At 44.3% G+C, this 57,671-nt stretch carries 39 protein-coding genes (1 of these 39 cut by a window edge); 15 read left to right on the top strand and 24 right to left on the bottom strand.

The window, feature by feature from the left end; all coding sequences use genetic code 11:
* From atpA to B3O12_RS01395, 9 genes are all read right to left on the bottom strand, one after another.
* Positions 1-388: the start of a F0F1 ATP synthase subunit alpha gene (gene atpA, locus B3O12_RS01435; RefSeq protein ID WP_189628692.1), read on the bottom strand. Its footprint begins 1,187 nt before the window's first position; 388 of the gene's 1,575 nt are visible here — the first part of the coding sequence; its start codon is at positions 386-388; the stop codon falls past the left edge of the window.
* A gap of 31 nt (positions 389-419) precedes the next feature.
* Positions 420-977 carry an ATP synthase F1 subunit delta gene (gene atpH, locus B3O12_RS01430; RefSeq protein WP_286755028.1) on the bottom strand — a complete coding sequence of 186 codons (558 nt, stop codon included), beginning with the start codon at positions 975-977 and terminating at the stop codon, positions 420-422.
* 10 nt (positions 978-987) lie between these two features.
* Positions 988-1,482 carry a F0F1 ATP synthase subunit B gene (locus B3O12_RS01425; RefSeq protein WP_189628694.1) on the bottom strand — a complete coding sequence of 165 codons (495 nt, stop codon included), beginning with the start codon at positions 1,480-1,482 and terminating at the stop codon, positions 988-990.
* Between the two features lie 66 nt (positions 1,483-1,548).
* On the bottom strand, positions 1,549-1,809 hold the full coding sequence (atpE, locus tag B3O12_RS01420; RefSeq protein ID WP_373298947.1) for an ATP synthase F0 subunit C: 261 nt from the start codon (positions 1,807-1,809) through the stop codon (positions 1,549-1,551).
* A 34-nt stretch (positions 1,810-1,843) separates the two neighbouring features.
* Complete coding sequence (gene atpB / locus B3O12_RS01415; RefSeq protein WP_286755027.1) at positions 1,844-3,037, bottom strand: F0F1 ATP synthase subunit A; 1,194 nt, start codon at positions 3,035-3,037, stop codon at positions 1,844-1,846.
* Entirely contained in the window at positions 3,034-3,441 is a 408-nt protein-coding gene (locus tag B3O12_RS01410) for a hypothetical protein (protein ID WP_189628695.1), read from the bottom strand. The genes atpB and B3O12_RS01410 overlap by 4 nt, the downstream gene beginning before the upstream one ends.
* A 240-nt stretch (positions 3,442-3,681) precedes the next feature.
* Positions 3,682-3,897: an AtpZ/AtpI family protein gene (locus B3O12_RS01405; RefSeq protein WP_286755026.1), complete on the bottom strand. Its 216-nt coding sequence runs from the start codon at positions 3,895-3,897 to the stop codon at positions 3,682-3,684.
* On the bottom strand, positions 3,866-4,288 hold the full coding sequence (locus B3O12_RS01400; protein ID WP_189628697.1) for a bactofilin family protein: 423 nt from the start codon (positions 4,286-4,288) through the stop codon (positions 3,866-3,868). The genes B3O12_RS01405 and B3O12_RS01400 overlap by 32 nt, the downstream gene beginning before the upstream one ends.
* Positions 4,289-4,322: 34 nt before the next feature.
* Positions 4,323-5,180: a M23 family metallopeptidase gene (locus tag B3O12_RS01395; protein ID WP_229838503.1), complete on the bottom strand. Its 858-nt coding sequence runs from the start codon at positions 5,178-5,180 to the stop codon at positions 4,323-4,325.
* A gap of 108 nt (positions 5,181-5,288) precedes the next feature.
* Between B3O12_RS01395 and B3O12_RS01390 the strand changes: the two genes are divergently transcribed.
* From B3O12_RS01390 to uvrC, 3 genes are read left to right on the top strand one after another with little or no spacing between them, the layout of a single operon-like run.
* Positions 5,289-7,847 (top strand): tetratricopeptide repeat protein, encoded by a 2,559-nt coding sequence (locus B3O12_RS01390; RefSeq protein ID WP_286755025.1) that lies wholly within the window; start codon positions 5,289-5,291, stop codon positions 7,845-7,847.
* Entirely contained in the window at positions 7,848-10,166 is a 2,319-nt protein-coding gene (locus tag B3O12_RS01385) for a penicillin-binding protein 1A (RefSeq protein WP_286755024.1), read from the top strand.
* 9 nt (positions 10,167-10,175) lie between these two features.
* Positions 10,176-11,984 carry an excinuclease ABC subunit UvrC gene (uvrC, locus tag B3O12_RS01380; RefSeq protein WP_286755023.1) on the top strand — a complete coding sequence of 603 codons (1,809 nt, stop codon included), beginning with the start codon at positions 10,176-10,178 and terminating at the stop codon, positions 11,982-11,984.
* Between the two features lie 69 nt (positions 11,985-12,053).
* On the opposite strand, the gene B3O12_RS01375 is transcribed toward uvrC, so the two are convergent.
* From B3O12_RS01375 to B3O12_RS01340, 8 genes are all read right to left on the bottom strand, one after another.
* Positions 12,054-13,094: a hypothetical protein gene (locus B3O12_RS01375; protein ID WP_189628701.1), complete on the bottom strand. Its 1,041-nt coding sequence runs from the start codon at positions 13,092-13,094 to the stop codon at positions 12,054-12,056.
* 1 nt (position 13,095) lies between these two features.
* Positions 13,096-14,907: a GldM family protein gene (locus B3O12_RS01370; protein ID WP_286744776.1), complete on the bottom strand. Its 1,812-nt coding sequence runs from the start codon at positions 14,905-14,907 to the stop codon at positions 13,096-13,098.
* A 12-nt stretch (positions 14,908-14,919) separates the two neighbouring features.
* Positions 14,920-15,726, bottom strand: coding sequence for a gliding motility protein GldL (gene gldL, locus B3O12_RS01365; RefSeq protein ID WP_189628703.1), 807 nt, complete (start codon positions 15,724-15,726; stop codon positions 14,920-14,922).
* A 42-nt stretch (positions 15,727-15,768) separates the two neighbouring features.
* Positions 15,769-16,992 carry an SUMF1/EgtB/PvdO family nonheme iron enzyme gene (locus tag B3O12_RS01360; protein WP_189628704.1) on the bottom strand — a complete coding sequence of 408 codons (1,224 nt, stop codon included), beginning with the start codon at positions 16,990-16,992 and terminating at the stop codon, positions 15,769-15,771.
* Between the two features lie 138 nt (positions 16,993-17,130).
* Entirely contained in the window at positions 17,131-18,099 is a 969-nt protein-coding gene (locus B3O12_RS01355; RefSeq protein ID WP_189628705.1) for a PorP/SprF family type IX secretion system membrane protein, read from the bottom strand.
* A gap of 89 nt (positions 18,100-18,188) precedes the next feature.
* Positions 18,189-18,965, bottom strand: a complete 777-nt coding sequence (locus B3O12_RS01350) for a uroporphyrinogen-III synthase (RefSeq protein WP_189628706.1) — start codon at positions 18,963-18,965, stop codon at positions 18,189-18,191.
* 33 nt (positions 18,966-18,998) lie between these two features.
* Positions 18,999-19,694 carry a DUF4271 domain-containing protein gene (locus B3O12_RS01345; RefSeq protein WP_286755022.1) on the bottom strand — a complete coding sequence of 232 codons (696 nt, stop codon included), beginning with the start codon at positions 19,692-19,694 and terminating at the stop codon, positions 18,999-19,001.
* On the bottom strand, positions 19,694-21,454 hold the full coding sequence (locus B3O12_RS01340) for a BamA/TamA family outer membrane protein (protein ID WP_286755021.1): 1,761 nt from the start codon (positions 21,452-21,454) through the stop codon (positions 19,694-19,696). Before B3O12_RS01340 ends, B3O12_RS01345 begins: the two co-directional genes overlap by 1 nt.
* Positions 21,455-21,484: 30 nt before the next feature.
* On the opposite strand from B3O12_RS01340, the gene hemW reads away from it, so the two are divergent.
* The gene (gene hemW, locus B3O12_RS01335; RefSeq protein ID WP_286755020.1) at positions 21,485-22,621 is read left to right on the top strand and encodes a radical SAM family heme chaperone HemW; all 1,137 of its coding nucleotides are present in this window, start codon (positions 21,485-21,487) and stop codon (positions 22,619-22,621) included.
* On the opposite strand, the gene B3O12_RS01330 is transcribed toward hemW, so the two are convergent.
* Positions 22,602-23,405 carry a hypothetical protein gene (locus tag B3O12_RS01330; protein WP_189628710.1) on the bottom strand — a complete coding sequence of 268 codons (804 nt, stop codon included), beginning with the start codon at positions 23,403-23,405 and terminating at the stop codon, positions 22,602-22,604. The two genes, hemW and B3O12_RS01330, sit on opposite strands and share 20 nt — an antisense overlap.
* Positions 23,406-23,504: 99 nt before the next feature.
* Between B3O12_RS01330 and B3O12_RS01325 the strand changes: the two genes are divergently transcribed.
* Positions 23,505-23,813 (top strand): DUF721 domain-containing protein, encoded by a 309-nt coding sequence (locus B3O12_RS01325; protein ID WP_189628711.1) that lies wholly within the window; start codon positions 23,505-23,507, stop codon positions 23,811-23,813.
* A gap of 134 nt (positions 23,814-23,947) precedes the next feature.
* Here B3O12_RS01325 and B3O12_RS01320 read toward each other — a convergent pair whose 3' ends face one another.
* The 6 genes from B3O12_RS01320 to dgt all read right to left on the bottom strand — a co-directional run bounded on the left by B3O12_RS01320 (position 23,948) and on the right by dgt (position 35,087).
* The gene (locus B3O12_RS01320) at positions 23,948-26,794 is read right to left on the bottom strand and encodes a M16 family metallopeptidase (protein WP_286755019.1); all 2,847 of its coding nucleotides are present in this window, start codon (positions 26,792-26,794) and stop codon (positions 23,948-23,950) included.
* A gap of 91 nt (positions 26,795-26,885) precedes the next feature.
* Positions 26,886-27,248, bottom strand: coding sequence for a hypothetical protein (locus B3O12_RS01315; RefSeq protein WP_189628713.1), 363 nt, complete (start codon positions 27,246-27,248; stop codon positions 26,886-26,888).
* 78 nt (positions 27,249-27,326) lie between these two features.
* Positions 27,327-27,926, bottom strand: coding sequence for a lipoprotein signal peptidase (locus B3O12_RS01310; protein ID WP_189628714.1), 600 nt, complete (start codon positions 27,924-27,926; stop codon positions 27,327-27,329).
* A gap of 7 nt (positions 27,927-27,933) precedes the next feature.
* Positions 27,934-31,299: an isoleucine--tRNA ligase gene (gene ileS, locus B3O12_RS01305; protein ID WP_286755018.1), complete on the bottom strand. Its 3,366-nt coding sequence runs from the start codon at positions 31,297-31,299 to the stop codon at positions 27,934-27,936.
* The gene (locus B3O12_RS01300) at positions 31,268-33,694 is read right to left on the bottom strand and encodes an efflux RND transporter permease subunit (RefSeq protein WP_189628716.1); all 2,427 of its coding nucleotides are present in this window, start codon (positions 33,692-33,694) and stop codon (positions 31,268-31,270) included. Before B3O12_RS01300 ends, ileS begins: the two co-directional genes overlap by 32 nt.
* A gap of 76 nt (positions 33,695-33,770) precedes the next feature.
* Positions 33,771-35,087 carry a dGTP triphosphohydrolase gene (gene dgt, locus B3O12_RS01295; RefSeq protein WP_286755017.1) on the bottom strand — a complete coding sequence of 439 codons (1,317 nt, stop codon included), beginning with the start codon at positions 35,085-35,087 and terminating at the stop codon, positions 33,771-33,773.
* A 376-nt stretch (positions 35,088-35,463) separates the two neighbouring features.
* Here dgt and B3O12_RS01290 point away from each other — a divergent pair, with 376 nt between their 5' ends.
* From B3O12_RS01290 to B3O12_RS01245, 10 genes are all read left to right on the top strand, one after another.
* Positions 35,464-38,370 carry a SusC/RagA family TonB-linked outer membrane protein gene (locus B3O12_RS01290; RefSeq protein WP_189628718.1) on the top strand — a complete coding sequence of 969 codons (2,907 nt, stop codon included), beginning with the start codon at positions 35,464-35,466 and terminating at the stop codon, positions 38,368-38,370.
* 18 nt (positions 38,371-38,388) lie between these two features.
* Positions 38,389-39,918, top strand: a complete 1,530-nt coding sequence (locus tag B3O12_RS01285) for a RagB/SusD family nutrient uptake outer membrane protein (RefSeq protein ID WP_286755016.1) — start codon at positions 38,389-38,391, stop codon at positions 39,916-39,918.
* A gap of 55 nt (positions 39,919-39,973) precedes the next feature.
* Positions 39,974-43,237: a VCBS repeat-containing protein gene (locus tag B3O12_RS01280; protein ID WP_286755015.1), complete on the top strand. Its 3,264-nt coding sequence runs from the start codon at positions 39,974-39,976 to the stop codon at positions 43,235-43,237.
* Positions 43,224-43,802, top strand: coding sequence for a hypothetical protein (locus B3O12_RS01275; RefSeq protein WP_189628721.1), 579 nt, complete (start codon positions 43,224-43,226; stop codon positions 43,800-43,802). Before B3O12_RS01280 ends, B3O12_RS01275 begins: the two co-directional genes overlap by 14 nt.
* Before the next feature lie 10 nt (positions 43,803-43,812).
* Complete coding sequence (locus tag B3O12_RS01270; RefSeq protein ID WP_286755014.1) at positions 43,813-47,109, top strand: VCBS repeat-containing protein; 3,297 nt, start codon at positions 43,813-43,815, stop codon at positions 47,107-47,109.
* A gap of 9 nt (positions 47,110-47,118) precedes the next feature.
* Positions 47,119-50,460 carry a VCBS repeat-containing protein gene (locus tag B3O12_RS01265; RefSeq protein ID WP_286755013.1) on the top strand — a complete coding sequence of 1,114 codons (3,342 nt, stop codon included), beginning with the start codon at positions 47,119-47,121 and terminating at the stop codon, positions 50,458-50,460.
* 57 nt (positions 50,461-50,517) lie between these two features.
* Positions 50,518-52,182, top strand: coding sequence for an amidase (locus tag B3O12_RS01260; protein ID WP_286755012.1), 1,665 nt, complete (start codon positions 50,518-50,520; stop codon positions 52,180-52,182).
* 146 nt (positions 52,183-52,328) lie between these two features.
* The gene (locus B3O12_RS01255; protein ID WP_286746693.1) at positions 52,329-53,660 is read left to right on the top strand and encodes a vanadium-dependent haloperoxidase; all 1,332 of its coding nucleotides are present in this window, start codon (positions 52,329-52,331) and stop codon (positions 53,658-53,660) included.
* 234 nt (positions 53,661-53,894) lie between these two features.
* Entirely contained in the window at positions 53,895-55,595 is a 1,701-nt protein-coding gene (locus tag B3O12_RS01250; RefSeq protein ID WP_189628726.1) for a sodium:solute symporter, read from the top strand.
* A 133-nt stretch (positions 55,596-55,728) separates the two neighbouring features.
* On the top strand, positions 55,729-57,671 hold a 1,943-nt coding region (locus tag B3O12_RS01245), incomplete at its 3' end, for an alpha-amylase family protein (protein WP_286755011.1).

The raw sequence follows: 57,671 nt of genomic DNA, 5'->3' as shown, positions 1-57,671 counted from the left end.
GCATCTCAAAGGTTTCACCCTGAATAGGGCCTTTACCATCGATTGGGTTACCCAAGGTGTCAACCACACGGCCAACCATACCTTCACCTACCTGAATGGAGGCAATTCTTCCGGTACGCTTAACAGTGTCGCCTTCTTTAATTTCTGCTGATTCGCCAAGCAATACAGCACCAACATTGTCTTCTTCCAGGTTCAATACCAAAGCATTTAAACCATTGTCGAATTCCAACAATTCACCAGACTGTGCTTTAGACAGTCCGTAGATTCTGGCAACCCCATCACCCACTTGCAATACGGTGCCTACTTCTTCTAATTCAGCCTCCGATTTAAAGTTAGAGAGTTGCTCTCTTAAGATTGCTGAAACCTCATCAGGTCTTACATCTGCCATTTTATAATAGAATTAATGTTATAAATCTTTGTTAAAACGCTTTTTCGTAGTGGTTTTTAGTAAACTCTACTCGCAAAGCCTTAAGTTTAGAGCTTACCGAATCATCGATCTGACGATCACCAATTTTCAATATAAATCCGCCAATTAGCGACTCGTCTACCTTTTCAGTAAGTTCTACCTCTTTATTAGAAATTTTCTTCACCACATTTTCGAACTCCTTCCTCAATGCATCGTTGAGCGGGAAGGTAGTGGTTACCGTAGCTTCTTCTATGCCTTTATGAGCATTGTATTGATGATGAAACTCCTTAGCAATACCTACTAAATAAGCCTCTCGGTGCTTTTTTGTAAGTATCTTGAAGAAGGCCATAGTTAACTCGCTTACCTTTCCGGTAAACACTTTGTTGAGCACGGCCAGTTTTTTGTCGTGTGTAATGATAGGGCTCTTCAGCATCAAAACCAGATCTCTGTTTTCAGAGGCCAGGTTCACCAACAACTGCATGTCGTTGTTTACCTGCTCAAGCTCACCTTTCTCCACAGAAAGATCGAGCAGTGACTTGGCATATCTGGAAGCTATTCTATATTCAGACATTAGCCTGGAATTAGTTTAAATTCAAATCTTTAACATACTCATCGACCAAAGCTTCTTGAGCCTTCTTATCGCTCAACTGCTTTCTGATGACCTTTTCTGTAATATCCAGAGAAAGGGCGGCTACCTGAGTTTTCACTTCTGCCAAAGCAGCTCTCTTCTCATTCTCTATAGTTGCCTTAGCATCTTCAAGCATTTTAGCCGTGATTTTGCTGGTCTCTTCTTTTGCTTCCTCTTTAATAGAGTTAGCCGTTGCCATTGCTTCTTTCAAGATAGCGTCTCTCTCAGCTCTTGCTTCAGCCAAAAGTTTTTCATTATCGGCCTGCAACGCCTGCATATCTTTCTTAGCTTGTTCTGCAGCCAATAGAGCACTTTCAATAGTTTGCTCACGCTCTTTTAAGCCACTAAGAATGGGTTTCCATGCAAACTTACCCAAGAAGATAAGTAGCAAAATGAAAGCTATTGTTTGAAGAATAAATAAACCGGTATCTGGTATTAATAAGTCCATTTCTGTAAGTTTTAAAGAACGACTTTAGACCTGCCTAATGCAAAGCCTAAAGTCATTCAATGGTTTTTAAAGTGCCTCTACAATTGAGTTGTTAGATGCAATCAAGAAACATGCAACAACACCGAAAAGAGCAATTACCTCAATAAGGGCGGCAATGATCAACATACCAGACTGCAATTTTCCAGCAGCTTCTGGCTGACGAGCCATACCTTCCATAGCGGCAGCACCAATTTTTCCGATACCCAAACCTGCGCCAATCGCTACAAGTCCAGCACCAATACCTGCACCTAAAAGAGCAGTACCAGCAGTTAATAAAATAGCTAACATAATTTGTCTATTATTAATGAAACAATGGTTCTAATTAATGGTGGCCGTCATCTACCGCCTGACCGATGTACATCGATGAGAACAGTGTAAACACATAGGCTTGAATAACGGCTACTAATATTTCAATAAGGGTAATGATTACGGAGAAGAGTGTTCCCACAAAACCAACTACCAAACTGTTCAAAATAAACCCTAAGCCCACAATAGAAAGCACTACAATGTGACCTGCCGTAATGGAGGCAAACAATCGGAGTGTAAGTGAAATTGGCTTGGTGAAAATACCAATTACCTCTACCACCAGAATAACCGGCCTGATGGGTAGTGGCACACCAGGGGTCCACAAAATGTGCATCCAATAGGCTTTTCTACCATTGAACTGGGTGATAAAGAAAGTAAACAAGGCCAAACACATAGTTACCGCTATGTTTCCGGTAAGGTTGGCCGCTCCAGGTGTAAGACCTAATAGGTTATTGAATAGTATAAAGAAGAACAGCGTAAGCAGGTAAGGCATAAAACGCTCATACTTATGCTCGCCAATGTTTACTTTGGCAATATCGTCTCTAATGAAAACGATTACGGGCTCAAACAAAGATTGAATACCTTTTGGTGCAGCAATTCCCTTTTTGTAGCGTTTAGCCACTGTAAAGAACACTCCAAATAGCAAAATCATGCTAATGATGAGCGAAGCCACATTCTTTGTAATAGATATATCCAGAAAACCGGACTGAGTCATTCCTTCATGCTCATTGCCGTGCACTTCTTCCTGCTCATGAGCACCCTCCTCACCATGGCCGGCATCCTCATTGTGAGAACCAGCTTCTTCATGATGATCTTCTTCATGGCCTTCGTTGTCATGTGCCGAAGAAGCACTATAACCTTCAGTTAACTTGTAAAGCTTGCCATGGTCTATGTAATAACCACCATGTGGTTTTGGCTGATGATGTTCGTCATAGAAATCTGACGACATAAATACTTTTAGACCATCTTCATAGTCGTATACAATTACGGGAAGTGGGATGGTTACATGCGTATGACCGAGGGTAATGATGTGCCACTGGTAGTCATCTTTAATGTGGTGCATAATGAAGTCGGTCCCTCCACCTTCTTTTTCTTCGTCTCCACCACCTGAAGCGGCCCATAAATTTGAAGAACTTGCTAGACCAAAAATTGCTGCTAAGAAGCTAATGATCAATAAATTGGGAATGTTAGTTCTGCTTTGTTTCATCATTGTTTTTCGCCCTCTCCCGAAATCGCGCGCAAGTTAGAGAGAATGGTAGTTATTTCAAACACTAAGTAAAATAAATAGACTGCAAAAAAATTGACCACCCACAACACGCGGTCTTCAATGCCCATATAAAGGGTAATTCCGATAAAGGCCATACTCAACAGCATACGCAAAACTGTGAGTCCCAGAAAAATATTGGGTCGAGACTGAGCATCCATGGTGCTCATGCCCCAGTGAGCGATAGCCACTACTATCATTCCCAGCACACCTGAAAAAACCATGATGGACCAAATGTACGGATGCACAAGGGGCTTTTGTGTTCCAATTTGCTGTACAAGAAGTACAAGCCCACAGAGCACCAAGCTAAATACAAGAGATTCAACGATTTGGCGACCCAAACTTTTCATGGCCGCAAAGGTAGGTGTATTTGGTTCAATGTTCTAGGTTTTAAGATTAAAGTTTGGGAAACTTTAATCTTAACCTGAACTCGATGTAAGGTCTTCGAAAAAATTTACGTGTACACCCTAAACCAGCATTCCTGAATCTAAAGGAAACTGCTGGTGAGATGCCGGATAAAATAGGCCTAGTCTGAATTTAAGGCCAATTTTTCCGGCATGACGTCCTTTATTATATCGAATTCAGGTAAACTAATCTTTCGGAAGCGACCGATACAGTTGATATATGGCTCCCGTGGCTCCAACAAGTATCATTAGAATGACAAACAGCGAACGACCATCATTCCACCACTCGTCCATTTTATACCCCAGCCAACCACAAATGCCAATGGTTACAAACAGTTGTAAGCCAAGTTGCGAGTATTTAAGGTATTGATTAGGCTCTTTTGATGGCCTTTTCTCCGGCACGGCTCTGGGGGGTTGATATTTGAATTTCTTTGGCTAAATGACCCATTTTGCAACCTCCATTAAAAGTAGCTCCGGGCTCTACTACCAATTGGTTGGTAAGAATGTCTCCGCTAATTACTGCCGATGGCTTTAAGATGAGGAGTTCAGAAATTTCTATGTTCCCCTTGATCTTCCCGGCCACCTCGGCCGACCTTGCCACCACGCTTCCGTCAACATAGGCTTCAGCACCCATTACAAATTTGGCTTTGGCTTTTACATTGCCATATATTTTGCCTTCAATGCGAATATTACCTATAGATTCCAGGCTGCCTTCTAACACAGTTTCTTTACCAATTATATTGCTGGTTTGGCTAAGGTCTTCATTCGTTTTTTTGTCTTCTTTAGAAAACATGGTCGGTTCTTGGTTTAGTTGATGATCTACTGGTCTAGAAAGATATAAACTCTTCCGGATTTACCGGAGAGCCATTGTACCACAATTCTATATGTAAATGTGGACCACTGGTAAGTTCGCCTGTATTACCAATAATTGCAATAATGTCTCCTGCAGAAATCACATCGCCCACCTCTTTTGTAATGGCCGAATTGTGCTTGTATACAGAAATTAGGTTTTCCCGGTGCTGGATCGCAATCAGGTGGCCATCCGTTTGTGTCCAACCTGCAAAAATCACGGTTCCATCAGCTATCGACTTTACCGGTTCATCCTTTTTAGAAACAATGTCTATACCGTAGTGTTTATCGCGAGGGTCGAATGCTTGTACAATGTAGCCACTAATGGGCGGAAAAAAATAGATACTTCTTAATTCTACATTGTCAATATCAGCTGTGAGAAGAAAATCGCCCCCAACCCGCTCAAATTCGCTTTTAAAAGCACTGTCTATTTGCTCCAGATTTTCAATATCAGTAGGTTCTCCGGCCGAAGCCTGGGCTGTTTCAGGAATTTCGTTGGTGGTAACATCGCCCTGCAGCACCTTCTTAATACTTTGTATAAAACGGTCTCTGCTATCCAACTCATAGGCCAGAGAGTCCAGCGTAAAAGTCATCTCCACCAACTCCTGTCGGGTTTGGCGTTCGGCATAGCGCGGATCGAACCACTGCTTAAGTATGGTGGTAACCATGTAAAAGCTCAAGGCAAACACTCCTACAAGGCTCAGAAAAGCAAAAAAGATTATTTTGGCATAAGTGAACTTATAGGTTGCCTTTTCAGAAAAGTTTTCCTCATTCTGAATAATCAGGATATGCCGGGCATTGAGCCAGTTAGAAAGAGTCTTCTTAAATCGCGCCACTTATACAAAAATCAAGGATGACAAAAATATTCATTAATACTCAACAGCGAGCGTAATATTGTATTATTTGCTCATTAATTTCGTTGCTTTGTTGGTTAATCATCTGCCTTGGAAATCAAGAATTTACATATTATCAGGTTTTGTTGTCTTCTCCTCATTATAGCCCTCTGGGGGTGTAACTCTAAAGGATACCAAAACCTGAACGCCCGATACAATGGCTATTTCTATGCCGATCAATACCTAAACGAAGTATACCAGGCTTTTGAAGAACGATATGCCTACAACTTTGATGAGATACTGCGCATATTTCCTCAAATCGATTCGGCCATTGTAAAAAGCAATAAGGAAAAACTGGACGATGCCTTCAAAAAATCGAGCCAAACCATCGAATGGTGGAAAGCCAGCGACTGGGTAGACGATAGCTACCTTATTATCGGTAAGATTAGATACCTGAGAGCGCAATGGCAATTTGCCATAGAAACTTTTCAATACATCAATCAGAATAGTAACGATGACCCTACTCGCCAAAAGGCTCTCATTGCCCTAATGAGAACTTATATGGACATGGGTAATTATGACCAAGCTGAGGAAGTAGCCGGCTTTCTCGATCTTGAAAAACTCGAGCCGGAAGTACGCGCAAGCTATTTGCTCACTAAAGCTTTTTTGTTTCAGCAACTCGATGAGTATGGCAAAGTAAAGGAACTACTCACCGAAGCCCAACCCCTGATCAATGACAAAACCTACTCTCTAAGGGTAAACTTTATTCTTGGTCAGTTGGCTCAACAGGCCGGTGAATACCGTAATGCTTACCTGTACTACGACAATGCCCTAAAAGGCAATCCTCCTTATGAGGTAATGTTTCATGCACGCCTGAACAAACTCATAGTCTCGGGTTACTCCAACCCCAATAATGTCGATGAAGCTTACAAAGTATTTGATAAGATGTTGCGTGACGGCAAAAACAAGGAGTACATGGATCATATCTATTATACCATGGGGCTTCTGGAGCAACACCGAAACAAGCTTTCTAAAGCCGTAGAAAATTATAGAGCAGCCACCCGGGTAGAACAACCGAACAACCGACAGCAGGGGCTTGCTTTTTTGCGACTGGCCGAAATTCACTACGACCATTTACTGGATTTCAACCTGGCCAGTGCCTACTACGATAGTGCCGTAATGAAACTCCCCAAAGACATTGAGCGCTTTGATGAGATTAGTAAAAGACAAAAGGTGTTGAAAGACTTTGTCACACAACTCAATATTATTGAGAAAAACGACAGCCTGCTCACGTTGGCTCAAATGAACCCCATCTCGCTAGAAGCCTATTTGGGAAGATACCTCGATGCAAAAGAAGCCAAAGAACGCGCCAAAGAAAGAGGAAACAACAACGCCAACTCTACCGGGCTGAACCGAACCGATGACAGCAACTATCAGGCTCCCGATGGCAGCAATACCTGGTACTTTTATAACCGGCAAGCCGTAGGGCAAGGCCAGCTTGAATTTCAACGGTTATGGGGCAACCGCCCACTGGAGAACAATTGGCGCAGATCGCTCAAACAAACCATTGGCTTGTCTTCTGCTGCGCAAACAGACAACGATATTAGTGACGACCCTAACAAAGGAGCACCACAGCCAGATCTAAAAAGCAGCCGTGAAACGGACATCGACAAATTAATGGCCACTGTACCGTTTTCGGAAGAGGCCCAATCAAAAGTACACAAGGAGATTAAGGACGCATACTTTAGCCTCGGCCGTATATACAGGTTTGGTCTGGCGCAAAATCAAAAGTCTATAATCACCTATGAAAAGCTGCTGGAGCGCTACCCTCAAACGGAGCACAGACTTGATGTCCTCTATGCTCTCTTTACCCTTTACGAACCTTTAGATGCTGCTAAAGCTCAGCACTACAAGCAGAGTATAATTGAGGAATTTCCAGAAACACTCCTCGCTAAAACACTCATAAACCCTAACTACCTGCAAGAAAAAGCAGCCCGTAACCTGGCCTTACAGCAAGAATATGCGAGAGCCTACGAGGCTTATGAGTCGGGTGACTATATTCTGGCCGACCAGCGGCTTAGAGCAGCACTTGCTTCTTTTGAAGATGTGGACTTTTTGCCGACAGTGGAACTGCTGGCCGCCATATTAAAAGCAAAAACCGAAAGTATTGTTTCGTATGAGCAGGCACTGAAAGACTTTATTGCCAAATATCCGGAAGAACCCCAGAGCAAATATGCTCAAAACCTTCTGGCCGCCATTGCCCCAACCAAAAACCAATTATTCAATAACCTAAACAATGCCTTTAGCGAAGACTTTCAACAGGTGCATCTGGTTGCTTTTACATTCAACGAATCTGTATTTAAAGCCGATAACCTAAAGCAGATTGTAAACACGTTCAATCAACAGAAATTTGAATCGCAGCGCCTCTCGTCCAGCTACCTTAACTTTAGCCCGATAAACAAAACCGGTATCCTTTTCATTAACTCCTTTAAGACGAAGTCGGCCGCAGAAATATACAGAAAGCTACTAGAAGAAGAGTTAGTAAAGCAAGGCCTGAAAAGCGATTCAAATTTTCATAATTTTGCCATTTCAAGAGATAATTTCACACAATTGTTTCAGAACAAGGCGTTAGAGGAATACCTTACTTTTCATCAGAAATTCTATAAATAAATGAGTGCTCAAGAAAAACCAAGCAAGAAAAAATCGTGGCTCAAAAAACTAGTAGTAGTTTTTTGGGTTGGCTTTACTTTAGCCATAATTGGTTTTCCGGCCTATTTATGGGCTGTGAGCAACAACGTAAACAATTGGTTTGGCAGCTTGCCAAGCTATAGCCAGCTAGAAAACCCCGAGCAAAACCTTACCTCGCTACTCTTTACGGCCGATGGTGTGCAGTTAGGTTCCGGATACTATCGGGATAACCGCAACCCTGTAAGTTATGACGAGTTGGGAGATAACCTGGTGCATGCTCTGCTGGCCGCAGAAGATATTCGCTTTAATCAGCACTCGGGCATCGACCTGGAAAGTATGTTCAGAGTGGCCTTTGGAGTAATCACCTTTAGCCCCAAAGGCGGTGGCTCTACCATTACCCAGCAATTGGCCAAAAACCTGTTCAATACAAGGGTTATTAAAAAAGAAGACAAGGGTAAGCTGGAAGGAATAAACGGGTTCCTTGACCAACTCATTTACAAAACCAAGGAGTGGATTTTGGCTGTGCGACTAGAAAGGTCTTACACCAAAGAAGAAATTATGGCCATGTACTACAACACCGTGGAGTTTGGAAACAACGCCTTTGGTATTAAGTCGGCCGCCAAAACATACTTTAACAAAATGCCTAAGGAGCTTTCGGTAGACGAAGCAGCTGTATTGGCGGGCATGCAGAAAGGAGTAACCACCTATCGGCCTGATATTAACCCGGAAAACTCCAAACGCAGGCGAAATGTTGTTTTAAGTCAAATGGTCAAATATGGGTTTTTGGCCCAACAAGCCTACGATACGCTGCGAACCAAAGACATTAATCTTGACAGTTTTCAACAGCAAGACCAGAATACAGGTTTGGCTCAGTACTTTAGAGAAGAAGCGCGCAAAGATCTACGGGAGCTTTGCAGCAACCTAGGCTATGACCTGTATGGTGATGGTCTAAAAATCTATACCACCATTGACTCACGCATGCAAGCCTATGCTGAATCTGCTATGGACAGCGCCATGAGAGCTATTCAGAAACTTTTTAATTCAAAACTGGCAGCTGAGGGTAGAGACTTATGGATAGATAGTAGAGGTAGAGAAATTAAAAGCTTCTTTGATGACAATGTTTTGCCTTATTCGAAGGCCTACAGAAACTTGGTGAAAAAGTATGGCGCCAAATCCGATTCTGTTGAATATTATCTCAATAAGCCAAAAAAACTGAGAGTATTTAGCTGGAAAGGAGAAATAGACACAGTGATGAGTTCTATAGATTCTATACGGTATTACAAACAGTTCCTTCAAGCAGGCTTTCTTGCATCAAACCCCAAAACCGGGGCACTCAAAGCATGGGTTGGTGGTATCAATTATAAGCACTTTAAGTATGATCATGTTAGGTTAGGAAAGCGTCAACCAGGTTCCTTGTTCAAACCTTTCGTTTACGCTACTGCTGTTGAACAGGGTTACTCACCCTGCTTCACCTTTAAAGATGAGGCCATCTCTATCCCAATTCCAGGCCAGAGTGAATTTTGGAGCCCTCAAAATGCAGAGGGCAAGTTCAGCGGTGAGGAAATGACACTCAAACGAGCAATGGCCAATTCAGTTAACTCAATTACTGCCAGAGTCATGGATATTGTAAAGCCAGACAAGGTGGTTGACATGGCACATAGAGTAGGTATTAAGAGTGATATACCACCGTACTACTCCATTGCTCTAGGTACAGAAGATGTTTCACTACTCGAAGTAATAGGAGCCTACGGCACTTTTGCCAATGAGGGAACTCATATCGAACCGTATTATATCAGTCGAATTGAAGATAAATATGGCAATGAAATTTACCGTCATGTGCCAAGAAAAAGTAAAGCCATAAATCAAGACGTAGCCTTTGTAATGCTCAACATGCTTCAGGAAACTGTAAGGTCAGGGTCGGGAATAAGACTGTGGCTAACCTATGGGCTAGTTGATAGAGAACAACAAAAGAACAGTATCGGAGCTAAAACAGGAACTACTCAAAATGCTTCTGACGGTTGGTTTGTAGCAGTTACTAATGAGATTGTAGCCGGAGCATGGGTTGGTGGAGACGACAGAGCAATACACTTTACGAATTGGCCGGATGGTCAGGGAGCAAGAACTGCCATGCCCATTGTTGCTCAGTTTTTAAAAGATGTATATGCTGACTCAACGCTCAATTTAAAGAAGACGCTTTTCGAAAGACCAGTTGGTCTAAGTATGGAGATAGATTGTCAGAAATTTACCGATGTGCTCACTACGACCGATACCTCCAATATTTATGACGATGATATTTACTAATTTCGGCCTATGGAGGTCACGCGCATCGTTCCTGGAGATGTACTGAAGCTTCCCGATAATCCGGGGGTATATCGTTTCTTCAATGAAGAGGATGAACTGATCTACGTAGGCAAAGCCAAAAGTTTAAAAAAGCGGGTTTCAAGCTACTTCAACAAACAAGCCGGGGTAAACCGAAAAACCAGACGTCTGGTATCGGAAATAAAAGCCATTGAAGTCACCCTTGTCAACTCGGAGTTCGATGCGCTTTTGCTCGAAAATAGTCTGATAAAACAAAACCAGCCTAAGTACAACATCCTTCTCAAAGACGACAAAACCTTTCCCTACCTGTGTGTTTCCAACGAAAGGTTTCCTCGCATATACAGCACTCGCAAGTTTATTCCCAGCAACGGTACATACTTCGGGCCTTACGCCAGTGTAAAAGCCATGAACAATGTGTTGAGGCTCATTAACAACCTCTTTACCCTACGCACCTGTAGATACGACCTGAGCGAAGAGAATATTACCAAAGGAAAGTTCAAAGTATGCCTGGAATACCATATTGGCAACTGCAAAGGTCCATGTGAAGGCCTGCAGAGCGAAACAGACTATCTGAACGACATAGACCAAGCGGTTAACATACTTAAAGGCAACCTTTCTGTTCCCAGGCAATATTTTAAAGAACATATGAATTCTGCTGCAGCACAACTGGAGTTTGAAGCAGCACAAAAATTTAAGGATAAACTGGAATTGCTGGATAGGTTCCAGTCCAAATCGCTGGTGGTTAACCCCAAGATCGCAGACCTGGATGTATTCACCATTGTTGCCGATGAAAAGTTTGCCTTTGTAAACTACCTGAGAATTAAAAACGGCACCATTAACCTATCGCAAACCTCAGAGATTAAGAAAAAACTAAACGAATCGGACGAGGAGATTCTAACTCTTCTGATCGTGGAACTAAGAGATAAATTTCAGAGCTCTGCCAGAGAAGTACTCACCAATAAAGAGCTGGATATAGCCTCCGAAAATTTTAAAATGATATTGCCCCAACGGGGAGATAAAAAGAAGTTGATCGAACTATCACTAAAGAATGCTCTGTTCGCCAAAAAAGAGAAATACACTTCGCTAGAAAATGTGAAAGACAAAAGCAACCGGGTACTCAAACAACTGCAGGCAGACCTATCGCTTCGTGAGTTGCCAACCCATATTGAATGCTTCGATAACTCCAATATTCAAGGCACAAATCCGGTAGCCAGCATGGTTTGCTTTAAAATGGGGCGACCCTCCAAAAAAGATTACCGACACTTTAAAATTAAAACTGTTGTTGGGCCCGATGATTTTGGGTCTATGAGAGAGGTTGTTGGCCGCAGGTATTCGCGCTTGCTCAAAGAAGAAGCTCCTCTGCCCAAGCTCATTGTAATAGATGGTGGCAAAGGACAGCTCAATGCGGCCTGTGAGGCGCTCAAAGAACTCAACCTATACGGACAAATTCCGATCATAGGAATTGCAAAACGCTTAGAAGAACTCTACTTTCCGGAAGACTCATTTCCTATTCACATCGATAAAAAATCAGAGTCACTTCGGCTCATTCAAAAGCTAAGGGATGAAGCCCACCGCTTTGCCATTAATTTTCATAGAGACCTGCGAAGCAAAAACAGCTTCAATTTTGAGCTGGAAGAAGTAAAAGGATTAGGGAGGGTAACGGTGGACAAGCTGCTCAAGGAATTTGGTACTATGAGCAAAATAGAGCAAGCTAGCGAAGAAGAACTTATTGCCCTTGTTGGCGAAGCCCGCACCCGACTTATTAAAAACTTCTTTAACCAGAAACGAGAAGCACAATAGGCCAAGGCCTATAACAAAAAAGGGAGCTTATTGAAGCCCCCCTTTCTTATATTCTGTTTAACTGAATTCTTAATATTCCCAGAGGTTATGCATTTTCTCTAGCAACTCATGTCTCTTTTTCATGGCTTGCTCAATAATGCTGTAGTCATAGTCAGATCGGCCAAAGAGCGTCTGTATATTATCATCATCAGCATTTTGAAACTTAGTAATGTATGAGCTAAACAAGCGTAGGTCAAAGGCATGAGCAAAGTTTATATTTCTATCGCGCGGATTCTTTGGGTTGTACCAATAAGCTGCATTTTTGTTTGACTCCGCGTACACCTTTTCAATGTAAGCTACCAACTCCTGATACTTCACTCGAACAATTTCGCGTTCCGTTCCGGCAACTGTAGCCTTAGGTGGCGCAACTAGCGTAATAGAAACAATATCCCACTTGGCCAAAGACTGATTTCTATCGAATATGAGATCTTCTTCTATAAGCAAAACATCTAAATCTCCCTTATTTGCCGGATCGAGAGGTTTGGCCTCCGCATTCTGCTGATATTCCGCATCAATAATAGAGTCTAGACGGGCATCGGAGTAGTTGGCGTAAATGCCACCGTCCCGCGTTTTAAGCTCTGCCCTGTCTTGAGCCCTAAAAGCCTCATCATAATTGCCCAAAGCTGTAGACATATCCTTCAGGTTATTCCTAAAGTCTGCCTCAGAAAGAATCACCTCATCATCGAAGCCTTTGGCTCCGGTTTCGAAAGTTGCGTATGGAGTAATACCCACCTGCTGATCTAAGGCCTGGCTCTTGGCTTCATAGTAGTCTTCTATGCCTTTAAGAATGATCTCCGTAATGCGAGACTCTTTGGCGTTCCAGGCCGAATTTAACTTTTCGTTAAAATTCATCTTGGACCAGAGTCTTATACTCCACATTACGTCTTCATCGCGAATGGGCCGTACCGAAAACTCGTTATTGAGTTTTCGGGCACTATTAAGGCCGGCAACTTTAGTAGTGCTTTCTATGGTTTGCAAAAATTTGGCAGGGTTTGTTCCACTGCCCTCGTCCTGAGCGTTCAAGACTGTGACAAAACACAGTACTAATAAAATTGCTAAGCCTTTTTTCATTTTAGTTAATATTTATCGTTACGTCTCCCGTAAAACGAATCGGAATCTGCTCTTCTTTATAGTTGAAGCGAACAATTTCTTCAACATAAACCACTATTCTGTCTCCTGAAGCCATTCGGCTAACCAATTGAGACAGATCCACTCTCGACATGGGCTTATCGATAGGAATAACTCCTTTTGTGGTTTTTCCACGAGCCAGGGTTACACTTCCTTTGCTCACCAAGAAAGTAGCATCGTCTTTATAACGCTCGGCAAAATCGGGGTCAGACTGTAGCAACAGGTTAATTACTGTTGGCTTCTCGTCCATACCATTCTTTGCATCATACGGCTGACCGTTAGGTCTTACTTCAAGTCTTGGAAGCGGTACAGGCTTGGCTTGAAATTCTCTTGAACCAATATAGAACCCACCGCTCGAAACATCAATCTTCAACTCACGCTGTGTAGGCACTACCAGTATTTCACCTTTCTGGCTACCTGAATTAAAGGTTCCACCGGTTACTTTGAAAGATGGCTGATAGGCTGGCCCCAAAGCCGGCACATTAATGTTCAAGTTGTTGGCACAACCCAGGTAGAGAACCTCTACTGATGCACTTCGTACATCAATTACCGGTTTGGCCACCTGATACTCATGTCGCTTAGTTCTGGTAATGGTTCCGCCAGAACCGTCCTGAGCGGTTATTTCAACTTCGAAAAACTTTTGCGCCAATCCGTTGGCATCGTACTCACTGTTTTGCGCTGAAGCCGGAATACTAATTATTCCTCTTCCGTTGACTACCGGTATATCCTGTCCGTTCACTTTGATCTCCGGTTGCAGCTTAGAGTTACCCAGCGTTAAAAAGGCCTGAGCACTAAAGTCTAGTCCGGCTGTCACAATATTTGACTCAGAAAGCACTGTAGCCTGAGCATAGTCTATCCCCGCAAATGCACCCTTTAAAAACTCATCTTGAGAAATCTCAGCAGAAGCTGTTCCTGAAGAAGGGTTTTGTCTTGGCGTTGTTCTTGGAGTAGGCGCTGCTTCATCTTCAGAAGAAGAATTATCGGGCTGGCTGGCAGGTTGAGTGTTAGTCACCACCAAATCGGCCAATGTAGGAATGCTATTAGGGTCTGTAGAAACAGCCGTTCCTACCATTCCTTTTAGCTTATTGAGTGCCTCTGACTCTTTACTGAAAATCTGATTTTTGTAGAAAGTAAGCTGCGCAAGAACTGAGGCCAACGGAGCCTTATAGAAGTTAAAATGGGCGTAATCTTCTTTTTTTGCCTCGGCATTGTTTTCGTAAAACTTAATGTCGTTGGCATCAATGGCTATAGACTTCATCCACTCCGGGTTCATTCCTCCTTTACCCAACAAACTGATAATCTCATTTACTTTGAGAGGGTATTCATCCAGTCTTCTTTTAAGCTCCTCAGCATTCTTTTTATTCACCAGATAGTTAGAGGGCTCTTCGTATTTTTTAAGCGTAGACCGCTCGTATATTTTAGAAGTGTCTCCTCCGGTAGATACTTTACCGAGTTCCAGTTTCAGATTGTCCAGATAGTTAGCGAGGTCAAGGGTATACAACCGTACCTGCTCGGCCACTTTTTGCACAGCCACATCGCCATCTTTTTCACCTTGATTGGTTACATCGTTTTGGATGCTGGTAAGGACATTCTGGTTGTAGTCCATAAAGGACTCATTAGAAACTTTGAGTCCGTTTTCTATAAGAACGAACTTTTCCAATACCGTATCCTTAATCTGCAAGGCGAGAAGAGCTGTTAGCACGAGATACATCATGCCAATCATCTTCTGCCGTGGGGTTTCTTTACCTCCTGCCATAATCGATCAGGTTTAGTTATTGGTTTGTTTCATTGCAGAAAGCATTGCACCATATACCTTGTTCAGCGAGGTAATATTGGTGTTTAGCTGAGCCATTTGGGCTTGGAATTCTTCCGTAGCCTTGGCTGTGTTCATGGCTCCTTTAATCATGGTTTCCATGTTAGAAAGGTAACCTTTCATATACTTAGCTACAGACTCCGTATCGGTAAGCTCGGCCTTGTAAGCACCACTAAGCGCCTGCAGTTGTGTTGCAGCTTCTTTGAGCTGAACCTGATACTGCTCAGTAGCCGCCTTAAGTTGTGCCTGATTGGCACCAGAACCTTTTACGGTGTTGGCTACTTCAGCAAAAGCCGAAGCGGCCTGGTTAGTAGACTGGTCTATCTTAGATAAAGATGCTGCAGCCGTTTTCGCATTTTTAGCGTACTCATCAGTTGCTACAGCGGCATTAGACATACTGGCCAGTTGTTTGGCATTCTGAGCCAAATTGTCCATCCCTTCTTTCAGGCTTTGAAGGCCGTCTTTGCTTATAGCCGCCTGCTTAAGCATTTTTTCAAGGGTAATATCGTCTTTCTTTTCTGGGGCACCACCGCCTTTCACGGTCGCATGGTATAATTCTTTCGTATAATCTGTGGCTTTGGGTTCAAAGGCAGCGAAAGCAAAGATGAGTGCTTCCGTACCAAGACCAATAATTAGCATAAGAGTAGCACCGGCCCATCCGTTCAATTTGAACATGGCACCTACAATTACTACAGAGGCACCTAGACCATAGATTTTCGGCATTACGTTGCCGTAGAAGTTTTGGGTAAATTTACTAGCCATTTGTTTTATCAGTTGGGTTGAAGATCAATTTGATAGTTGTTGTTAAAGCGGGTTATTTTGACCGAGGTCGTCCATAGCACATCTAAATCCAATTGAAGCAGAGGCCACGTCTCGGTATTCAAAAGTTCTTGTTCCGGTTTGGAGGTAATAGGAAATATCATTCCAGGCTCCTCCTCTTACCACCTTCTTTCCGTAGTGAGGGCTGTCTTTTTCCGATAAGGTATCGTATAAAAACATTGGGTTCAGATCCCACACCAGTGGATTGTATACAGGTGAGAAGTCGTCTCTACACCATTCCGCTACGTTGCCTGCCATGTTATACAAGTTGAATGGGTTAGGCAAAAATGAATTTACCGGAGCAGTATATGGGTAACCATCGTCTGCATAGGCTCCTCTGCCTGGCTTAAAATTGGCCAGAAAGCAACCATCGCGGTTTCTGGTATACGGACCTCCCCACGGGTATTTCACAATTTCTTTTCCTCCTCTGGCTGCATACTCCCATTCTGCCTCCGTAGGCAGTCTAAAGTTGGGATATCTAAATTCCATTGGGGAAGTATCTACAAAAGTGCTCGACTCAGGACCACTAGCTGCTCCTCCTTGGGGGCCTACGGCTCCTAACGGGCCTGCAGCTCCGGCATTCGGGTCGCCCTGATTTTTCTTTTTACCGAACGAGAAGAGTCCACCCCCTCCTTCATTTTTGGCTTGCTGGCCATTGTTCAGGAAAATGGTTCTCCAGGCAGCAAATTTTTCAGCAGCATCCCAGCTAACTCCTACTACAGGGTAATTATCAAAAGAAACGTGCTGGTGATAATATTGAGTCATTCGGTCGCCATAGTGGTATGTAAACTCCTGCTCCCAAACTTTGGGGTTAGGAACTACCGTGGCTAAAAATTCGCGGGTGTAGTATCGATCGCCCTTTTCGGCCAAATCGGCCACATGGTATAGAAATTGGCGATACTCATTGTTGGTGATTTCCTCAGCATCCATAAAAAAGGAGCTGACAGTAATTTGTCTGTTGAAGTTAATTTGTGAGGCTGCCACATCTTCATCGGCCTGGCCCATGTAGAATGTTCCCCCAGGTATTTGAACCATTCCATAGGGTAGTTCCTGATACCATCCTTCTCTGTCGAGCACACCTAGCAACTGGCCTTCATCGACCAACGCCTGCTCTTTTCCTCCTCCACTTAGAAAGCCTTCGAACATACTGCACCCAGTGTTCAAAGAAAGAAGTGCCATAAATAACAGACCCAGTATAGACTTCTTCATTGTTTTAGTTTTAATCTATTTGCCAGTTCAAAAACAAGCCTCATTTGGCAAATAAAGCGCGAAAATTAATATTTTATTGTTAGTATTCCACCCACAGGTAGAAAATTCTACAATCCTTAATCTTAAGTAAACTTTTGTTTAGTAACGGTATCTGGGGGTTCTTATGATGTTCCTTCCCAGATTTATTCCGTTGCCCTTGCTGGAAAATTTATAAATGAGCATAATCTCTTGAGAGGTCGGCTCTTTACTATTTCTATCAGCAAGAACTAAATCCAGCGCATATCCCAACGCCAGGCTTCGATCTTTTAGTATGCTGTAGCCAATCATTACCGATGCCGATTCTGATTGACGGTAAGCAACACCGGCCCAAAGCTGATCATTGTAGCGTCCTACAACGCTCAAGTCCCATGAGTAGGAATCAAATCCTACAGATTTCAGCAATAAAGTCGGAGTGATCGTAACCTCTGGGCTTAGTGCATAATCGTAGCCCGCTGTTAAATAGTAGTGTCGAATTAATTGATTGGCAATTTGATCTTGTCCAAAATCAAATTTTGGTTGAAGTAAGTGATTTGTACTGAAACCACCAAAAAAATTTCCTTTTCTGTAGAGTATACCCATGCCGAGATCCGGCCGTAACTGAGATTCCTTTCCGGTTAAACCCACCAGGTCATCGCTCGGATCGACCAGCACTAGCTCATCGAAATCAAGGCCGCTGGAAAAAAAGCCTGCGTTGAGCCCAATGCTCAGTGAGGCATCTCCCTGAAGAGCAATGTAGTAAGACCCTGACAGCTTGAACTCTATGTTATTGGAGGGGCCCAGATTGTCGTTCACTAAATGAACGCCCAATCCACCATTCCACCATTGTGATAGAGTGCTGTAGCTAATAAATTGGGTATTTGGGGCTCCTCCGGGGTTTATTGTGCCTTCGTACCCAAACCACTGGGAGCGATGAATTGCCGTAAGTGTATTGGCATTGGAAAGGCCCGTAAAAGCCGAGTTGTAGTACATGGGATTAAACATGTACTGGGTAAACTGAGCATCTTGTTGTGCTCTTAGGCCCACAACGAGGAGGCTGAAAACAATGGCAATGAAGGCCTTTCTTGACATAATCAGGTAACGCGAAAGTTAAATGATTTATTTAATCACTTTCCCAATAATACAAGAAAACTAGCTTTTGCCCTTACGAGTTGCGAGAATTACAGATTATTTGCCTTTTTAATGTACAGCTCCAGTGCTCCTGTCATAGACGGTGCGTTGGGCTGAGGAGCCTCAATATCTATAATAAGGTTGGCTTCTCGGGCAGCCTGTGCTGTAGTTGGGCCAAAAACCGCAATTCGTGTATCGTTTTGTTTGAACTCCGGAAAGTTTACGAACAATGAGTTGATTCCACTTGGGCTGTAAAACGCTAAGATGTCATACGTAACATCGTCCAGGTCAGACAAATCGCTGGCCACTGTTTCGTAAATAACAGCTTCTGAAAACTTGAATCCGTTTTCTTCCAAATAGCCCGGAATATCGTCTTTTCTAATGTTGGAGCAAGGAAACAAGTATTTCTCGTTTTTATGCTTTTTAAGAATTTCGATAAGGTCCTGAGCGGTACGTGAACCGGTAAAAATCTTTCTTTTTCTAACCACAATGTACTTCTGCAGGTAATGAGCCGTTTGTTCCGATATACAGAAATACTTCATATCTGCAGGAACCTCAATTTTCAGGTCTTTGCAAATGGTAAAGAAGTGGTCTACGGCATTGCGGCTGGTAAATATGATGGCCGTATGATTTAAGATATCAATCTTCTGTTTTCTAAACTCTTTAGCAGAAATCGGATCGACCTGAATGAAAGGCCTGAAATCAATCTTTATTCCGTATTTGTCTGCTAAAGTATAGTAAGGAGATTTAGGATCTGAAGGCTTTGGTTGAGAAACGAGGATACTTTTTACGGGTTTTAACCTTTCCTCATACGTGCTATTGGACATATTCTTCCCTGCTTTTTAATCTAATCTGGCTTGTCAAACTAACAGATTCAATCCTAGCAAAGTAGGTATTAATTCTGTGCTGCAAAGGTAAGAAAATATATATAAGTTGCTACTGGCTCCCAGGTTACGAATTTTTAAAAAGAGGTTGAAGAATCTGAAAACCAGATAAAAGGCCAAAGTAGCCAGAATAAGTTTGACTGTAAATTCAGGAAATGAAAACCTTCCGAAGAGCGAAATGGCCAATATGAGGTACATTACCACAGAAAGACCATTGTTCATTAGCTGAATCTCAGAAAAATGCCTGGACTGATCGGTGGGAATGCCAAAAAGCCAACCAAACCAGGCCACAAACAAAAATTTGAGAAAAAACAAAAACTGAATGGCCATAGCTGTTAGTAGCCAAACCAACAGACCTTTCCCCATAGATTCTATGACCAACCATGGAATCGTAGCCTGCACGAATGGAGTGAACAGATAGAGACAAACTGCAGCAAAACTAAAATTGAGCGATAATACCGCGGTGAAGTAAAAATTTTCGGTGCTGAACAAGCGTATGCCTGACCCAAAGTCGTCTCGCAGACGAGTAGAGAAAAAGCGTGCATAGCTATATACCGAAGCAAACAGCTTTGGATACACTACCCTGGAAATGGCATAGATAACAAAAAGAGCCATGGCCATGACTATGGCCAAATCGCGGTAAAATAATTGAATGCTACTTGTCTCTTGCATTAAAATCTGGTGGTAAACCCAAAGTGTATCTTGGATTGGCTAAAGTTAATGGCTCCGGTTGAATCGGCCGTACCTAAAGCATAAACAAAATTGAAAATGCCGGTTCCGGTAGCAAAACTAATACCCGCGCCCATTCCCAAGGCCCATTCTCCCCTGTTGGCGTTGGCATTGCTCACAAAGTTTTGCTCCAAATAGCCCACATCAGAAAAGAGCAGCAAGTAAGAAGAGTCTTCCAAAAAGTAGCGATACTCCAAATTGCTATAGGCAAAGCCTGTTGCAAAAAAATAACTCTCATTGAAGCCTCTTATACTATTGAGCCCGCCCAGCCGATAGGCATCGTTTCTAAAAAGGTTTTTAGAAGATAAATAACCCCCATGCAATGTGGCATAAAAGATAGCCCTGGAACCCAAACCCAGATATTTTTCTACATCCAGATCGTACTGAAGTTGCAGCGTTTTCATATCAACATCGGTATAAAGTTCATTGGGCAGTTCTGCGTTTTGTCTGATTACCTTATTACCAATGCTTGTGTTCAACTCCAGACTTAAGCCTCTTCGGGGAAAAAACACATCGTCCAAGCCGTTGTAGCTATACCTCAAGCCATAACGGTTTAGTCTAAAATCCAGAATATCCGGAAGCCTATTGCTGTCGGCATAGGCCGAAGTTGCTATAAGATCGGTAGCCACCAAATGAGTAACTACTCCCAGGTTGGCATTAAAGCCCAAGTTTATGTTTAGGTCCAGGCCAAGTACTCTCCTGTTAAAAGTAGAGTCCTGTTTAAGGAAATCGAACTGGCTGCGTAAAGACAAAGTACTACCCAGCAGGTGGGGTTGGTCAAAATTGAACTTCAATGTTTGGGTTTCCTCACTCAACCTTCTCCAGTGCAAGCCAATGTGTCTGCCCGAAGCAAATGGGTTGTACAAGTCGAGATCGAACTGGCCGGTAACAAGTAGGCCTCCGCTACGGCTATTGTTAGGCAAAAAACCAATAATTCCATCGAGCCTGTTTACGGGTCTTTTTTCCACAGAAAGAGTGACTCTTGCCTCGCTATTCTGAAAACTGAGCAGAGGAGGTCTTGTAAGCTTTACATAATTGAGCTTTCTCAACCTTGGTACTATTGCATCTACCAGTTGTTGATTATACGGTTGCCCCAGGTGTATACCCAGATAGGCCATGGCAAACTTTGGTTTTAAAATTTGAGGCTGCTCAATGCGCACAGAATCAAAGTTTATAGGCGGGCCCAAATCTACCTGCAGGGTAGCAGAAAGGTAATTTTGCTCAATACTAAGCGAATCGTACTTAATAGATGCAAATGGAAATGCGTTGCGCTCTGCAAACCGAAGTATTCTCTTTTCCAATGCCGCCAGTTGGCTAGGGTTAAATGGTTTGTTGTTGAAATGCCGTTCCCGCAGGTTTAGTTTTCGCCAAAAGTCATCGGCCAAATTTCCCTTTCTTAGTTCCAACCACTGAAAACGTGGGCCAATAATCATTTCTACCTGCAGGGTGTCTTCTTTAGAGGTGAATTGCTTTGGATGAGCCAAGAGGTATCCTTCCTGATGAAGAAGTTGTACCAGTTTTTGAACTTCTTTTACAGCCGCAACACTATCGACCAGTTGACCGGAATAGTTATAGGTGTTCAGCACAACTTGTTCGTTGGCCGAAGTTGTGACTACTAACCTTACCTGCTGAGCCTGCACCGACAGCAGGGACAGAAAAAAAAGCAGGAAGCAACTGCAAAAAGTAAGTCGGTGTATTGGCATAGCTTATATTTAGGCGAAAATTACAAAACTTTGGCCGGCCTCTATCTACACATTCCTTTCTGCAAAAAAGCATGTCATTATTGCGACTTCCACTTTACTCAATCGCTCAGGCAAATTGACGATATGGTGGATGCTATTTGCAAAGAATTGGTTCTACAAAACGAGTTTTTGGGGAAAGACTCTATATACAGTATCTATTTTGGTGGTGGCACCCCATCCTTACTCGAGCACCACCACCTAAAACAGATTATGAAGGTAATTAAGTATGAATATGACCTGGCCAGTAATATTGAAATTACCTTAGAAGCCAACCCCGATGATTTGAGCCGAGAAAAGTTGCAGGCATTTTATGACAATGGTGTAAACCGACTGAGCATTGGCATTCAAAGCTTTAACAACGACCATTTAAAATGGATGAACCGACAGCACTCCGGAGAAGAGGCCATGGAAGCTGTTTATGAAGCCCGGCAAGTGGGTTTCGAAAACATTAGTGTTGACCTCATCTATGCCGTGCCTTATGGCGACCATAGTATTTGGGAAAACGACCTGAAACAGGCTTTGCGACTTAGGCCGGAACATATTTCTTCTTACTGCCTTACCATTGAACCCAAAACGGCTTTTGGCAAATGGCTGGAACAAGGCAAGCTCTATGAGGTTGAAGAGGAGTTTGCGGCCGAGCAATTTGAAATGCTCATTGATACACTACGCCAATATGGTTATGACCAGTACGAGATTTCTAATTTTGCCCAACCGGGTTACGAATCGCGGCACAATAGCAACTATTGGAAGGATGAAAAGTATTTGGGCGTTGGTCCTTCGGCACATTCATACAATGGAAAGTTCCGCAAGGCAAACGTAGCCAATAACGCCAAGTATCTTCTGGGGCTATCGGAAAATAAAATTCCATTTGAGGTAATACACCTGAGCAAGGAAGACCAGGCCAATGAGTATATCCTTACTTCGTTGCGTACCAAGTGGGGGTTAAATCTCAATCATCTCAAGAATAAATATGGTGTGGACTTGCTAATGGTTCACAGAGATTACCTGAATAAACTTTCTTTGCAGGACCTTCTTTATGAAGAAGATGAACACCTGATTCTTACCGATTCGGGGAAGCTACTGGCCGACAAAGTGGCCTCCGACCTGTTTATTGAGTTGAATCCTTAGCCCTACTTTCTTGCTGTTCTACTTCTTTTAGTACCTCATCAAAGGTTCCCTGAGCATACTGCGGAAAGTATTCATCTACAATGGTTCGGATGAAATTCACATCCAAGCCGGCTCGAATGTAGTTTTTTAGAAGGCTAATTTCGACTTCACGAGTTTTTTCAGGCCCTAAATCCTCATTCACCACTTTTAAAATGTCCTCAGCCAGTTCGGCTACGTTTTCCAGCTTTCCTGCCCGGAGTCGGGCGGCACCAATGAACCTATAGAAAGCAAAGCGATTTTCTGCTTCCAGAATTTTTCGCTGTGGGTCGTTTTCAGCCAAAGACGAGGGCACCAGGTTGTACCGCTGACCAAAATTGGTCATTAGTCTTTCGGCATGTTCCAATTGCCTTATGCGCGAATGGAGCTTGGAGAGGGCTTCATAAAGTTCAAAACTTATAATCTCCGTGCCCTCCTTGTTCATGGCATATTCAATTACCTTAAAGTTGTATTGCGGCTCCAGATAGCGCCAATTGTAGTAGTCTGTCAGCTCACCGGCATCCAGCAGGCTATCCCATTCGACCAATTTGCCCCGCTGATAAGAGGCAAAGCCGGGAAAATTGGTTCTGAATTCCTCCAGTTCTTTTTTCAGGCTTATTAAAACCTTTTCTTTTTCATCTTTTAATTTTTGACCCTCTGCATAGCGCTGAAAAAGAAAGGCCATGTACACACCCACAAAAACGACTAATAGTTCAAGCAACAGCCACTTTACTTTGTCACTAATTTGAAATAGCTTTCTAATAAACATTGATGTAGCTTTACCCAAAGGTTCAATTATTTGTAGTTTCAGGCAAATGTAAACCGACTGAAACGGTAGATTTACCAACTGAAAGTGAAGGTTTTAGCCATGAGAAAAAGTGAAAAGGGAAGAAAAGGACAACCTGAGTCATTGGGCGATGCAATACAGGAAATGCTAAAGTCTTTTAGAATTGAAGAGAAGTTCAATGAGGCAAATTTGGTTAACTCTTGGGAGAAGATCATGGGTGCTCCTATAGCCAAGCGAACCACTAAGGTTTACATTCGAGACAAAAAGCTTTTTGTTCATATTAACTCTGCTCCTCTTAAACACGAGTTGAGCATGTCTCGTGACAAAATTCTGGTACTGATTGCCCGGGAACTTGGTAGTTCCATTGTCAATGAGGTAATCATTAAGTAAAATAGCGACCATTTCGTCTCAGAAGAATAAGAAGAGAGGCTGTCTCTCAAGCCTTTCAAAATCCTGCTCAATGGTAGAACAAAATCTGTCGACTCCGGAGACAGCCTCCTTCAACTGATAAATATGGCCTTGGCCTAGTTTTTCTTTATCTCTTGTTGTAGTTCTGCCTTTTGATTCTGAGGCAGCTTTACGGTTTTAATCATGTTGTCCTCTTTCACAAATTTGTTGAGTGCTGCTACAATAGCTTCTTTCGTTATGGTATCTGCCCGCTCATTGCCTGTGAGTATGTTTTCCATATCTTCCCCGGTTTTCAGGTAAGTGGCTATCATGCTCTGCCAGTAGGAGTTCTGTTTAATTTGTTCCTCAAAGTTCTGTTTTCTGGCGTTAATCACTTTATCCAAATCTTCCTGAGTGAAATTGCCCTGTTTTATGTTTTCCAGCTCTTGTATAGCGGCCTGAACCAGCTTGTCTACATTCTCCGGCTTGCAGGGAAATGAAATTGAAAATGAAAACGTGGAGTTAGGGTACTGAGAAGATGAGAAGGATGCCCCGGCACCATATACTCCACCCATTTCTTCCCTAAGGGTTTCTATCATTTTATTGGAAAGAATACTGGCCGCGGCATTAAGCAGACCATTATTTTCCAGGTTGTAATCAAAGTCTCCGCTAAAAGTGATATTTACCTGGCTCTTGTCGTCTACCCCCACATATATATTCTTCTCGTGCTTTCCACTAATAATCCGTAAACCCAAATCTTTATACATTTCTTTAGAGCCTTTGGCTGGCAACGAAGCCACATATGTTTCCAGATACTTTCTAAAGGAAGGCATGTCTACATTACCCACAAATACAAATTTAAAGTCTCCACCATTGGCAAATCGCTCTTTGTAAATCTGTACGGCCTTATCCAGTTCAATTTTATCGAAACTCTCAGCCGATGGAAACTCAACTCTCGGGTGGTTATCGTACATAAAGCGCTGGCGCAGCACAGAATACTGAAGATCGGGGCTAGCACTAAAGTTTACATAGAGGTTCTTTGTTCTGGAAAGCCAACTGTTAAACGCAGATTCATCCATACGCACATTGGTAAATCTTAGGTGTACAAGCTGAAAAAACGTTTCCAAATCTTTAACGCTAGAAAAGCCTGAGAGGCCTTCTTCGTAAGAACTGATGTAGGGTTGCACCGAGGCTGTCTTTCCGGTTAAAAACTTGCCCAAATCTATAGCACTGAAATCGCCTATACCCATTTCATTCACGATGGCCGCGGCATTTGAGGCCGACCAGTATACATTATCCGGGTATAAGGAAGTTCCGCCAAACGAAAAGGCTGTCATTCGCACTTCATCGTTTTTAAAGTCTGTAGGTTTAATGAACACTTCAGCACCGTTGCTTAGTGTAATGTGTGTGATGCCCGTGGTTTCATTGGTTTGTTCTGCAACAATTTTACCCGGTTTTGGTGGGGCATCCATCAATGCAGAAGCAATAGCCTCTTCCTCATAAGGCTCAATGGAGTCATCCTCTACTATGGCATCCAGCAGAGCTGTCATTTCTTCGGCCGAAGGAATGGCTGCAGCATTTTCGGTTTTGGCTTGTACCTCAATGGTTCGGTTGTCATTGTGCCACCAACTATCGAGCAAGCCATTGATCTCTTTAAGTGTAATAGTGGGGATAATCTGCTCGGCCATTTCTCTGGTTTGTTTGGCACTTAGCAATGGGCCTCCATTTAAAAAATGGTTGAGATAGCCTTGTACTAAAGACCAGGACTCCCGCTTGTCTGCCTCTTTTTCAAAACGATCGAGTGAATTGGCAAATGAAGCCAAAGTTCTATCCAATTCGCCTTGGGTAAAGCCGAATCTTCTCACACGCTCGTTTTCTCGAATAGCCGCCAGAAGGCCTTCGGCAAACTTATCTTCCTTCACCTGAATGGAGATGGTATAATCATTTTTGCCCTTACCTAAAGCGCTGCCATATCCACTGTAGCTATATTGGAAGGGTGGATTTTCTGACTGCACAAGCTCTCTTAGGCGTTGGTTCATCATTTGGCTAAAGAAACTGTATACTAAAGACTCTCTGAGGTCGGCAAACGTATTGCCGGTTTCCTTTTCGCCCGGTTGAATAAAGTTGATGGTAATGGAGTTTGAGGTAGCCTCATCGTCTGAAGCAATGGCTACTCGGGTGCCTTCAAAATCGGGCATGGTATAGTAAATGCGCTCTCTGGGCTTTTCAGGCATTTTTATGTCTGAAAAGTACTCCTTAATCATCTGCTCCATTTCGGCCACATCGAAATCGCCTACAGCAATAAGAGCCATTAAGTCTGGTCGATACCAATCTCTATAGAACCTTTTGGCGGCATCATATTCAAAGTTCTCCAATATTTCAGGCTCACCAATTGGCAATCGCTCAGCATAGCGCGAACCGGCCAGGGTAATTGGCCAAATCTGTTGACGCATGCGTTCATAAGCTCCCAGCCTCAATCGCCACTCTTCCATCACCACCCCTCTTTCTTTGTCTATCTCTTCATTGTCGAAAGTAGCCTGATGTGCCCAGTCGCTGAGCACCAGCATGGCGTTCTTCACGTTTTCCGGTTTATCTGAAGGAATAGGCAGCATGTATACGGTTTCATCAAAGCTGGTATAGGCGTTTAGGTCGCCCCCAAATTCAAGACCCATCTTTTGCAGAAAATCTACCAGCTCATTCTTTTCAAAGTTCTTCGTTCCGTTAAACAGCATGTGTTCGGTAAAGTGAGCCAAGCCCAGCTGGTCATCGTCTTCCACGATGGAGCCTGCTTTTACAGCCAGGCGAAATTCAATACGATTTTCCGGTTTAGGATTAGAGCGGAGATAGTAGGTAAATCCGTTATCTAACTTACCGATTAGTACATCGGGGTCTGTGGGTAATTGTTGGAAGGGAAATAAATGAAAGGGCAGCAAAAGTAAGAGGGCTGCCCAAATAGTTGAGAGTCTTTGACTTGTTCTTTTCATTGGTATCGTGTTTAACTAGAATGTTAGTGAAGATACCAATTGTTCAATAAAGATGAAAAAATTTAACTTTTTTTGTTCGATTGATCTCAATCTACTTCTTGTCAGTATTTAGGTCTTGTAGTATTTTCTTCAGGAACCTGGACTCTTTTAGGTTGTTGAGTCTTTGTTGCAGCTCTATGCGCTGGGCTACAAACAGGGTAGTTATGAACAACATAAACAAGGTAAAATCTGTGGTTACCGTACGAAACATAGAAACAAGCACAATCACTATGGCCAGAATGAGCAGTAAAACGGAATTAGACCGTAGATACCATTTTAATTCACGCTCCTTTTCTTTGCTATGAAAGCGTTCGGTCTGAATTTTCTCTTTGTTCATTATTATTCGCTGATAAGGCGAAATGGACTTCCAGCGGAGCTCCTCTATTCTCTGTTCTATCTTCTCAATCGTCTTCATGTTGTGTTAACCGTTAAAGACAAAACTACTTCACATTAAAGTAATTTTCAAATAACATTAAGTTAATATACGATTGAACTACACTTGAGTTAACCGGGATTCAGCCTGACGGAAAAAGGTTTTCTGGAAAACAAGTATGCCCAACACCCCCACCAAAATGGCTACATCGGCCATATTAAAAATGGGTAAAAGGGCTACTTTTTTTCCTCCCCAAAGAGGAAACCAATCGGGTAGATAGCCTTCCCAAAAATCGAAGTACAACATATCTATAACCTGCCCATGAAACCAGGGAGTTATGGAGTTGTACGGGGCGTTGTCTAAAAGTGCTCCGTAGAATACAGAGTCGACCAAGTTGCCGATTGCCCCACCCAGTATGGCTGCTATACACCAGAGAAGTCCTGCATGATATTTAGTTTTGGTGAGCCTGAATAGACCATAGGCAATAAAAAGAATGGCCAGCAGACGAAAAACAGTCAAGGCGAGTTTGCCATAGCCTGCTCCAAAACTCAAACCAAAGGCCATACCTCTGTTTAGTACATAATGTAACTTAAACCATTCGCCCAGCAGGTTGATTTCTCCGGCCGGGCCCATGGTCATGTTATAATGAACCAGCAGCTTTACTGCCTGGTCTATTGCAACAATTGTAAGTGTGAGTACAAAATACTTATACTGTCTCAAAATGAAGCTATCTCACTCCAATGCTGACGGTAAGCGTCCAATCGTCTACCTCCAAACTTTGAGCATCAGATACCTCCTCCAGTATCTCCAGACTCAAAGCCTGAGTTTCTGTACAGATATATTCTGAATAGGCTCTGATGGCCTCGTCTACAAAGCTATCGGACTTTTGAATTCGGATGTCTATTTTGTCTTGCACATCGAGTCCCATATCTTTTCTCAGGTTCTGCACACGGTTTACCACATCTCTGGCAATTCCTTCCATGCGCAGTTCATCTGTCAAAGTGATGTCAAGAGCCACTGTGGTCTTGCCTTCGGTAGCCACAGACCAGCCGGGAATATCCTGGCTCTTTATCTCCACATCTTCCAGGCTCAAGGTTATTTCTTCACCGGCAAGTTGCAGCGTAAAACTGCCTTCCTGCTCAATTGCGGCTATTTCCTGTTTCCCCCAGGCATTAACTGCCGCTGCAATGGCTTTTACCTTAGGCCCAAACTTTTGACCAATGGAACGGAAGTTTGGTTTAATGCTTTTTACCAAAATCCCACTGGTATCGTCTATAAACTCTATTTCTTTTACGTTTACCTCTGACTTTATTAACTCGGCTACATGCTCTACATTGTGCCTGGTTTTGGCATCAAGCACCGGAATCATAATTCTGGAAAGTGGTTGTCTCACCTTTAACTTTTCCTTCTTTCGGAGCGAATGGGTAAGTGATGAAATGGTTTGAGCGAGTCGCATCTGCTCTTCCAAATCCAGATTAATACACGTCTCATCGGCCTTCGGGAAATCGGCTAGGTGTACTGACTCCTCCTTGTCCTGACCGCTCACTCCGTTGAGGTCCTGATACAGCCTTTCCATATAGAAAGGAGCTATAGGAGCCCCGAGCTTGGCAATAGTGGCCAGGCAAGTATATAGTGTTTGGTAAGCTGCCTTCTTATCGTCATTGTATTCCCCTTTCCAGAATCGCTTCCTGTTCAGTCGTACATACCAGTTGCTCAGCTCATCGGTTACAAAATCCATGATCATTCGAGCTGCTTTAGTTGGCTCATAGGCCGAGTAGGCACTATCTACCTCATTAATGAGTGTATTGAGGCGCGAAAGAATCCACCGATCGCTCTCCGGTCGTTTGTTTAGGGCAATAGGGGCGTCTTCAAACCTGAAACCATCCAAATTGGCATAAAGGGCAAAGAAGTTATAGGTATTGTACAGCGTTCCGAAGAACCTTCTCTGCACTTCGCCCACCCCCTCAATGTTAAACTTGAGGTTGTCCCAAGGGTTGGCGTTACAAATCATGTACCAACGGGTGGCGTCTGGTCCATACTCACCGATGGTCTTAAACGGATCTACGGCATTGCCCAACCGCTTGGACATCTTGTTGCCGTTTTTGTCTAGCACCAAGCCATTGGCAATTACATTTTTAAAGGCCACATTTTCATGTAGCATTACGGCCAGAGCATGCAGAGTAAAGAACCAGCCTCTGGTTTGATCTACACCTTCTGCTATAAAATCGGCCGGAAAATTCTTTTCAAAAACATCTTCGTTTTCGAATGGGTAGTGCCATTGAGCATAAGGCATTGCCCCGGAGTCGAACCATACATCTATGAGGTCCGGTTCGCGGAACATTTTCTGCCCTGAATCGCTCACCAGCACAATATCGTCTACATAAGGCCTGTGTAGGTCAAAATCTTCTCCAATTTGCTCGGTCATGTACCCGGCTTCTATGGATTTTTGCACTTCCTCTCTCAGTTCGGCCAATGAACCAATACATTTTTGCTCTTTCTTATCTTCAGAAACCCATATAGGTAATGGTGTTCCCCAGTAGCGCGAACGGCTGAGGTTCCAGTCTACCAGATTCTCAAGCCAGTTACCAAACCTTCCTTCTCCGGTAGAGGCCGGTTTCCAGTTGATGGTTTTATTGAGCTCCACGAGCTTGTCTTTATAGGCCGTGGTTTTTATGAACCAAGAATCCAAAGGATAGTAGAGTACCGGCTTGTCTGTTCTCCAGCAGTGCGGATAACTGTGCTCGTATTTTTCTACCCTAAAGGCTCTATTTTCTTCTTTTAATTTGATAGAAATGAGTACATCGAGCGACTTTTCAGGCATCTCTTCTTCTTTGTTGTACTCATTCTTCACATACATGCCGGCAAAGTCTGTGATCTCTTTCACATACTTTCCTTGTTTGTCTACTATGGGCACCTCTTTGCCCTCTTCATCTCTTACAAATACTCCGGGTAGGTTGTACTGAACAGAAGTTCTGAAGTCATCGGCACCAAAGGTTTTGGAAATATGTACTATTCCGGTACCATCTTCGGTGGTCACAAAATCTCCAATAACCACAGTACATCCGGGTTTTGGTAGAGGAATGTAAGGCATCAACTGCTCGTAGCTGGTCCCTGCAAGTTCTTTTCCCTTGAACTCACCGATTACCTCATAAGGGATGAGCTTGTCACCTTCTTTATAGTCTTCCAGCTTTAGGTCGCGAGCTTTCGGGTTGAAGTAATGACTCAGCCTATCCTTTGCCAGAATTACATTGATGGGTTGGAAGGTATATTGGTTGAAGGTTTGAACCTTCACATAATCTATATTAGCGCCTACGGCCAGACCGTTGTTTGCAGGTAAAGTCCATGGAGTAGTGGTCCAAGCCAGAAAGAAGTCATTCTCCGTTCCTTCAATCTTGAACATGGCGGTAATAGAGGTGTCTTTTACATCTTTGTAGGTTCCGGGCTGGTTAAGCTCGTGGGAACTAAGGCCAGTACCTGCTGCAGGTGAGTATGGCTGTATAGTATACCCCTTGTATAACAAGTCTTTGTCGTAGAGTTTTTTAAGCAAACTCCAGAGGGTTTCTATATAGTCGCGCTCAAAAGTAATGTACGGATTGTCCAGGTCTACCCAGTAGCCCATCTTTTCGGTCAAATCGTCCCACTCATCTTTGAATCGCATTACTGTTTCGCGACATTTCTGATTGTACTCTTCAACCGATACTTTTACGCCTATATCTTCTTTCTTTATGCCAAGCTCCTTCTCTACCTGAAGTTCTACAGGCAAGCCGTGGGTATCCCAGCCCCCCTTTCGCTTTACCTGAAATCCCTTTTGGGTCTTGTACCTACAGAAAATATCTTTAACGGTACGAGCCATTACGTGGTGAATACCGGGTGTACCATTGGCCGAAGGTGGGCCTTCAAAAAAGGTAAACGTTGGCTGTCCTTCTTTCAACTCAACCGACTTCTGAAAGATGTGGTTGGTCTTCCAAAACTCGAGAATATCTTCACCAACTTTGGCAAATTCAGGCTGCTTGTATTCTGTGTACTTCTTCACACCTACTCCTTTTTCAGTTGTTAGCGTATTACTTCTTGGTGGTTCCCACAAAGGGGTCATTTTCTTTGATCAACAGGTTTTGTGTATCTATTTCTTCGTCTTCATCTTCTATGTAGAACTCATAGTGTTCTATAAGGGGATGAAAGTTTTGGTTTCGCTTACCACTATCGAACACCATGAGCAAAGCCGGCAACAACGTGAGGTTGGTAAACATGGCAAAGAAAAGTGTCAGGGAAGTGAGTAAGCCAAGGGCCACTGTTCCTCCAAAATCGGAAAAGACAAAGATTACAAAACCAAAAAACAGAATAATGGAGGTATAGAGCATGCTAGACCCTGTTTCTTTTATGCTGTTGCTTATGGCAATTGGCACAAAGAATTTCTTGGCAAACAACTCTTGCCGGTATTTGGCCAGAAAATGAATGGAATCATCTACTGAAATTCCAAAAGCTATGCTAAAGATTAATGCCGTACTCGGTTTTAACGGAATGCCAAAGTATCCCATAATTCCGGCTGTCATAATCAGAGGAATGAAGTTGGGAATGAGCGAAATGACAATCATTCGAATATTGGCAAAGAGTATGGCCATAATAATGGCAATAATGACGAAGGCCAACAGTAAACTGAACCTCAGGTTTTCGATGAGAAACTGATTGCCCTTAACGAAGAGCAGTGTTGAGCCAGTTACAGCCGTTGAGATTTCCTCATCGTCTTTAAACACCTTGTCTATTTCCGGTTCAATCACGTGGTTAATGAGCGAGTCCATTTTATTGGAACCTATATCGGCAATCTTCAGACTCACGCGCATTACCTGACCGGTTGTGTCTACAAAAGAGCTCAAAAAGCTGGCATTATCGCTCTGGTTGGATAGATAGCTTAGAATTACGTTTCTGTCGCTGGGGCTCGGCAAACCGTAGAAGCGTTCGTTGCCATTATAAAAAGCTTGACGCACTGCCTTGGCAAAAGAGACGATCGATACCGGAGACGACACATTTTCCAACGGCTCCAGAGCCTCTTCGAGCTGATCTACCCTTCTGAGGTTTCTGGCATTTATGGTCGATTTGGGTCGTCCGAAATCAATTATTATCTCCAGCGGCATCACCCCGCTAAAATTGTCTTCAAAAAAGTAGAGGTCTTGCTTGAGCTGAGATTTCTCGGGAATATCATCGACCATATAGGCCACTGAATAGAGCTTGGTAACACCCACTATGGCCACGGTAAGAATAACAGCTGTGGCTGCAAAAACCCTGTAACGATGGCGGTGTACCAGCAAGTCGAGCAGTACCAAAAACCGACCTACAATTTTAAACTCAAGGTGTTTTAACTGATTGGCCTTAGGGGCCGGCAAATAGCTGAGAATACCCGGAATGAGCACTATACTTACTACAAACGTGGCAAGGATGTTAATTCCGGCTACCAGCCCAAATTCCTTCAATAGCTTAATATCGGTGGTCAGCAGCACCAAAAAACCGATGGCCGTGGTAAAATTGGTGATGAAGGTGACCATACCAATTTTGCGCACCATTCGGCTAAGCGCCTTTATTTTGTTGCCATGTTTGGCAAACTCCTGATGGTACTTATTGAGTAAATAAACAGCATTGGGTATACCTATTACAACTATTATGGAAGGTATAAGCCCCGTGAGTACCGTTATTTTGTAGTTGAGAATGCCCACTGTGCCCAACACCCACACTACCACCACACTGATAACAATAAGCGGTACCACTACTGAGGTCCACGACCGGAAGAACAAAAACAGAATTAGCGCTGTAATGCCCAAAGACAATACAATGAAGAGCCTCAGTTCATCATTAGTCTTTTCCTGCATTACGGTTCGCACAAAGGGCATTCCTGAGTAATGAAGTTCTATTCCAGTTTGCCGGGTAAACTCTTCTCCCATGGCCTGAATATCTCTTACCAACCCATTTCTGTCTTTGGAGTTGAGCACCTCGCGCTTCATATTAATGAGTATGAGCGTGGCACCATTCTCCGGATTCAACAGTTGTCCGGTATAAAACTTGAGCTTCAAAGCTTCGGCCAGCAGCGAGTCTAGCTCCTGCTGCGTTTTTGGATAGTCGGGAATTAAGGGCTGCAGATCGAAACTCCTCTTCTCAGTGTTTTTGACCACATTTTGGAGCGCTGCCAGAGAAATTACATTGCTGATACCTTCAGTACTGGCTATACGATCATTGAGTCTCTTATAGGCATTAAAATTTTCCAGCGCATAAATGGCACTGTCTTTAGCACCAACTACCAGAATGTTGCCATCTTCTCCGAACTTTTCTTTGAACTCTTGAAAATACCGGTAGTTCTCATCAGTGCTCGGCACCGCGGTGTTAAAGTTAAAGGCCATCTGAACATCGCGAGCCATAAAGCCCATAAAGGCTGTTACAAGAGCCAGCGCGACTATCAGTATAAACCTGTATTTCAGTACAATATGGGGGAGTTTAGACCACATTTTCGAACAAGATCACAAAGGTAATATTTTCCCCTTTCAATCATATCCACAGGCCATGTTATTCGGAATAAGTGCTCTATATTTTACCGGGCAGGGCTATACCTCCAATCTTTCGGTACAAATTCATGGCGTTAGAGTCGGTTAGGCCCGATACAAAATCAAGTAAAGCCCTAAGGGCAAGGTACACGGTAGGAGCCTGTTCAATTTCGTAGCGGGTATCTTCGGGCAGCAATCTGTAGCACACCTGCTCTTTTCTTGTTTGTTTGCCTTTTTGAATAGAACATGCCGCTGGCACAAAAGCCTCGAGCAAACCATTAATTACTGTAAAACCGGCCGCTTCAATTTCCAGCACTGTTCTGGATCGGTAAATATTCTGAACCGATATCTTACTTATTTGTGCCAGGTGGTCGGCAGCCGGAATGGCATCTGTAAGTGAAACATCAAATTTTCCGCTCAAAATATCTTCTTCACTATCAAGAAACAGGGTCTTGCATTGATCTATCAGCTCGGAAATAGCCAAGGCCCTGAGCACCGCAATTTGCTCTCTTTTACTCCTTATAGTATATAGCTTATTTCTGTCGAACCTCTCACCAATAACCTGTGCATACAATTCAATGGTATCTTCCTGGCTCAGCAGCCCCAAATTGCAACCGTCTTCAAGGTCTATGACATGGTAACAAATATCATCTGCCGCCTCTACTAAAAATGCCAAAGGGTGCCTTGTCCATTGCTCCTGTGCTAAAGCCTTCAGCCCCAGCTTATGTGCCATTTCCTTAAACAGGTCGGCTTCCGATACATAAAAGCCATACTTCTTCTGGCTTCTTCTGGGTTTGAGCGCATCTCTGACCAGAGCCGGCCTGGGGTATTTAGTAAAAGCCGCAAGCGTTGGAGCAGTTAGTTTTAGTCCCTGATAGCCCGATTTGTTGAGCAAACGAAAGCCTTGAGCATTTCCTTCAAAGTTTACGAGATCGGCCCATTCCTTTTGGGTAAACTCACTTTCTAAAAGTTTTGCATTAAGCAAGAAGTACTCCGAAATGGCCTGCTCTCCGGAATGGCCAAACGGAGGGTTACCAATATCGTGAGCCAATGAGGCTGAGGCTACAATAGTTCCAAAATCATTGGCCGATATTTGCCGGGCCATTTCAGGCCTGCGCTCAAGTACCGAATCGCCCACCAATCTACCCAGAGATCGCCCAACACTACTTACCTCCAAACTATGCGTCAATCGATTGTGAACAAAATCATGTTCGGGCAGGGGGTGAACCTGCGTTTTGTCTTGCAGTTTTCTAAACGGATGGGAGAAGATTATTCTATCATAATCTCTATCGAACAGGGTTCGGGCCTGTTGAATGCTTTTCTGTTCGCTCAAATCCAATAGTTGCTGCCAATGCATGGGGTAATTTTTTGGTGAAGGCTAATTTTTGCTCACAATAATGCTAAAAAATAAAAGAAGGTAGAACCCCGGAAGACAATTCAACCAAAATGATGGCCATCTGCAATCCTTTGCAAAATTAAAGTGGCTTTTAAGGCCTTAAAACAACTGATTACCGGGCAGGGTTAAGTAAAAGTTATCGAACAACGCTAAGCCTCAGAAGCTAACTATTTGAAGAGGCAACAGATATGTCGTGTATGTTAAATTTTGCAAACGTTTGCGTTAATTTTAACTTTAACATACTATGAATTGAAGTGCAGTAATTGTACTTTAAGCATTCGATTGCACTTTTTTGGCCGTTTTTGGCCACTAATCAAGTAAACTTAAAAATGATTGTATGAAAAAGTTTTTACTACTCCTTCTTGTATTGTCGGTGGGTTTCCAAGGGGCACTGCTGGCACAAACAAGAACGGTTACCGGTAAGGTAACTGGCGGGGATGACGGACAGGGAATCCCCCGTGTGAACATTACGGTAAAAGGAACTACCCGTGGTGTGCCGAGTGGTCTTGATGGTACATATACCATTGAGGTCTCTCCAAGTGATGTACTGGTGTTCTCTTTTGTGGGTTATATCACTAAAGAGGTACCTGTAGGAAACCAAACTACCATAAACGTAACGCTCGACCCTGACTATGCCGAGCTGGAAGAAGTGGTAGTAGTAGGTTATGGGTCTCAAGAAAAGAAAGAGATCACAAGTTCGGTGGTAGCTTTGGATGCCGAAGACTTTAACCAGGGTAACGTAAACGACCCAACTCAACTACTCCAGGGTAAAGTTCCCGGTCTGAGTATCTATAACAAAGGAGGCAACCCCAATGGTGGTGCCACCATTCGTTTAAGAGGTATTTCAACTGTTGGAGCCAACGTGCAACCACTCGTGGTTATCGATGGCGTAATTGGAGCTTCTCTTGACAACGTAGACCCTAACGATATTGCTACAGTAAACGTTCTTAAAGACGGTTCTGCAGCGGCTATCTATGGTTCCAGAGGTTCTGCGGGTGTTATCCTTGTAACGACCAAGTCTGGCAACAGAGGTGGTGGTCTGCAAGCTTCTTACAACGGATATGTTGCAGCCGATGAGGTGTTCCGATTCCAGCCGGTAATGACTCCTGATGAGTATGTGGCCACTGGTGGTAACGACCTTGGCTCCAGGACTATCTGGCAGGAAGAAATTACCCGAACCGGTATTTCTCACGTACACAACATTGCTGTTTCCGGTGGTTCTGAAAACACCACTTTCCGTGTTTCTACCAACTTCAGAAATATTCAAGGAGTATTGAAGAAATCTGGTTTCGATCAGATCAACGCCCGTGCTAATGTGAATCATTATGCACTGAATGACAGGCTGAACATTCAGTTTAACCTCTCTATGACTAATAGAGATCAAAACTTCTCGTTCAACGAAGCCTTCCGCTACGCGGCACTCTTCAACCCAACAGCTCCTATCAGAAACCCTGACGGTAGCTACTTCCAAGCCATCTTGTTCGACAACTTCAACCCTGTTGCTATTATCGAGCAAAATGTGAACCTGGGTAAGAGAAACAACCTGAACTTTAACACTCAAATGAGCTACGATATTTTGGACAACCTAACCTGGTCTGCCAACTATGCTCAGCAGTTCACTACATTTACCGGAGGTACTTTCTATCCTTCTAACTCACTATTTAGAGGATTCGACCGAACCGGTTTAGCTTCCAGAAGAACCGATGAGAGCAAGTTTACTTTGTTCGAAACCTACGGAACTTTTGTAAAAGACTTTGACAATGCCAACCTGACTATATCTGCCGGATATTCCTTCCAGGAAGAAGTATTTACAGGCTTTGGTATGGAAGCTGGTAACTTCCCAAGCAACGATCTTGGATACAACATTATTGGTTCTTCAGGCAACATACTTGGCGATGGTGCCAACGTAAGCTTATTTAGCTATGAGTCTCCTGAAAACAGAATTATTGCCTTCTTTGGTAGAGTGAACTTCAGCCTCGACAACGGTATTTTTGTAAATGCATCCGTAAGAAGAGAGGGTTCTACTAAGCTAGGTGCCGAAAACAGATGGGGTACTTTCCCTGCCTTTGGTGTTGGTGCAGACCTGTTGAACTACTTCGACATTGCAGCCTTCAGCCAACTGAAGCTTAGAGCCGGTTACGGGGTTACAGGTTCATTGCCGGGTCCTTCAGGATTGGCGCAAGACCTCTTCTCTTATGGCTTTGGCGGTGGTGGTACCGTAAGCTTTGTTAGAGCTGGTAACCCAGACCTAAAATGGGAAGAGAAAGCAGAGATCAACCTTGGTCTTGACTTCGGTCTTCTTGGCGGACAGTTGAGTGGTAGCCTAGATGTTTACTCAAGAGACATCAACGACTTCATTCTGGAAAGAACTGTTGATCCAGCCGTTTATGGAACAGACAGACGTTATGAAAATGCTGGTAAGTTAAACACTAAAGGACTTGAGTTTGCCATCAACCATGCCGGTATTGGCAGTGGCGATTTGAACTGGTCTCCTGGTGTAGTACTTTCTACTTACAGCACTACTCTTGAGGAGTTCGTAATTCCGGAGCAAATGATTGCCAACCTGGGTTCTCCTGGTCAGAACGGTACCAACATGGTAAGAATCGCTGTAGGCGAAAAAATTGGCCAGATCTGGGGACCAGTATTCTCAGGAAATGTGGATGCTGAAGGTAGACCAGTATTTGTAGACCTTAACAACGATGGCAACCTGAATACTGACCAAGGTAACGCTTTGGATGATGACGGTGACTTCCAGCAACTAGGAAATGGTATACCAACCCTTGAAATTGGTTGGACCAACCAATTGAGCTATGGCAACTGGGATCTGAACGTATTCTTTAGAGCAGCCTTCGGTCATAGCCTGGTAAACACTTTCAGAGCTTTCTATGAGCCAATCGACCTGGGTGCTATTAACTCTTACAACAGAACAAAAACTGACTTGCAGATTCCTGAGCTTCAGGTGGCTCAATTCAGCTCACTGTATGTAGAAAAAGCTGACTTCTTCAGACTTGATAACGCCACTTTAGGATACAACTTCGATATGTCGAACAACTCTATGTTCAGCAAATTGAGAATGTACCTGAGCGTTCAGAACGCTTTTGTGATCACCAACTATCAGGGTATCGATCCTGATCCTTCTTTGGTTGACATTAACGATGGAAATGTTTTGGCTCCTGGTATTGACAGAAGAAACAACTACTTCACCAGCAGAACATTCACTTTCGGTTTGAACGTTGGTTTTTAATCAGAAAAGAAAAAGAATATGAAATATACAATTAGAATTCTGGCACTTGCGGCAACCATCTTTACCGTTGGCGCTTGTACAGATTTGGAAGAGGAATTGAAAGATTCGTTTACCGAAGACTTCGATCCGAATAACCCCGGTGTTGGGGTAACCAATAACGTAAACAAAGCACAGCCAAACGATGGCCTTGGTGCTGCATTTGGCAGGCTAATAGGTAGCTCTGCCGGTCATGGAGGATACTTCTCTATACAGGAAGTTTCGACAGACGAAGCTGTAATTACCCAAAAAGGTGGTGACTGGTTTGATGGTGGTATCTGGCTGGATATGCACAGACACCAGTGGCAATCTACTCACCCCGCACTCAATGGAGTATGGAATGAGTCTTACGGTGGTATTAATGAGTGTAACCGTCTTTTAGCCGATGGAGGACTCTCTCCTGCTGCCGTAGCACAGCTTAAAACGGTACGTGCCTTCTTCTATTGGAGATTGATGGATTCTTTCGGAAGAGTAAAAATTGTTACTCAGCCGGGAGTTGATGCCCCACAGGTAGACAGAGTAACTGTATTCAACTTTATTGAAAGTGAACTTCTTGCCGCACTTCCTGACCTTCCTGAAGGAAGACAAGAGTACGGTAGAGTTAGCAATCTTGGTGCTCAGGCATTTCTTTCCAGACTTTACCTGAATGCAGAAGTTTATACTGGTGTTCCTCGATATGCTGATGCTATTATAGCAGCCGATGCCGTAATTAACTCAGGGGTTTATAGCCTTACTCCAGACTATGCCGATGTTTTTGCTCCGGACAACGTAGATGATCCTGAGCACATTTGGGTATTGCCTTACGATGAAGCTACTCAGGGAGGCATGAACTTCGCTCAGATGACCCTTCACTATCCTAGCCAGTTGACTTACCGTTTGGCTGAGCAGCCATGGAACGGTTACTCTACTTTGGAAGAGTTCTACAACTCTTACGAAGATGGCGATGAGAGAAAAGAGAACAACTTCATAGTTGGCCCTCAGTATGATGTAAATGGTGCCCCAATTCTCGATTTGGCCTTTGATGCTGCCGATCCTGATGGAGCTCCTATCAACTATACGCCTGCCATCAACCAATTGGCCCCGAACGGAAGCCGTCAGGCAGGTGCCAGACTTGGTAAGTTTAGCTTCAAGCTGAAGCAAAGAGCAAACATGGACAATGACTATCCGCTTTTCAGATATGCTGAAGTTCTTTTGAACAAAGCTGAAGCCATTGCCCGATTAAATGGAAACTGGAGCGATCCTCAGGCCCTTCTTTTGGTAAACCAAGTGAGAGAAAGAGCCGGTGTAGATGGATTCGCTCAAATGGATGCCAGCACTTTCCTTGCAGAAAGAGGACGCGAAATGTTCCAGGAGTCTCAGAGAAGAATAGACCTGATCAGATTTGGTCGTTGGGGAGCTCAGTGGTGGGAAAAACCTGCTCACTCAGACACATATAAAAATGTGTTCCCTATTCCAAACGAGCAAATCAATGCATCGGGTGGTACGCTTACTCAGAACCCCGGATATAACTAGAATTTAGTTTAAGTATTTAGTAAAATGGGTTGCCGTTGAGGCAGCCCATTTTTGTATGAAAAAGTCAGTATTACTTCTATCGATTTGTGCCCTTTTAGGGGCTTGCAAAAGCAAAACATCCACCCTATTTGAGAAAATAGAGGGTAAAACAAGTGGTATCGCTTTTGAAAACAGACTCGAATATTCCGAAGAGCTAAACCCCTATACCTACCGCAACTTCTTCAATGGCGGAGGAGTAGCTCTCGGAGACATCAACAACGATGGCTTGCTCGATATCTTTTTTAGTGGCAACATAGTAGAGAACAAGCTCTACCTCAACAAAGGCAATTGGACCTTCGAGGACATTACCGAATCATCAGGAACAGCGGGTAAAGGTTTTTGGTCTACCGGAGCCACTTTTGTAGATATCAATGCCGATGGCTGGCTCGATCTATACGTTTGTAAATCGGGTCCTCCAAGTGACGATCCAGGCAGAAAAAACGCCCTATACATTAACCAGCAGGATGGCACCTTTAAAGAGTCTGCAGCCGATTTCGGTCTAGATTTTAATGGCCTTTCTACCCACGCTGCTTTCTTTGACTACGACAAAGATGGCGATCTGGACTGCTACCTACTTACCAATTCCCTTCGCTCTTTGGGTGTTGGACAAGATATTATTGAAGGCCAGAGAGAAATACCCAGTGCCGAAAATGCCGGCAACAAACTACTACGAAACGACAATGGAAAATTTACCGATGTAAGTCGCCAGGCAGGCATCTATAATAGCGACATTGGCTACGGACTTGGAATAACACTATCTGACTACAATCAAGATTCCTGGCCCGACATTTTTATATCCAACGACTTTTTTGAAAAAGACTACCTCTACATCAACAATCAGGACGGCACCTTCACCGAAAGTTCAGAGGTCTATTTTGAAAGCCTCAGTATGGGGTCTATGGGAGCCGATGCCAGCGACCTGAACAATGATGGCCTGCCGGAAATAATGGTCACAGAAATGTTACCGGCTACCCTACCCAGAAAAAAAACCAAAGCAACCTACGAGTCGTGGGATAAATATACCCTCAATACCTCCAAAGGATATTACCATCAATTTCCCAGAAACGTGTTGCAAAGAAACCTCGGCAATGGTCAGTTTCTGGAAATTGGAAGATTTGCCGGTGTAGCCGCCACAGAGTGGAGTTGGGGAACTTTAATTTTCGATGCAGACAATGACGGCCTCAAAGATATTTTTGTTTCTAACGGTATATACAAAGACCTGCTTGATAGAGACTACCTTAACTACATGGCCAACGAAGAGCGCATTCGCGCTATGATTCGCAACGATGAAGATGTGATAACCCGCCTAATTGATGTAATGCCTTCCAAGCCTGTGACCAATGCCCTTTTCCAAAACCAGGGAGACTTTCAATTCCAAAACATCAGTGAAACCAGTGGGCTGGAAGAACCCACTTTTAGCAATGGCAGTGCCTATGGAGACTTAGACAATGATGGAGACCTCGATCTGGTCATTAACAATGTGAACATGCCGGCCTTCATCTATAAAAACAACAGCGATACAGCCACTCAACGCTCCATACAGTTGCAGCTTAGCTCAAGCCTAAAAAGCAACCGTTATGCCATTGGTGCCTTTGTTCAGGCATGGGCCGGTCAAGAGCAGTTTTCCGGCTACAACTACCCTTCACGAGGCTTCCAGAGTTCAGTAGACCCCAAAATACACCTCGGAGTAGGCGGCCATGTCATATTAGACTCGCTAAAGGTCACCTGGCCAGAAGGTCGTATTACCACTTTGTATCAGGTTAAAACCAACCAACTGTTGCAATTAGACGAAGCTAATGCTACAGCAAAATCGGCCCCAACCCCACCAGCCAAACAAAGCCCACTCATTTTAGCCCAAAACCCGTTCGAATACACTCATGTGGAAAATGAGTTCATAGACTTTGACCGGGAGCGCCTGCTTATAGAAATGTATCAAAACGAAGGCCCTGCCATGACCATGGCCGATGTGAATGGAGACGGAAAAGAGGATGTTTTCATAGGTGGGTCGAAAGACATAAGCGCAAGACTCTATTTGAGCAACGGCAACCGCTACCAACTCTCCAGCCAGGCCACCTTCGAAGCAGATAAAATTTCGGAAGACGCCTCTGCTGTTTTCTTCGATGCCAATGCCGATGGACATATAGACCTCTACGTGACCAGCGGAGGCAGAGCTTTTAGTCGCAGTTCCTCCGCTCTGATGGACAGGCTGTACCTAAACGATGGCCAAGGAAACTTTAGCAAAAGTCCCTCTCCTTTGCCATTTACAAACTATTTCAGCACCAGCACCGTAGCTGCGGGCGATTTTGATGGTGACGGAGACCTAGACCTGTTTATTGGCGAACGGTTCGATCCTTTCTACTATGGTGAAGCTGGCAGAGGCTTCATCTTTGAAAACGATGGAAGTGGAAACTTCAAAGATGTAACCCAAACGGTGGCAGCCGAACTTCTGAAGGTAGGCATGATTACCTCATCGAGTTGGACCGATGTAGATCAGGATGGAGACCTTGACCTGATTGTGGCAGGCGACTGGATGCCGGTGACTCTTTATGAGAACAACAACGGTCGCTTAACCCGCTCAAATCGATTGGCACCGCTTAGAGGCTGGTGGCACACCTTACATGTGGCCGATATTGATGGAGATGGCGACATGGATATAGTGGCCGGAAACCACGGTGAAAACACCTTCTTAAAGCCAGGTACCCGCATGTACATGCACGATTTCGACCAGAACGGAACCAAAGAGCAAATATTCTGCGAGCCAATCAATGGAAAATACTATCCCTTGGCCGACAAGGATGAACTCATTAAGCAAATACCTTCGCTCAAAAAACAGTTAGTGTATTTTGAAGATTATGCAGAAAAAAGCATCGACCAGTTATTTAGCCCCGATGTGCTTTCGCGTACCTCCATCTACGAAATTGACGAACGCAGATCAGGCATTTTCTACAACAACAATGGCGACTTCACTTTTATACCCCTGCCCAAAGAAGCCCAGTACTCTCCGGTATACGCCATCGCTACGGACGATATAGATGCCGATGGCCTCACCGACATTATTCTGGGTGGTAATCAATACCTGGTAAAACCCCAATTCGGACGATACGATGGACTCAAAGGATTGGTGCTGCTGGGCACAAAACAAGGCTTTAACAGTAAAAAAATTGAGTTTTTGAATATAGATGGACAAATTAGACACATCAAAAAAATGTCAGTCAACGGCAAAGAAAGTTTCATTTTCATCATCAACAACGGCCCGTTAAAAACCTATGAAAAACAATAGAACGCTATACTTGATGATGGCCCTGCTACTTACTCTGGGCCTTGGCGCCTGCCAGTCTGATTACAGCAAAATGCTCAATGAAGAAATGGCCAAAGGGGTGCGCAATGACTCGCTCTTCTTTGGTATTCATTTTCAGCAGGCCAAACGCGACTTTTATGAACTCTGCTGGAAGAAAAACCAGGAAGGATTGTTCACTGCCGGTAGCAGAGGCAATTATGTACAGTACAATCTGCCTCCAGACAGCATTCATTCGGAAAAAATTGAAATGTTCTTTTACCCACAGTTCGATAGCAATGAGCAAATTACCGGAATGGACTTGGAGTATCGCTATGCCGCGTGGGCTCCCTGGAACAAAGCCCTCTATGCCCCGGAATTACTCCCCAGAATTAAAGACACCCTTATGGCCTGGTATGGCGGCAATGATTTTATAGCCGTTGAAGGAGAACAGCCGCAAGAAACTATTTGGGTGAAAGTTGATGGCAACAGAAGAATAGCCATAAAAACCAAAGACGATGAGATCGTACGCGTAAAAATGACAGACCTGACGACAACCATAGACGATTAATTTTTTAGCCATGTTCAGAAAGAAAACACTGCTTGCATACACTCTATTAGCCCTCGGATTTTCTGCCTGTCAGAACAAGCCCGAAGAATCACAAACACCACGTTTCACGCTAATGGAAGCAGAAAATACAGGCTTTCAGTTTGAAAACAAACTCACCTACGACAGCGAGTTCAACATATATACCTACCGCAACTTCTACAATGGCGGAGGCGTGTCGATCGGAGACATTAACAACGATGGTCTTCCCGATATTTACATGACAGCCAATCAGTTGCCCAACCGCCTGTTTCTTAACAAAGGCAACTTTCAGTTTGAAGACATTACCGAAAGCTCAGGCACTGCCGGCCAACGGGCCTGGTCTACAGGCGTCACCATGGTCGATGTAAATGCCGATGGCCTTTTGGATATCTATGTTTGTAATTCTGGCGATGTAAAAGGCGACAATAAAGAAAACGAGCTTTTCATTAATCAAGGAGACCTAACCTTTGTAGAAGCGGCCAAAGAATATGGCTTAGCCGACCCCGGCTACACAACCCATGCTTCATTCTTTGATTTCGACAAAGACGGAGATTTAGATGTATACATACTCAACAATTCTTACCAGGCCATTGGCAGCTTTGATCTGCGAAGAAATGAACGACCCAAGCGCGATGTGCTTGGAGGAGATAAACTGATGGAAAACCGGGACGGAAAATTCTACGACATAAGCGAAAAAGCCGGTATCTACGGTTCGGTTATTGGCTTTGGACTTGGGGTAACCGTGGGAGATGTAGACGGTGACGGTTGGGACGACATATACGTATCTAACGATTTCTTTGAAAGAGATTACTTATACATAAATCAACAAAACGGCACCTTTACAGAAGTGCTCACTCAGCGCATGAACTCCATTAGTGGGGCCTCAATGGGAGCTGACATGGCCGATATTAACAACGATGGCAGCAACGACCTGTTCGTAACCGAAATGCTACCCAACGATTATGACCGACTGAAGTCTGTTACCACCTTCGAAGACTGGAATCGCTATCAGTACGGACTGAACAATGGCTATTATCACCAGTTCACTCGCAATACCTTTCAGATCAATACCGGAGCCGGATTCTCAGAGCTCGGGCGATTGGCCGGGGTAGAGGCCACCGATTGGAGTTGGGGTGCCCTCATCTTTGATATGGATAATGACGGCTACAAAGACCTCTATGTGGCCAATGGTATTTATCAGGACCTTACCGACCAGGACTACCTGCAATACGCCTCGAGCGAAGAAATAATGAGCTCCATGATTAGCAAAAACGGAGTAGACTACAAAAGCCTGATCGACATTATCCCTTCCAACCCCATTCAAAACTACGCCTACAAAAACCAGAATGGCCTGGAGTTTAAAGATGTAACTAAAGCGTATGGATTAGCTACACCGAGCTTTTCGAATGGCTCTGCCTATGGCGATTTGGACAATGACGGAGATCTGGATTTAGTGGTGAACAATGTGAACATGCCCTCCTTCCTCTACCGAAATAATACCAAAGAAGGTGACGGGCACTACCTTTCCTTTTCGCTTAAAGGTGAAGGAGCAAACACGCTGGCCATAGGCACCAAAATATGGGTAACTGCGGGTGAAGATCAGTACTACGTAGAGCAGCAACCCACCAGGGGCTTTCAGTCCAGCATGGATCCAAGGCCTTTTGTAGGGCTAAAAACAGGTCAAAACCTATCGGTAAAAGTGCTCTGGCCTTCCGGAAAGGTAACCCTTCTTAATGGCGTTTCTCCCAACCAGCAATTGCAACTGTCAGAGGCAGAAGCCACTCCTCAACCCAGCGAAACCGATGAAAAAGGAACCCCCGCTATATTCTCGCAAGCCCCTTTAAACCTGCCATTTGCCCACAAGGAAAATGCCTTTGTAGACTTTGACATTGACCGCTCATTGTTTCTCATGAAGAGTACCCAAGGGCCAAAAATGGCCGTAGCCGATGTGAATGCAGATGGCTTTCCCGATGTGTTTGTGGGCGGCAGTAAAGAAGAAGAGGCCGTACTGCTACTCGGTTCGGCCAACGGGTTTACCGTAAATCGCCAGCCCGCCTTTGCCAAAGACAAAGTTTCAGAAGACCTGGAAAGCGTCTTTTTCGATGCCGATGGCGATGGTGACTTAGACCTGTATGTGTGCAGCGGAAGTATAGAGTTTTCGCAAAGCTCATCGGCCTACATCGATCGGCTATACTTCAACGATGGCCGAGGCAATTTCTCGGCATCCAACCAAATGCTACCCGGCAAAACCCGCTATGTAAGCTCTAGTACGGTCTCTGTTTTAGACTATGACGGTGATGGTGATTTGGACCTTTTTGTGGGAGAGGGTAGCCGCCCAATGCAAAACGGAGTTCCTGGCGATGGCTTTTTGCTCGAAAACAATGGTCAGGGAGTTTATACTGATGTAACCTCCGAAAAAGCACCAGAATTTAAAAGTCTGGGCATGATAACGAGTAGCCAGGCAGTAGATGTGAATGGAGATGGAGCTACAGACCTGATAGTTGTGGGAGAATACATGGGTATTGAGATATTTCTGAATACCAACGGCCAATTCAGAAAAAGCACCCCGGCCAACCTGGCCCGATTAAAAGGCTGGTGGAATGTAGTGCATGCAGCCGATGTTAATGGTGACGGCCGCATGGATTTCATAGTAGGCAACCATGGCCTCAACAGTCGTTTCAAGGCCTCAGAAGAACAACCCATTGCTCTATTTGTAAAAGACTTTGACAGCAACGGTACCCTGGACCCTATTCTATCTAAATACATGGCCAATGGCAAAGCCTATCCCTATGGATTGCGCCACAATCTTATCGACCAGATTAAGAGCCTCAAAAAGGTATTGCCCGATTATAAGACTTTTAAAGACATGAGTGTAAGGGATATTTTCACTCCAGCGCAAATGGAAGGTGTTATGGAAATTAAGGCCACCGAAATGACCAGCGTACTCGTGCTCAACAAAGGCCAAATGAACTTTGAAGTGACCGAATTGCCAACAGAGGCACAGGTAAGTCCGGTATATGCCATTGCCACAGGCGATTTTGATGCCGATGGAGATACAGACATTTTACTGGGCGGCAACCTCTACTCGGTTAAGCCCGAGGTAGGCCGATACGATGCCAGCTACGGCACCTTCCTTAAAAACACAGGTAATGGACGTTTTGTGGCTGCCAAACCACAGGAGGGCTTCCTTGTGGAGGGCGAAGTGCGCGACATAGAGGTATTCGAAAACTTTGTGTTAATAGCCAGAAACAATGCAGAATTAATGAAACTCAAATTCGGAAAAAACTAAGGCAGCTTCATGGCTAACCCAACCAACGTATTGAAAACACTGAGAAAGAATACCCTGACCCTATTGGGGCTGGGTATTTTACTCTCTTTTTGCGGATGCAAAACCGATTCGCAATCAAAGAAACCCGTGCTTTTCAAAAAAGTACCCTCAGAAAAATCAGGCGTTAGCTTCCGCAATACGCTCACCGATAGTCCCAATTTCAATATTATAGAATACCTCTATTTCTACAACGGAGGAGGAGTAGCCACCGGAGATATTAACAATGATGGCCTCATAGACCTATACTTTACAGCCAATCAAGCACCCAACAGGCTCTATCTGAACAAAGGCAACTTTGAGTTCGAAGACATTACCCAAAAAGCCGGTATTACCGAAAGCGGCACATGGTCTACAGGAGCCGTAATGGCCGATGTAAACGGAGACGGATTTCTGGATATTTACCTTTGCCAGGTAGGAGACTACAAAGAAGCCAAAGGCAGTAACCAGCTTTTCATTAACAACCAGGACGGCACCTTTAGTGAGCAAAGCAAAGCCTATGGTCTCGATTTTGTAGGCTTTTCTACGCATGCCGCTTTTTTCGATTACGACAGAGACGGAGATCTGGACATGTACCTTCTCAACCATTCTATCAAAAATCCGGAAGTATTCGTACCCATAAATGAGCGAAGCAAAAGCAGCCCCGGAGGAGACAAACTCTACCAAAACCAGCTCGCCCAGGGCAAAAAAGGATTTGTAGATGTAACCGAACAAGCCGGCATTTATTCCAGTGTGCTGGGTTTTGGCCTTGGCCTGGCTATAAGCGACATTAACAAAGACGGTTGGCCTGACATATACGTGTCTAATGACTTTACCGAAAACGACTACCTATACATCAATCAACAAAACGGCACCTTTAAAGAACAACTCGAAAAGCACATTCAACACACCAGTCGCTATTCAATGGGCAACTTTGTGGCCGACATTAACAACGATGCTCAAGTAGATATTTTTACCACAGACATGCTGCCCGAAGACCCCGAGATATGGAAAAAGTCCATTGGTGAAGATAAGGTGGAAGTCTACAGAATTAAAGAACAGTTTGGCTATGGCGACCAGTATGTGCGCAACACACTGCAACTTAATTTGGGCAACGGCATGTTTTCAGACATTAGCCTATTTGCAGAAAACTTTGCCACCGATTGGAGCTGGGCACCACTCATTTTCGACATGAACAATGATGGTCTTCAGGATATTCACATTACCAACGGCATTTATAAACGCCCTAACGACCTGGACTTTGTAAACTACCTGAACAGCAATCCGGGAGCAATGGATGAAGACCAAATGGAAAGGGCCAGAATTAACTCCCTGCCCACACTAAAAATACCTAACTATGCAGCCCTTAATGCAGGTAACGGACGGTTTAACACCCAACCTTTCGAATTCGATTTGGGCTTCGATGAACCCACCTACTCCAACGGATCGGCCTATGCCGACCTGGACAATGACGGTGACCTGGACCTGATAATCAATAACATTGAACAAGAGGCCTTGCTCTACCAAAACACCCTGACCGAAAACAACAGCTATCTGAAAATTCGCTTTGAAGGGTCAGAACACAATGCCTTCGGTATTGGCGCACAAGTATACATTCGCCTGCCTGAAACCACGCTTTTTCGCGAAAACTTTAACTCCAGAGGCTTTCAGAGCAGTGTAGCTCCGGAGCTTCATTTTGGGCTGGGCAAAAACACAATGCCCGTGTTGGTGGAGGTGATATGGCCCGATGGCAAACGTCAGCAGTTAGACCACGTATCTCTCAACCAAACTTTAACCCTTCACTACTCAGAAGCCAAAACGGCTAGTGAAAGTAACACGAGAGACGAAAAAGCTCTCTTTTCTACCCACGGCTCATTGTTCGACTACCGGCACCGGGAAGATGAGTTCAACGACCAATTGCGCGAATACTTAATGCCACGAAAATTCAGTACCGAAGGCCCCGCACTGGCCATAGCCGATGTAGACGGTGACGGGCTGGAAGACATCTACCTGGGAGGTGCCAAAGACCAACCGGCAGAACTTTGGTTGCAACAACCCAATGGTCAGTTTAAGCGTAAGCTGGCCGCCATTTTTGAACGTTTGCAACGTGCAGAAGACATTAACGCCAGATTCTTTGATGCAGACAACGATGGCGATCAGGACTTGTATGTGGTGAGCGGAGGAAATGAATATGAAGACGGGCAGGTATTTAACTTCGACAGGCTTTATCTGAACGATGGACGAGGCAACTTCCAGTTTTCTCCCGGAGCACTCAATCGGATTGGAAGTCAGGGCAAGGCTCTTGCCATTGCCGATTTTGACGGAGACGGTGATCAGGATGTTTTTGTTGGGGCCAACGTAGTGCCCGGAGCTTATGGAAAAGACCCACAGCACTTTCTGCTCATTAACAATGGCCGGGCCTATTTTGAAGATCAGACTAACCAACGCCTCCAGGCGCCCACAGAGCTGGGCATGATTAACGCTGCCGAGCCCATAGACTTTGATGGTGATGGAGACATGGACCTGGTACTAGCCGGAGAATGGACCGGAATTACGCTTCTGCAAAACAATGGCAGTGGCCAGTTCGAAAAAGCATCGATTCCTGACTTTGTCAATACCCAAGGTTGGTGGTTCAGCCTCCACGTAACCGATGTGAACAATGATGGTCTTCCTGATATAGTAGCCGGAAACCTGGGCCTGAACACTAAACTAAAAGCATCGGAAGAACGCCCTGTAACTTTATCAGTCAATGATATTGACGGCAATGGACAGATAGACCCTATTATTTTTCATTACCAAAATGGTAAACAAACACCTTTCGCCTCCAGAGACGATCTCATAAAACAGGTTTCCAAGATCAAAAAGCTGCACATCAACTATGAAGATTATGCCAAAAACTCTTCGCCCGAAACGCTTCTGGGAGAATACTTTACCCAAGGCTATGTAAAAACAGCTAAAACCTTCGAGTCAGTCGTTTTCCTTAATAAAGGCAATAGTCGTTTTCAAAGAATCAGCCTTCCGGCCACCGCTCAACTAAGCCCCGTAATGAGTATCGTTTCAGGCGATTACAACGAGGATGGTCATACCGATCTTTTGCTCTTTGGTAATAATTACAGCTTTAGAACTGACCTGGGCAAAGCCAACGCACGGCCTATTACGCTTTTGCTTGGCCAAGGAAATGGCCATTTTGAACACACCCGCGATAGCTATCTGAACAATGCATCGACCTGGGGAGAGTTTCGAACTGCGGGAGTAGTAGTAGTTAATGGCAAAGAGACCGTTCTGGCCTTGCGCAACAACGATTACTCCGTGTGGCTGCAGCCCGGCTTTGATTAACGGTTTCACTTTTTTAATCGAAAATGCGGAGATTGAAAGCTCAACACTTTCTATCTCATGAAGAACCTTTGCGCACTACTTCTGGCCACACTACTGGCGCTAAGCTGCAAACCCACTGAATATGGTTTTCATAAACGCGATATAAAGGCCGCCCAAAAACTTTACGGCTTAACCTTTGAAGGAGACGGCTTAAACACCATGTATGACTATTTGGGGCGAAACAAACGCGGCTATATGGAAATGCGCGAGTTCACTATTGAAAATGAAACATTTCCGGCAGTATCCTTCGACCCACACCCATCGGGTTTTATGGCTCCTGAGGGAGAGCAAAGAAGGCTCACCTTTGAGATCCCCCAAAACATAGCTCTGCCCCCCACGGAAGAAGAAATTGCTTTTATGAGTATAAGCCAACTAGCCTCTCTTATAAAAAGCAGACAATTAAGCTCTGAACGGCTCACCAGCATATACTTAAAGCGTATAGAACAATTCGATGGCCAGCTGCAAAGCGTAATTACCGTTACCCGCGAATTGGCCCTGGCCCAGGCTCGCAAGGCCGATGCAGAAATAGCAGCCGGTAAGTATCGTGGTATTTTGCACGGTATTCCCTATGGAGTAAAAGACCTGATGACCGTTGACGGCTACCCCACCACCTGGGGTGCCGAACCATACCGCAACCAGCAATTCGACTATACAGCCACGGTTGTAAAAAAACTGGAAGAACAAGGTGCTGTGCTTATAGCGAAGCTGGTTTCAGGTTCTTTGGCACGGGGAGATGTGTGGTTTGGAGGAAAGACCAAAAACCCCTGGGACTTATCGCAAGGTGCCAGTGGTTCTTCTGCCGGGTCGGGTTCGGCCACTGCTGCCGGGCTGGTGGCCTTTAGCCTGGGCACCGAAACTCTGGGCTCCATAACTTCGCCCGCAGCCCGCAATGGCGTAACCGGCCTGCGCCCTACTTATGGAAGAATAAGCCGCCATGGAGTTATGAGCCTCAGTTGGTCTATGGATAAAGTCGGGCCCATTGCTCGTAGTGCTAAAGACTGCCAAATTGTTCTCTCAGCCATCTATGGTTTCGATCCCTTAGACCCCAGCACCAATACCATTCCGCTAGACACCTCCGGGCCATCTGTAAAGGATCTGAAAATTGCTGTTTTAATGAGCGATCTGAAGAACGATGAAAGCGCTAACGGCCATAATATGCTCCAAGCACTTAGTGTGCTTGAAAAAGACCTGGGGCAATCCTTCGATACTCTCTCTTTACCAACCGACTTCCCCTACGCTGTTTTCGATATTATTCTGAGAGCCGAGTCAGGTGCTTTTTTTGACGAGCTGGTGCGTAGTGGCAAAGTAAACGACATGGTGGAGCAACACTCCGGCTCAAGGGCCAATTCCCTGAGGCAATCACGTTTTATTCCGGCCGTAGAATACCTGCAGGCCAACCGAGTGAGGCGACAACTGATTGACCATATTCATAAGCTTTTTGAAGGTTATGATGTTATTCTGGCACCTACCTTTCGTAGCCGGCAAATGCTCATTACCAATCTTACAGGGCACCCGGTAATTACTCTGCCAACCGGTTTCGATGAAAAAGGCCGCCCCACCAGTATGACCTTCATTGGCCAGTTGTATCAGGAACAAACCATTTTGCAGCTAGCGCAACACTATCAGGAACTCACTTCTTTTGAAGAAAAGAAACCTCCGTTGTTTTTTGGCGGGCAACAATAGCTTTTTGAGCCATAAAAGCACATATAATTGACAGGTTTTGAGGGAATTAATGAATCGGCAGACAAATAGGTCGCTTTATTGACGATTTCACTTGAACATGTCCCTGATACTCATAACATTTGTAATCCTAAAGAAAGGATTGTGTGATGAAAAAGTATTTTTTGATAGTACTTGCTTGCTCGCTGGCAGTGCTTGCCTGTGATAACGGAGTTAAGGAAGTAAACATAGAGTCCGATGTGTATCATCAGACCATGGACAAGCTCTCTGAGATAATTGTCCACGATATATTCTCTCCTCCGGTGGCCAGTAGAATTTATGCTTACCCGAGCATTGCCATGTATGAAGTTCTGGCGCAAAACAACCCCAGCTATAACCCCCTGGCCGGACAGTTGACCGAGCTTACCCCAATACCCCAGCCAACGGAAGAAATTTCTTACGAACTGGCGGCCCTGGAGGCTTTTATTAAAATTGGTACGGCCCTAATATTCTCAGAAGCCGATATGGATGCCTACCGCGAAGAACTTTATAAAGAGCTGAAAAAGGGAGTAAACAAGCAATACTTTGAAGCTTCTTTGGCCTATGGTGGTCAGGTAGCAAAACATATTTTAGAGTGGGCCGATGGTGATATGTACAAACAAACACGTACCTATCCAAAATTTACCGTAACCAACGACCCCACCCGTTGGCAGCCAACACCTCCGGGCTATTTTGAAGCCATTGAACCTCACTGGACTAAGATTCGTCCGTTTGCCATAGACTCATCTACTCAATTTGTACCGGAGAGGCCCACTGCTTTCAACATGGAAAAGAACAGCCCCTTCTACAAAGAAGTGATGGAAGTATATGAAGTGGGTAAAAACCTGAGTCAGGAACAAAAGGAAATTGCATCTTTCTGGGATTGTAACCCATACGTAATGAATGTGACAGGCCATGTAATGGCGGCCACTAAAAAAATTACTCCCGGTGGTCACTGGATTGGCATTGTAAAGATTGCCTGTAAAAAGGCAGAAACCGACCCCATGAAAACAGCCGAAGCTTACGCGCTCACTTCCATAGCTCTTGCCGATGGCTTTATAAGCTGTTGGGACGAAAAGTTTCGCTCCAACCTGATCAGGCCGGAAACGGTAATTAACAAGTACATTGATGAAGAATGGGTACCCCTTTTGCAGACGCCTCCATTTCCGGAGTACACCAGCGGACACTCCGTTATAAGCAATGCGGCCGCCACAGCCCTTACATCTATTTTTGGCGACAACTTCTCTTTCAGAGATGATACGGAAGTAAAATACGGACTCACCGTGAGAGAATTCGACTCCTTCTTCGATGCTTCTGAAGAGGCAGCCATTAGTCGCCTGTATGGAGGTATTCACTACATGCCGGCCATTGAAAACGGTGTGACTCAGGGCAGAAAGCTTGGCGACTATGTGGTGGACAAGCTTAAACTAAGAAACGAAGCACTGGCCGAGAATAACGAATAATTCAATAGCAACCCCTATCTGGCAAGCTGTCTTAAAGCCTTGTGCACATTACCCAATGCGAGCTTTGAGACAGCTTCTTTTTTTACCTTCAACTTTACCCCTCCTTTCTATGATTTTAGCCCCTATGTGCTTATACTTATAGTTGCTTGAATAACAGCATGTTGCTTCGTCAGGCTGCTGACTCTGATTGACCGGTTTTGCTTTTCGGTGGGTCGGGTCAAAACCAGTGATTGTATGGAAAGTATTGGATTAGAGCTATGGGATAAAATCATCATAGCCGTTTACCTCGTAGGTATTGTGATCTATGGTATTCGAAAAGGTAAACAAGAAAGCTCAGAAGACTATTTTCTGGCAGGAAGAAATATGGCCTGGCCCATTGTGGGCATTTCACTTTTTGCAGCCAATATAGGATCCAACACCCTAATTGGACTCACCTCCGATGCCTTTCAGACCAATGTGGCAGTTTATAACTACGAATGGATGGCAGCCGTGGTGCTGGTAATTTTCGGACTGTTCTTTCTGCCCTTTTACCTAAAGTCTCGCGTGTATACCATGCCCGAGTTTTTGGAGCGCAGATACGACACGCGAACCCGCTACCTTTTTTCGGGTATCACCATAGTGGGCAACGTTATTATCGATACCGCCTCCGGTTTATATGCCGGCAACCTCATTTTAAAAATTATTTTTCCTGACTATCCCTCCTGGATGATTATTGCCTTTCTGGCGGTGGCTGCCGCTGCCTATACTATTCCCGGAGGCCTATCGTCCGTGGTTCATACCGAAGTTATTCAGGCCATACTTCTAGTTTTTGGTTCCTTTCTGGTTACATACTATGCCTTCGATCAGGTAGGTGGATGGCAAAAGATGATTGACGGCCTCAATAATTTGCATGCCGGTGGCCTGTTAGAAAAAAATTCCGATGAAGTTTTAAGCCTCATAAGACCCAATTCCGATGAAGCCATGCCCTGGCTTGGGCTGGTGCTCGGTGTACCCTTACTGGGCTTTTATTTTTGGGCCAACAATCAGTTTATGGTACAGCGGGTACTATCGGCCAAAGACCTAAACCACGGCCGTTGGGGAGCTCTATTTGCAGGGCTTCTCAAACTTCCTGTATTATTTATAATGGTAATTCCCGGAGTATTGGCCATTCTACTTTTCAAAGACATGGACATAAGTTTTCTCAATTACCAGATACCTACCGAAGGTGGGTTTGCTACTTGCGAGAACCTGAGTGATTGCCCCAATATGACATACCCTGTGTTGATTTATAAATTACTACCCACCGGTATTCTTGGGTTGGTTATTGCCGGGCTCCTTGCCGCCATGTCGTCAAGTATTTCGGCCACGCTCAACTCGGCCTCCACACTCATTACCATGGATTTTACCCAAAAACTAAGGCCCAATATGAGCTCTAAACAACTGGTACGGGCCGGGCAGATAGCCACCTGTGTGTTGGTGGTTTTAGCCGCGGCCTGGGCTCCCATGATCGAGAGCTTTCAGTCGCTCTGGACCTATCTGCAACAAATTCTTGGTTTTATATCTCCACCCATTGTGGCTGCTTTTGTAGTAGGACTTTTCTATCGGAGAGCCAACGCGCAAGGAGGGTTCTGGAGCCTCGTACTCTCCTATTTATTGGTAATTGGCTGGATCATCTACTGTTTCTCTAAGTATGAAGGCATTAGTACCGATGCCACCGGGGTGCACTTTCTCTATGTGGTACCAGTGCTTTTTGCCATAGCCATAGTGCTTAACGTAGGAATAAGCCTGGCCACAACTCCACCCGATGCTCAAAAGGTGAGCGAGATGATTTGGACCTCTCAGATTTATAAAGAAGAAACTAAAGAACTGGCACATTTGCCCTGGTATAAGAACTACCGAACACTTTCTGTACTGTTGCTTATTGCCACAGCCATAATAGTGATTTGGTTTGCCTAAAGAAAGAGGGAGCAACATGCCCAATTGCTCCCTCTCTTCGTGGTATCGGTTGCAGCAATTAAACCGGTTTATGGTGAAGGAACATAAATATTAAAATACTTTTGGCCGCCTCTATGGCAAAGCTATTCTGCCTATGTACAACCCTACTGCCCATATTACTCTCAAGGCCTTGGAAACAAAGGTTTTTGGCAAAGAGAATGGCCTAAGAACACCCTTTGAACAGCGGTTAATCGCGCTGTTTTCGGACATTTACAGTCGCTTCGAGCAGCTCTATGGCCAGCACCCTTCCTTCGAACCGGCTTTGGAACTACTGTTGCAGAAAATGTTGGCCGCCTACAAAGCCCGGCCCAAGCACTTACTGGAAAGTGATGCTCATCGCGAAGCTAACCCCGGTTGGTTTTGCAACCAGGAGACCACAGCCATGATGCTGTATGTAGATCGCTTCAACAATGATTTAAAGGGATTACTGGAAAAGATGGATTACTTCGAAGAGCTGGGGGTTAACATGCTTCATCTGATGCCCCTCTTCGATAGCCCTAAAGTAAAAAATGATGGTGGTTATGCTGTAAGCAATTATCGGCAGATAAATGCCCGGTTTGGTACCAATGGCGATTTAGTGGAGGTGGCCAAAAAACTTAAGCAGAGCAACAAACTCTTAATGCTCGATTTTGTGGTAAACCATACTTCGGATGAACACGAGTGGGCCGTAAAAGCCAAGGCTGGAGACCGCTTTTACCAAAACTTCTACCATACGTTTAGAGATCGTACCATTTCGCTACTCTATGAGCAGGCCATGCCCGAGGTTTTTCCGGAAAGTGCTCCTGGCAACTTTACTTTCAACAAAGAAATGAACTGTTGGGTAATGACCGTATTCAACGAATACCAGTGGGATCTCAACTATTCTAACCCTTATGTGTTCGTGGAAATGCTCGACAATGTGTTGTTTCAGGCTAATATGGGGGTGGATATCTTTAGGATGGATGCCGTGGCCTTTGTATGGAAACAGATGGGCACCAGTTGCCAAAACTTGCCGCAGGCTCATATAGTGCACCAGCTTTTTAAGCTCTGTAGTCAGGTGGTAGCTCCGGGAGTCGCTTTTTTGGCCGAGGCAATAGTGAGCCCTGAAGAAATTGTAAAGTACTTTGGCACCAGCAATGTATGGAGCAATGAACACGACATGGCCTACAATGCCACACTAATGGCTTTACTATGGAACTCTCTTGCCACACGAAACACCCGAGTAATGAAGGCCAGCCTGCGCGACAAGCCCAAAAAACCCAAAGGTACTACATGGGTGAACTATGTACGCTGTCATGACGACATAGGCATGGGCTTTGAAGACCGCCACATTGCCGAATCAGAATACGACCCTGCCGCACATCGGAAGTTTTTAACACGGTTCTTTACCGGAGACTTTGAGGGTTCGTTTGCCAAGGGCTTGCCTTTTATGTATAACCCTAAAACAGACGATGCCAGAATTTCAGGTAGCATGGCCTCATTGGCCGGTTTGGAGCAGGCCCTTCAAGAAGGTAATGAATTAGGGGTAAAAAGAGCCATTGCCCGCATTAACCTACTACATGGCATTATTCTTTCGTATGGTGGCATTCCGGTTATTTATTCTGGCGATGAAATAGCCATGCTCAACGACTATTCCTTTTTGGAAGACGAATCCAAAAAAGATGACAACCGCTGGGTGCATCGTCCCAAAATGGATTGGGCGTTAGCCGAAAAACGCAAGAAGCCTGATACACCCCAGGCACAAGTCTTCCGAACCCTTCAACACATGATTGCCCTAAGAAAGTCCATCGATGAGTTTGGAGATCATAACAACTTTAGACTCATTGAAACTTCCAACGAACATGTTTTTGCTTTTGAAAGAAGCTGGAAAGGAAAAAGCACCGTGGTTATAGCCAATTTTAAAGACGATGACCAATATGTTTACTCCCACTTAGTTTTCCCGCAAACAATGGTTAATCCCTTTGGTATGAAAGATCGGCTTAGTGGCAACCAGTTGTTGATCGAAGAAGGGATGCTGCATTTTGAACCCTATCAACTATACTGGCTTACCAATGGCTA

The organism is Roseivirga sp. UBA838, from assembly GCF_002296035.1.
Taxonomy (GTDB): domain Bacteria; phylum Bacteroidota; class Bacteroidia; order Cytophagales; family Cyclobacteriaceae; genus Roseivirga; species Roseivirga thermotolerans.
The sequence above is the reverse complement of the archived record's forward strand: the minus strand, read 5'-3'. Positions and strand labels throughout refer to the sequence as shown.

Excerpts from the sequence above, each read along its gene's own strand:
- B3O12_RS01410 (WP_189628695.1), bottom strand. The coding sequence starts at position 3,441 with ATGAAAAGTTTGGGTCGCCAAATCGTTGAATCTCTTGTATTTAGCTTG.
- B3O12_RS01260 (WP_286755012.1), top strand. The coding sequence starts at position 50,518 with ATGAAGAACCTTTGCGCACTACTTCTGGCCACACTACTGGCGCTAAGC.
- B3O12_RS01400 (WP_189628697.1), bottom strand. The coding sequence starts at position 4,288 with ATGTTTTCTAAAGAAGACAAAAAAACGAATGAAGACCTTAGCCAAACC.
- B3O12_RS01330 (WP_189628710.1), bottom strand. The coding sequence starts at position 23,405 with ATGTTTATTAGAAAGCTATTTCAAATTAGTGACAAAGTAAAGTGGCTG.
- dgt (WP_286755017.1), bottom strand. The coding sequence starts at position 35,087 with ATGCATTGGCAGCAACTATTGGATTTGAGCGAACAGAAAAGCATTCAA.
- B3O12_RS01350 (WP_189628706.1), bottom strand. The coding sequence starts at position 18,965 with ATGTCCAATAGCACGTATGAGGAAAGGTTAAAACCCGTAAAAAGTATC.
- uvrC (WP_286755023.1), top strand. The coding sequence starts at position 10,176 with ATGGAGGTCACGCGCATCGTTCCTGGAGATGTACTGAAGCTTCCCGAT.
- B3O12_RS01375 (WP_189628701.1), bottom strand. The coding sequence starts at position 13,094 with ATGAAAAAAGGCTTAGCAATTTTATTAGTACTGTGTTTTGTCACAGTC.
- B3O12_RS01280 (WP_286755015.1), top strand. The coding sequence starts at position 39,974 with ATGAAAAAGTCAGTATTACTTCTATCGATTTGTGCCCTTTTAGGGGCT.
- B3O12_RS01355 (WP_189628705.1), bottom strand. The coding sequence starts at position 18,099 with ATGTCAAGAAAGGCCTTCATTGCCATTGTTTTCAGCCTCCTCGTTGTG.
- B3O12_RS01290 (WP_189628718.1), top strand. The coding sequence starts at position 35,464 with ATGAAAAAGTTTTTACTACTCCTTCTTGTATTGTCGGTGGGTTTCCAA.
- B3O12_RS01385 (WP_286755024.1), top strand. The coding sequence starts at position 7,848 with ATGAGTGCTCAAGAAAAACCAAGCAAGAAAAAATCGTGGCTCAAAAAA.
- B3O12_RS01270 (WP_286755014.1), top strand. The coding sequence starts at position 43,813 with ATGTTCAGAAAGAAAACACTGCTTGCATACACTCTATTAGCCCTCGGA.
- B3O12_RS01340 (WP_286755021.1), bottom strand. The coding sequence starts at position 21,454 with ATGCCAATACACCGACTTACTTTTTGCAGTTGCTTCCTGCTTTTTTTT.
- B3O12_RS01255 (WP_286746693.1), top strand. The coding sequence starts at position 52,329 with ATGAAAAAGTATTTTTTGATAGTACTTGCTTGCTCGCTGGCAGTGCTT.
- B3O12_RS01250 (WP_189628726.1), top strand. The coding sequence starts at position 53,895 with ATGGAAAGTATTGGATTAGAGCTATGGGATAAAATCATCATAGCCGTT.
- B3O12_RS01425 (WP_189628694.1), bottom strand. The coding sequence starts at position 1,482 with ATGGACTTATTAATACCAGATACCGGTTTATTTATTCTTCAAACAATA.
- gldL (WP_189628703.1), bottom strand. The coding sequence starts at position 15,726 with ATGGCTAGTAAATTTACCCAAAACTTCTACGGCAACGTAATGCCGAAA.
- B3O12_RS01275 (WP_189628721.1), top strand. The coding sequence starts at position 43,224 with ATGAAAAACAATAGAACGCTATACTTGATGATGGCCCTGCTACTTACT.
- B3O12_RS01265 (WP_286755013.1), top strand. The coding sequence starts at position 47,119 with ATGGCTAACCCAACCAACGTATTGAAAACACTGAGAAAGAATACCCTG.
- B3O12_RS01370 (WP_286744776.1), bottom strand. The coding sequence starts at position 14,907 with ATGGCAGGAGGTAAAGAAACCCCACGGCAGAAGATGATTGGCATGATG.
- B3O12_RS01360 (WP_189628704.1), bottom strand. The coding sequence starts at position 16,992 with ATGAAGAAGTCTATACTGGGTCTGTTATTTATGGCACTTCTTTCTTTG.
- B3O12_RS01345 (WP_286755022.1), bottom strand. The coding sequence starts at position 19,694 with ATGCAAGAGACAAGTAGCATTCAATTATTTTACCGCGATTTGGCCATA.
- B3O12_RS01325 (WP_189628711.1), top strand. The coding sequence starts at position 23,505 with ATGAGAAAAAGTGAAAAGGGAAGAAAAGGACAACCTGAGTCATTGGGC.
- atpB (WP_286755027.1), bottom strand. The coding sequence starts at position 3,037 with ATGATGAAACAAAGCAGAACTAACATTCCCAATTTATTGATCATTAGC.
- atpH (WP_286755028.1), bottom strand. The coding sequence starts at position 977 with ATGTCTGAATATAGAATAGCTTCCAGATATGCCAAGTCACTGCTCGAT.
- B3O12_RS01285 (WP_286755016.1), top strand. The coding sequence starts at position 38,389 with ATGAAATATACAATTAGAATTCTGGCACTTGCGGCAACCATCTTTACC.
- ileS (WP_286755018.1), bottom strand. The coding sequence starts at position 31,299 with ATGACCCCTTTGTGGGAACCACCAAGAAGTAATACGCTAACAACTGAA.
- B3O12_RS01320 (WP_286755019.1), bottom strand. The coding sequence starts at position 26,794 with ATGAAAAGAACAAGTCAAAGACTCTCAACTATTTGGGCAGCCCTCTTA.
- atpE (WP_373298947.1), bottom strand. The coding sequence starts at position 1,809 with ATGTTAGCTATTTTATTAACTGCTGGTACTGCTCTTTTAGGTGCAGGT.
- B3O12_RS01300 (WP_189628716.1), bottom strand. The coding sequence starts at position 33,694 with ATGTGGTCTAAACTCCCCCATATTGTACTGAAATACAGGTTTATACTG.
- B3O12_RS01315 (WP_189628713.1), bottom strand. The coding sequence starts at position 27,248 with ATGAAGACGATTGAGAAGATAGAACAGAGAATAGAGGAGCTCCGCTGG.